Consider the following 57,671-nt stretch of genomic DNA (forward strand, 5'->3'; position numbering starts at 1 on the left):
AGGCCCGGCGCCAGCAACTGGACAGCCCGTTGCAGCTGGAACAACGGTTGCGTGGGTGGCGGCGGCGCATCGTGCAAAGTCACGGTTTGTAGGGGTTGAGTGCTGCGGCGCTCGATCTCACAGGCGCTAAAACACTCAAGCCAATCCCATCAACCTTCTCCATGATGGCAATCCGATAAGCGTCCATTGCACCCACCCCCTCCCCTCTGCAACAATCGCGAATAATTATCGTTAGTTAATGCATACGTTCCGGGGGGACGCTGCTTGTCTTCTGCACAGAGCCCACACGCCGATCTGGTCGGTACGCTGTACCGCGACCACCGCGGCTGGCTGCTCGCCTGGCTGCAACGCAGCATGGCCTGCCGCCAACGTGCCGAAGACCTGAGCCAGGACACCTTCGTGCGCCTGCTCGGTCGCGAGCAACTGGACACGCCCCGCGAACCACGTGCCTTCCTCGCCGCCGTGGCCAAGGGCCTGATGTTCGACCATTTCCGCCGCGCCGCGCTGGAGCAGGCCTACCTGGCCGAGTTGGCGCTGATACCGGAAGCCGAACAGCCCTCGCCGGAAGTGCAGCACCTGATCCTCGAAGACCTCAAGGCCATCGACCGCCTGCTCGGCAAGCTGTCGAGCAAGGCCCGCGCGGCGTTCCTGCATAACCGCCTGGACGGCATGGGCCATGCCGAGATCGCCGAGCGCCTGGGCGTTTCGGTATCGCGGGTGCGCCAGTACATCGCCCAGGGCCTGCGCCAGTGCTACGTGGCCTTGTACGGGGAGCCGACGTGAGCAACGCACCGGTTTCGTCCCGGGTACTGGAAGCCGCCATCGCCTGGAAACTCAGCCTCGGCGATGCCAGCGACACGCCTGATGAACGCAACGAATTCATGCGCTGGCACGCCGCCAGCGAAGAGCACGCACGCGCCTGGCGTCAGCTCGGCGCCATGGACCAACGCGTCAGCGCAGCGGCCGGCCCGGCACGCCAGGCCTTGCTGCAATCGCGCGTCAGCCTGCGACGACGCATCGGCAAGGTGGGCGGCGGGCTGGCCGGCATGTTCCTGCTCGGTTCGCTGCTGGCCTGGGTTGGCGCCCCGTCGCTGGCGCCCAGCTACTGGTTAGCCGACCAGCGCACTGCCACGGGTGAGCTGCGAACCTTGCGCCTGGAAGACGGCACACTGCTGAGCCTCAACACCCACACCGCCGTGGATATCGACTACGCAGGCGAGCAACGGGTGATCGTGCTGCACCAGGGCGAAATCTCGGTCGAAACCGGCCATCAGGACCCGCGCCCGCTGCTGGTACGCACCGACGACGGTCGCCTGCGGCCATTGGGCACGCGCTTCCTGGTCCGTCGTGAAAGCGGCGGTACACGCCTGGAAGTGCTGCAAGCCTCGGTTGCCGCCATGCCGCATAACAGCGGCGACGAACAGGTGCTGCGTGAAGGCCAGCAGGTGCTGATGAACGCCAACGGCCTCGGCCAGGTCGGCTCGGTGCCAGCCGGTGCCGATGCCTGGACCCGTGGCATGCTGGTGGTCGACAACGTGCGCCTGGGCGATCTGCTGGCCGCGTTGGGCCAGTACCGCAGCGGCTACCTCGGGGTGGATGCCAAGGTCGCCGACCTGCGCGTGACCGGCAGTTTCCCACTGACCGACACCGACCTGGCACTGGCATCGCTGGTGCCGGTACTGCCGGTGAAGATCGAGCGGCATACCCAGTGGTGGGTCAACGTCGTTCCCAAGTAGACCTGCACCTCCCTCTTCGCGGGCTCGCCCGCTCCCACAGGCACTCCACAGGTTTCAAGCACTGTGAAGTACCTGTGGGAGCGGGCAAGCCCGCGAAGAAGCCAGCACAGGCAAAAGCCAGTTCAAAATAATTCTCAGTATTTTTCAGATTCGCCCTGTCACTTTTCAAATCTCGCTCGGCAAGGAAGCAGCAAGCACTTACCCGTCGAGGAACCGCCGCATGTCCCGTGCCGTTGATCGTATCCTGCGTCCCAGCCTGATGGCCCTGGCCATCGCCGTGGCCGCACCGCTGGCCAGCCCTGCCTTGTTCGCCGCCGAGCAGTCCGCTCCACGCGCCTACAACCTGCCAAGTGCGCCGCTGGCCACCACCCTCAACCAGATCGCCAGCCAGACCGGCATTGCCCTGGCCATCGACCCGGCACTGGTCAGCGGCCGCACCTCAGCCCCCGTAAGCGGCCAATACGACGGCCTTGGCGCGCTGCAAGCCGCCCTGCGTGGCACCGGCCTGCAATTGCAACAGAGCAGCGCGGGCAGCTACAGCCTGGTGGCCGTCCCGGATGGCACCCTGGCGCTGCCGGAGACCACGGTGAACGCAGCCAGCGCTTCTGAGAATGCCTGGGGCCCGGTAGAGGGGTATCTGGCCAAGCGCACCGCTGCTGGCACCAAGACCGACACCGCGTTGGTCGAAGTCCCCCGCTCCATCTCCGTCGCTACCCGCGAGCAGATGAAAGACCGGGGCGTGCACAGCCTGGATGACGCCGTGCGCTACATGCCGGGCATCGTTTCCGCCAGCTTCGGCAGCGATACGCGCTACGACTGGATGCGCGTGCGCGGCTTCGAGCCGACCCAGTTCCTCGACGGCCTGCCACTGCCACGCGGCGTCTACGCCAACCCGAAAGCCGAAACCTGGAACCTCGACCGCCTCGCCCTGCTACGCGGCCCAGCGTCCTCGCTGTATGGCCAGACCCCACCAGGCGGCCTGCTGGACATGGTCAGCCGCCGCCCGCAGGCCGAAAGCGCCCATGAGATCGAGCTGCAATACGGTAGCGACAACCATCGCCAGATCAACTTCGCCAGCACCGGCAAGATCGACGATGAAGGCCGCTTTTTGTACGGCGTCAGTGGTGTGATCCGCGACGGCGGCACGCAGATCGATCATATCGACGACAAGCGCTACAACATCGCCCCGAGCCTGACCTGGAACATCGACGAGGACACTACCCTCACCCTGCTGACCCAGTTCACCCGTGACGATACCGGCGCCACCAGCCAGTTCCGCCCCATCCAGGGCACCAAGATCGACATGCCGTTCGGCAAGATTTCGCACCACAAGAACCTCGGTGACCCGGATTACGAGTTCTACGACCGCACTTACTACGCGCTGGGCTACGCCTTCGAGCACCGTATCAACGACGTGTGGCAGTTCCGTCAGAACTTGCGTTACACCAAGACAGACTTGTCGTTCCAGACCATCACGCCTGGCAGCTACTACCAGCCCGGTGGCCCGGTGAAAGACGATGGCACGGTCAGCCGCATGTCCACCAACACTGACGAAGACATCAGCCAGTTCGCCGTGGACAACAACTTCCAGGCCGACTTCACCACCGGCGACATCAGCCATACCCTGCTGCTTGGCCTGGACCACCAGCGGATCAACACCAACTACCTGTCGATCTTCGGCTTCAACGTGCCGGACAGCAATGTCAACAACCCGGTCTACGGTGTGCCGATCGTCCGCCCGGACCGCTCCACGGCGTTCTACGACTACAACCAGAAATCCCATCAGACCGGCCTGTATGTCCAGGACCAGATGGCGCTCGGTAACTGGCGCCTGACCTTGGGCGGCCGTGAGGACTGGGTGCATACCGGTACCAAGTACTTCAACCAGGGTGATGCCACCAATACCCAGCGCGACAAGAAATTCAGCGGCAACGCGGCCATCAGCTACGTGTTCGATTCGGGCTTCGTGCCGTACCTTTCGTATGCCGAATCCTTCCAGCCGGCTAGCAATGCCGACGCCTCGGCAACGGGGTCCTTCAAGCCAACCGAAGGTAAACAGTGGGAGCTGGGCATCAAGTACCAGCCACCGGGTTCCAACACCCTGCTGTCGGCAGCCGTATATGACTTGACCCAGAAAAACGTCTCGGTCACCAACAACGTGGGTGGTGTACCCATCACCAGCCAGACCGGCGAAGTGAAAGTCCACGGCCTGGAGCTTGAAGCGGTTTCCGACGTGACCGAAAACCTGAAAGTGATTGCCGCTTACACCTTGGCCAAATCTGAAGTGCAGGACGGCCTGTACAAGGGCAACCGCCTGCAACTGATACCTAACCAGCAGGCCTCGGTATGGAGTGACTACACTTGGCACTCCGGCGTGCTCGACGGCTTCGGCATTGGCCTGGGCGCGCGTTACACCGGCAATACCTATGGCGACCAAGCCAATACCTACCTGGGCAAAGCCAAGGCCTACACGGTGTTCGATGCGTCGGTGCATTACGACCTCGGCCGCCTGAGCGGTAGCCTGAAAGGCGCATCGGTGGCAGTCAATGCTACCAACCTGCTGAACAAGGATTACCTGTCTACCTGTGACTCTTACTACTGCTATTACGGCGATGAGCGCAGCGTTGTGGCCAGTGCCACTTACAAGTTCTGAGTGAGCTGGGGCCGCTTTGCGGCCCATTCGCAGCACAAGGCTGCTCCTACAGGGGAAATGCGTACCCCTGTAGGAGCAGCCTTGTGCTGCGAATGGGCTGCAAAGCAGCCCCCGGCGCCAACAGACAACAATCGGTACCGTGATGAAAAGCCCAACCATCCGCCGCTGGTCCGTGATCCACACCTGGAGCAGCCTGGTCTGTACCCTGTTCCTGCTGTTGCTGGCCGTCACCGGCCTGCCGCTGATCTTCCACCACGAACTCGAACACCTGCTCGGCGACGCGCCCGAACTGCGAGAAATGCCGGCAGACACCCCACACCTCGACCTGCAGCAGCTTGTACTAAAAGCGCAGCAGCACCGCCCCGGCGAGGTCATGCAGTACTTCGGCTACGATGAAGACGAACCCAACGGCGTGGTCGCCATCACCGCCGCCACCGCTGGCACCGACCCCAACCTCTCGCACACCTTCATGCTCGATGCCCGTACCGGCGACGCGGTGGCCATGCCTGCCGCCAATGGCGGGTTCATGATGCTGATGCTGCGCCTGCACGTGGACATGTTCGCCGGCCTGCCCGGCAAGCTGCTGCTGGCCTTCATGGGTGTGCTGTTCATCGTCGCGATCGTCTCCGGCACCGTGCTCTACGCACCGTTCATGCGCCGCCTGGAATTCGGCACCGTGCGCCACGAAAAGTCGCGCCGCCTGCGCTGGCTGGACCTGCACAACCTGATCGGCGTAGTCACCCTGGCCTGGGCACTGACAGTAGGCGTAACCGGTGTAATCAGCGCCCTGTCCGACCTGGTCATCGCGGCCTGGCGCAACGACAGCCTGGCCACCATGGTCGCCCCCTACCGCAACGCCCCGCCGCTCACCGAGCGTGCGCCAGCCACACGCCTGCTGGAAATTGCCGAACAGGCCGCCCCCGGCATGCGCCCGGACTTCATCGCGTTCCCCGGCACGCGTTTCTCCAGCGAGCACCACTATGCGGTGTTCATGAACGGCGCCACGCACCTGAGCTCGCACCTGTTCACGCCGGTCCTGATCGATGCCCGCACCCTAGCGGTTACAGCGGTCGGCGAACGCCCCTGGTACATGGACGCCATGGGCCTGTCGCAACCCTTGCATTTCGGCGACTACGGCGGGCGGCCGATGCAAATCCTCTGGGCTGTACTCGACGTGCTGACCATCATCGTGCTCTGCAGCGGCCTGTACCTGTGGTGGGGCAAGCAGCGCAAACCCAGGGAGGCGCGTGCATGAGCCACAAGTCGCAAACCACTGCGCGCATCTTCGCCTGGCCGGCACTGATCGCCTTGCTGGGAGCCCTGGGGCTGTTCGCCGCCTTGCTCGGCGATGGCGGCTGGGACGGGTTGTCCTGGCTAGGCCTTGGGCTACCTGCGTGGTTCTCGATACGCGGCCTGTGGCGCCGCTGAGGTAGCCCGCTGACACCGGGTATTGCCGAACGACTACCCGCGGATCATTCGGCCAGCTTGGGCAGCAGCCGGTCCAGCCGCTGATGCAAGGCACTGCCGCTCGGCCAGTTACGCAGCAGCCGCGCCCGATCACGGGCGTAGGCCGGAGCGAAGCTGAGCTGGGTAGCGTGCTGGCACATGGCATCAAGGTCGATCAACGACCATTGGCCTTTGTCCCAGAACAGGTTATGGCCCTTGAAGTCGCCATGGCTGATGCGTTCGCGGATCAGCTGCTGCATCACATGCACCAGCGCGTCCACTTGCTCCTCCGGTGCATCGCCATTCTCTACGAACGGTGCGAAACACGCGGTGAGGTCCGGGCCATCGACATACTCGGTCACCAGGTAAGCGCGACTGCGCAGCCCCATGACCCGTTGCTCCAGCACCGCCAACGGCTTGGGCGTGGCAATGTCGAGGAACTCCAGACGATGGCCTTCGATCCACGAATGCCAGGCACGGCTCGGCCGCCAGAAGCGCTTGAACCAGTGGGCGGTGTTCTTGATGTTGTAGCGCTTGAGCACCAACTGACGGCCGTTCACCTCGATGCGCGCCACGCTGGCGGCACCACCGGTCTTGTACAGATGGCCCTTGTCGATCAGCGCATCGGCCTGCGCCAGCACCGGCTGCATCGCCTCCACCTCACTGCGGCGGATCGCCTGCAACCCCGAGAGGCTGCGCTGCACGCTGAACAAACTGCACTCGCGGCCGGCCTTTTCCAGGTAGTCCTTCTGGCGCCAGTTGCGCACCTTGTCCACCTGCTTCTGCAGGGCTTCCAGCGGCAGCGCATGCTCGGCATTGGCCAGCAGGTAGTGCACCAGCAGCTCTTCGATGAACGGTTCCAGGCGCTTGGGCAACTGGGCGAAGAACACGCCGAGGTTTTCCAGCACACGTGGGCGCGACAATTGTTGGCCAGGCGTTTCGGCCTTGATGCCAGCGCCGTCGATCAAGTACAGCTTGCCGCCATGGCGCAGCAAGTTGTCCAGGTGCAGGTCCTCCTGCCACAGGCCTTGGGCATGCATGTGCGCAACGGCGGTGAGCGCTTCGCCCAGCACCAGGTGCTGCTCGTCGGCCAGCACGGGCAGGTTTTCCACTGCGGCCCAGGCATCGGCCAGGCTTTGGGCACCGTCGAGGAACTCGAACAGCAGCCAGCCGCCTTCGCCTTCCTTGAGGCCATCGGCCAACAGCTTTGGCGTGGTCAGGCCCTGCTCGGCCAGCAACTTCACACCTTGCAGTTCGCGCTGGAAATGCCGGGCAGCGTTGCCGCCTACCAGCAACTTGGCCAGCACCGGGGTACCGCGCCACACACCAGCGCCCACATAACGCTGACCTGGCAACACCCGCAGCAAGCTGAGCAGTTGCAGTTCGGCGCTGCCAGCGGCATCGGCCAGGGTGATACTCAGCGGCAGCGATGGGCTGCGGCCGGCATCCTTCAGTTCAGACAAACGCATCAGCGGGCCTCTTTTTCACGACGGCGTTGCGTCAGCCGTTGCAGCCAGGTATCGACCAGCGTGCTGTCGGCCGGCTGCGCCAGGTAGGACGCCAGCAGCGTGCGTACATCGGCCTCGCTCCAAGCCTGGGCGCGGCGCAGCAGCGGCTCCAGGTCCTTGAGGCGGTCGCGCATGCCGAACAGCAATGGCCGGGTCTTTTCCAGGTCGATCAATTGCGCGTCCCAGCCATCACGGCGTTGACGCAGGAAGATGTGCTTGGGGTAGAAGCAGCCATGCACCTGGCCGGCACTGTGCAGGGTGCGCGCCAGTTGGCCGCAGGCCTGCAGGATACCGCTGCGTTCGGCATCGCCAAGCTGTGGCCACTGGGCCAGCAGGCTGTCGAGGTCGGCCCATTCGTCCAGGGCGCGGGTCATCAGGATCGCCCGGTGCTTGCCGCCCTGCTTGCGCTCGCCATAGAACACCGCCTGCAACGCTGGAATGTGCAGCTTCTGATAGCGGCTGATGTTGCGAAACTCACGGGCAAAGGTCGGCTCGCCGAACGGCCGGTGCAGGGTGCGGGTCAGGTAGTCGCTCTGGCGCTTGAGGTAGTAGCCCTTGCCTTCGAGCTCCAGGCGGAACACGCTGCTCCAGCCACCACGGCCGGTGTTGGGTTCGTCCACGGCCTCCAGTTGCAGCGCCCACAGCGCCTCGAAGTCGTCCAGGCCATGGCGTTTGAGCAGCGCGAGGTCCGCGCTGGCCAGGTAATCGGTCATTCCCTTCCCTCGAAAAAGCCCAGTACCTGGCGAATGCGTTTCTTGTCACGCACATTCAGCCGGTCGCGGCCACGGTATTGCAGGTAGAAGCGCAGGCGCTGGGTGGCGGACAGGTGGTATTTGGCCACTTTGTCCAGGCATGCCAGGTCTTTGATCATCCGGTGCCGCCACATGAAGCCGCGCCAGAAGTCGCCGGTGGGGCAGTCGATGAAGAATAGCGTGCCCTGGTCATCGACCAGCAGGTTGCGCCACTTCAGGTCGTTATGGGCGAAGCGGTGCTCGTGCATCACCCGGGTATGGCGCGCCAGTTGACGGCTGACGTGGTCGACCCAGGCGCGATCGGCCAGGCGCGCATCGTGGCGCTCGGCCAGTGCCGACAGGTCTTCGGTGCGCGGCAGCTCGCGGGTGATCATCGCGCCACGGCCAAAGGCCAGGCCGTTGCGCTCCAGGCCCCAGGCCACCACTTCAGCGGTGGGGATGCCCCATTTGGCGAACTGCTTGAGGTTCTGCCATTCGGCCTTGATACGTGGCCGGCCCAGGTAACGGCGCATGTGCTTGCCGGCCCCGGTGTAGCGTTTGACGTAGTAATTGACCCCGTCACGCTCGATACGTACCACCTCGCTGAGCGGGTCGCGGGTCAGGCGTTCGCCCTGAATGGCAAAAACCGCATCGAGGCTGCCGAAGTCCGCCGCCAGGTCTTCGTAACCCGGCGCCAGTGTCCAACTCGCCATCAGAGAGCATCCCCATAGCGTTGCTTGCGATCGTAGAGTTTCTGCGCCTTGCGCTCCAGCCAGGCGAGCAGCGCGGCTTCGTCCTTCAGCACCTGCCGCAGCGGGCGCTGGAAGTAACCGCGCAAGAAGCGCAGCTTGTCGCGTTCGGTCAAGCCGATGTCCAGCGCCGAGAAGTACAGCGCGGCCAGGTCTTTGTCGCGCCAGCGGCGGCTGATCTTCGCCCGGGTTTGCGCACGGTGCAGGTCGATCACCGACAGTTTGAAGTCATCCGCCGTCACCGGGCGGTCGGTGTGCAGCAGGAAGTGGCAGATGTAGCAGTCGCGGTGGTTGACCCCGGCGCGGTGCATACCGCCAGTCATCTTCGCCACTTCGGCGATCAGCGCGCGTTTCAGGCGCGGCTCGGGTGGCTGCTTGACCCAGTCGATGCTGTAGTCTTCCAGGCTGATGGTTGGCGCCAGCTCTTCGGTGATGATGAACGAGTGCTGCGCGGCCGGGTTGCCGCCGCGCTCGCCATAGGCGACGGCGGTCATGGTCGGCACACCCACTTCATGCAGGCGCTGGATAGCCTGCCATTCCTGGCCGGCACCGAGCACGGGCAGCTTGGCGGTCAGCAGGTTCTTGAAAATTTCGCCCCAGCCAATGCCGCGATGGATCTTGACGAAGAACCCCTCGCCCTCCACCTCGGTACGCAGCGTGCGGCGCCCTTCCAGTTCGCGATAGACCTCGCCTTGCAGCGCCTCTACGGCATCGAAGGCATCACGCCCGGCCCACAGGCGTTTGAAGGGTTCGGCCAAAATCAGCTTCATGCGGTTTTCTGCCCCAGGATCACGTCGGCAGCATGCTGCGGCATGCTGTACAGATCAGCGGTTTCAGCAAATGCCAGGCCGTTGCGCGACCAATTGGCACGGGCCTGCGAGTCTTCGAGCATGCGTTGCAGGTAGCCGTTGAGCTGCTCCTGTTCGAATGGCTCGTCCAGCACCAGGCCGCTGTCGGCCTCGGCAATGTAGTGGGCGTAGCCGCACACCTTGGACACCAGCACCGGCAGGCCGGCCACCAGCGCTTCGAGCAGCACGGTACCGGTGTTCTCGTTGTACGCCGGGTGAATCAGCAGGTCGGCGCCCAGCAGGAAGCGCGGGATGTCGCTGCGGCCCTTGAGGAACTGCACCTGGTCGCCCAGACCCAAGGTAGCGCTTTGCAGTTGGAACACCTTGGGGTCGTCCTGGCCGATCACCATCAGCTTCGTGCGTTTGCGCAGGGCCGACGGCAGCGCGGCCAGGGCCTTGAGGCTGCGGTCCACGCCCTTGGTCTTGAAGCCCGAGCCAATCTGCACCAGCAGCAGGTCGTCGTCGCCCAGGTTGAATTCCTTGCGGAACTCGGCGCGGATCTCGGCGGCATTGGCCGGCGCCCGGCGGTCCTGGGAAATGCCTGGCGGCAGCAAGTGGAAGCGCTCGACCGGGGTGCCGTAGTGCTTGATGAACAGCGGCTGCTGCACTTCGGAAATCATCAGCACTTCGGTGTGGGCGTCCTTGGCGAACACCGCGCGCTCGTACTCGGCAAAGTGCCGGTAGCGGCCCCAGCGACGGTACAGGCCACCGCGCAGGGTCTGCGCCTTGTCTTCGAAGCAGCCGTCGGCGGCGTAGTACACGTCCAGCCCCGGCATCTTGTTGAAGCCGATCAAGCGGTCGACCGGGCGCTTGGCCAGGTCGGCGGCCATCCAGGCACTGAGCTTCTCGTTGCGGCGGTGGTTGAAAATCGCCTTCACCGGCGCCACCAGCACTTCGAAGCCCGGCGGAATGTCACCCTCCCAGATCAGCGTGTACACGCGGATCTGGTGGCCCCGCTTCTGGCATTCCAGGGCAATGCGCATGAAGTCGCGCTGCAGCCCGCCGAAGGGGAAGTATTTGTAAAGTACGAAAGCCAGTTGCATCAACGGACATCCTCAGCCAGCAGCAACGCGCTCAAGCGGCCCGCCACATGCTCGGGATTCAGGCGAGTGAAGCACAGCGGCCACTCGCGTTTCAGATCGAACCGGCGCAGGTCGTCGGCGCTCGGTTTGTAGGTGCACTTCTTCTGCAGGCAGGGAGCGCAAGGCCAGTCACTGGCCTGGTGAATCTGGGTCCGTCCGTAGGCGCCAGTCAGGCCCGGGTTAGTCGGGCCGAACAGCGAAATGGTGGGCACATCGAGTGCCGCCGCCAGGTGGCCAAGGCCAGTGTCGACCGCCACGCAGGCTTTTGCCGCCGCCAGTACGCGAGCGACGCCGGCAAGGTTCAATTTGGGGAGCACCTGGCAGTTGTTCAAGCCTTGGGCGATACGCTCGGCCCGCGCCTTCTCGGCAGGGTTGCCCCAGGGCAGGCGCACTTCCAGCTTGCGCCGGCCCATGCGCTCGGCCAGTTCGCGCCAGTAGGCTTCGGGCCAGTGCTTGGTCGCCCAGGTGGTGCCATGCAGGAACACCACGTAGGGCGCGGCGGGCGGCAACTGCAAGCGGTCGAGATCCAGGCCGTATTGACCAATGCCTTCGGGCAGGTCGTAGGCCAGGGCCATGGCGAACAATTGGCGTACCCGCTCCACCGCGTGCTGGCCGGTGGCAACCGACAACGGCCGGTCGTAGAAACGGCTGGCCCAGCCTTCGCGGGCCGAGTAGCGGTCCAGGCCGGCAACCGGCGCCTTGACGTAACGGGTCAGCCAAGCCGACTTGACCAAGCCCTGAGCGTCGATCACCAGGTCGTACTTGCGCGCGCGCACCCGCTGTTTGAACGCCTTCCACTCGCCACTCTTGATGGTTTGCCACAGGTTCTTGCGCCAGCGGCGGATCGCCACCGGGATAACCTGGTCGACCGCCGGGTGCCAGCTGGGGATTTCGGCGAAGCCTTCTTCCACGACCCAGTCGAAACGGATGCCGGGAATGGCGTGGGCGGCATCGGTAAGCGCCGGCAGGGTGTGGATCACATCACCCAGCGACGAGGTCTTGATGATCAGTACCCGCACTTAGTCGACCTCGGCCACGGTATCGATCAGGTCCGGCCCGCTGAGGCTGTGCAGGGCGGCGATGACTTTGCCCGGTTCCAGCAGGCGCAGGCAGTTGTAGTGGCCGAAGCGGCAGGTGCGGTCAAAGCACGGGCTGCACTCGATACCGGTACGCACCACCTCCACCTGCTCGGCCAGCGGCGGGGTAAAGCCGGGCGACGTCGAGCCGTACACAGCCACCAGCGGGCGGTTCAGCGCGGCGGCCACATGCATCAGCCCGGAGTCGTTGGACACCACGGCATGGGCGCAAGACATCAGGTCGATGGCCTCGGCCAGCGACGTTTCGCCGGCCAGGTTGGACGACTCCTCACGGAAGCCCGGGATCAACCGGTCGCGGATCTGTTCACCGACCGGGTGATCGTTCTTCGAGCCGAACAGCCACACCTGCCAGCCCTGGCGAATCATCGCGTCGGCCACGGCGGCATAGTGCTCGGCAGGCCAGCGCTTGGCTTCGCCAAACTCGGCGCCGGGGCACAGCGCCAGCACCGGGCGGTCCAGCTCCAGGCCGAACTTGGCCAGGGCGGCGTCACGGCTTTGCGCCTCGATCTGCAGGTTGGGGCGCGGATAGGGCTGCGGCAGCTCGGTGCCGGGTGCGTAGGCCAGGGCCATGAAGCGCTCGATCATCAGCGGGTAGCGAGCCTTGTCCAGCTTGCGCACATCGTTCAACAGACCGAAGCGCATTTCGCCGCGCCAGCCGGTGCGTTTGGGGATGCCAGCGAAGAACGGCACCAATGCCGACTTCAGCGAGTTGGGCAGCAAAATGGCCTGGTCGTACTGCCCGGCCAGCGACTTGCCGATGCGCCGGCGCGTGGCCAGCTCCAGCGCGCCGTGGCCGAGCGGGAAGCTCAAGGCCTGGCGCACTTCAGGCATGCGTTCGAGGATCGGCCGGCTCCACTCGGGGGCCAGCACGTCGATCACGCAGTCGGGGTGCTGCTGTTTCAGGCGCTGGAACAGGGTCTGCGCCATCACCATGTCGCCGACCCAGCTGGGGCCAATGATCAGTATTCTCATGCTTAGTCCAGAAACGCTCGGGGAGGCTACAGACTGCGGTACAGCCTGGCCTCCCCTCTTTATATTCAGGCTATGTGGCGGACAGTGTACCACCGGTGGTGAGGCATGAGCCTTTGGGGCTGCTTTGCAGCCCATTCGCGGCACAAGGCCGCTCCTACAGGAGATCGCATTCCCCTGTAGGAGCGGCCTTGTGCCGCGAATGGGCCGCAAAGCGGCCCCAAAATCTCAAGTCAGCCCCAATTCACCCCATATCCGCCGCACTTCGCGGCGTTCATCGGCAAATTGCGCCGCGTCGATCACCCCAGCCTGCTTCTGCAGAGCCTGGCGGTGCGAAGCCGAGCGGAACGCCTTGTACACTTCACGCAACAGCACCGCGTCACTGGCCGGCATCAAGTTCGCCTGCTCCAGCTCTTCCAGAATGCGGATGTTATCGGTCCATCGGAGTATGGCCGGGTGGTCGTGGGACCAAGCCAAAGCGGCGTATTGCACCATAAATTCGATATCGACGATACCGCCCGCATCCTGCTTGATATCGAAGGGCACGCCGGCCTCGAAGGCGTTCGCCGCCGTACCGGCAGCCGTTGTCTTGGTCCCGAGGTTGTCACGCATCTTGGCGCGCATTTCACTCACTTCGCCGCGCAGTTTTTCCAAGTCGCGGGCCTGGCCCAGCACCTTGGCGCGCACACCTTCGAACGCCGTGCCGACCTGCTTGCAACCTACCAGCACCCGTGCCCGCACCAGGGCCTGGTGCTCCCAGGTCCAGGCTTCGTTCTGCTGGTAGCGCTCGAACGCGCCCAGCGAGCTCACCAGCAGGCCCGAAGCCCCGGACGGGCGCAGGCGCATGTCCACGTCGTACAGTTGGCCCGAGTTGGTCTGGGTGGTCAGCAAGTGGATGATGCGCTGGCCCAGGCGCGTAAAGAACTGCGCACTGTCGATGGGCTTGGCGCCGTCGGTTTCCGCCTGCGGGTCACCGTCGTGGATGAACACCAGGTCCAGGTCCGAACCGTGGCCCAGTTCCAGGCCGCCGACCTTGCCATAACCAATGATGATGAAGCCCGGGTCGCACAGGCTGCCATCGCTGCGCTTGGGCTGGCCGTGGCGGGCCACGGTCTGGCGCCAGGCCAGCGCCAGCACCTGATCGAGGATGGCCTCCGCCAGCCAGGTCAGGTAGTCGCTGACTTTCATCAACGGCAGGTTGCCGCTGATTTCCGAGGCGGCCACGCGCAGGCTGTGGGCCAGTTTGAAGTGACGCAGCGCTTCCATCTGCTGCTCCAAGTCGTCCTCGGGGATCCGCGTCAGGCGTTCGCGCAGCTCGCTGGCCAGCTCTGGCGCCAAGGGCGGGCTGAACAAGCGGCCTTCGTTGAGCAACTCGTCGAGCAGCAGTGGGTAGAGCGCGATCTGCTCGGCAATCCATGGGCTGGCGGCGCACAGGGTGAGCAGACGGCGCAAGGCACCCGGGTTTTCCGTCAGCAGTACCAGGTAGGCCGAACGCCGCGCCACGGCCTCGACCAGCGGCAGCACCCGCTCCAGCACCAGGTCGGGGTTGTCATGCTCCACCGCCTGGGCCAGCAACCGTGGGATGAATGCGTCCAGGCGCTCACGGCCAATGCGCTGCATCGAGCGCAGCTGCGGGCTGGAGCGCAGACCGGCCAGGCGCCGCAAGGCTTCGGCGGGTTGCTTGAAGCCGGCCTCTTGCAGTTGCCGGCCAGCGGCTTCTTCATCCTGCGCCTGCTCCCACAGCGGCGACCACTCGCCACCGACCACCAGCTCGCCTTCACCGTCTTCATCATCCGGGTCGGCGATGACCTGGCGGAAGTGCCAGTCGATACGGCCACACCAGTACATCAGCTGGTCGTGGAAGCTCTGCCAGTCGGCAAAGCCGAGTATGTAGGCCACCCGCGCCTGGTCAGTCTCGCCTTCGGGCAGCATTTGCGTCTGGCGGTCGGCAATAGCCTGGATGGCGTGCTCGGTATAGCGCAGAAACTCATACCCCTCGCGCAGCTCGGCGACCACCGCCGGCGGCAGGTAACCCTGGCCTTCCAGGGTCGCCAGCACCTTGAGCAACGGCCGTTGCTGCAGGCTCAGGTCGCGCCCGCCGTGGATCAGCTGGAAGGCCTGGGCGATGAACTCCACCTCGCGGATGCCACCGGCACCCAGCTTGATGTTGTCGGCCATGCCCTTGCGCCGCACTTCCTGCTGGATCAGCTGCTTCATGGTGCGCAGCGCTTCGATCGCGGAAAAGTCCAGGTAACGGCGGTACACGAACGGGCGCAGCATCTCCTGCAATTGCGCGCCGGCTGCCTGGTCGCCCGCCACTACCCGCGCCTTGATCATCGCGTAGCGTTCCCAGTCGCGGCCCTGGTCCTGGTAATACTGCTCCAGCGCATTGAAGCTGAGCACCAGTGCGCCGGCCGAGCCATACGGGCGCAGGCGCATGTCGACGCGGAACACGAAGCCGTCGACGGTAACCGGGTCCAGCGCCTTGATCAGCCGCTGGCCCAGGCGGGTGAAGAACTCCTGGTTGTCCAGCGAGCGCTTCACCCCTTCGGTTTCACCGCCTTCGGGGAAGCCGAAGATAAGGTCGATGTCCGACGACAGGTTCAGCTCCACCGCCCCCAGCTTGCCCATGCCCAGCACCACCATGTGCTGCGGCTGGCCACTGCGGTTGCCGATGGGCGTGCCGAACTGCTGGCAATGACGCGGGTACAGCCATTGGTAGGCTTCGTCGATGGCGGCATCGGCCAGGTCCGACAGGTCGCGGCAGGTTTCGCCCAGCTCGGCTTGGCGGGTGATGTCGCGCCAGATGATGCGTAGCTGCTGACGGTTGCGTGCCCGGCGCAGATTGCGCGCCAGTTCGTCCTCGCTCTGCGCCGCCTGGGCAGCCTCGGCAATTTGCCCACGCAGCTCGCCCGGAGCGTAACGCCGGTCCAGCTCGCCACTGGCCAGCAAGGCGAACAGCATGGCCGGGTCACGCTGGGCCACACCCAGGACGAAATCACTGGCGGCGGCAACCTGATCGAACTGTTGGCGATGGGCTGGGCTCCAGGCGTTCAGGTCAAGCTCGGGGTGGGCAGCCACCGCATCGCTGATGAACTGCTGGTTGCGAGTGACCAGCGGCTGCAAGCTGGCGGGCAGATCGGAGGGCAAAGGTAGGCGCATGGTCTATCCTTGATCGGCGTGAAATAGAGGGGAAAAAGCGGCCAAGGGGAAGCCGGACCACGGTTGGACTGTCGTACAAAAGTTGGAAATAGCTGAAAAAAACGGAAAATTGGCAACAAACATCAAGAACCACCCGTTCGCGACACAATGCCAACCAACATGAACGTTTTTCCTCACAAGCCAAGGTGCGACCAAACGTCGCACAAATGTAGTTTTACTACTACTCGTGTCGTGCAAAAGCATGAAATGCGAACGCAAATGTAGTAAAACTACAACGCGCCGGAAGACACCCCGGTAATCCAAGAATTCACGACGTCTGCCCATAAGGCCAGTCGCAATCTCAGGCAATCGATTCTGGTTGCCTTTCCGCCCTGGAGCAAGCCATGCAAGACCTCGATCCAATCGAAACCCAGGAATGGCTGGATGCCCTGGAGTCGGTCCTCGACAAAGAAGGCGAAGACCGCGCTCATTACCTGATGACCCGTATGGGCGAGCTGGCCACCCGTAGTGGCTCCCAGCTGCCGTATGCGATCACCACGCCATACCGCAACACCATCCCTGTCACCCACGAAGCACGCATGCCTGGCGACCTGTTCATGGAACGCCGCATTCGCTCGATGGTGCGTTGGAACGCCTTGGCCATGGTCATGCGCACCAACCTGAAAGACTCGGACCTGGGCGGACACATCTCCAGCTTCGCCTCCAGTGCCACCCTGTACGACATCGGCTTCAACTACTTCTTCCAGGCCCCGACCGAAGAACACGGCGGCGACCTGATCTTCTTCCAGGGCCACGCTTCGCCAGGCGTTTACGCCCGTGCCTTCATGGAAGGCCGCATCAACGAAGACCAGATGAACAACTTCCGTCAGGAAGTGGACGGCAACGGCCTGTCTTCGTACCCGCACCCATGGCTGATGCCTGACTTCTGGCAGTTCCCGACCGTATCGATGGGTCTGGGCCCGATCCAGGCCATCTACCAGGCACGCTTCATGAAGTACCTGGAAGCCCGTGGCTTCATCCCGGCCGGCAAGCAGAAGGTCTGGTGCTTCATGGGCGACGGCGAGTGCGACGAGCCGGAATCCCTGGGCGCAATCGCCCTGGCCGGCCGCGAGAAGCTGGACAACCTGATCTTCGTCATCAACTGCAACCTGCAGCGCCTCGACGGCCCGGTTCGCGGCAACGGCAAGATCATCCAGGAACTCGAAGGCGTGTTCCGTGGCGGTGGCTGGAACGTCAACAAAGTCGTCTGGGGCCGTTTCTGGGACCCACTGCTGGCCAAGGACACCAACGGTGCCCTGCAGCGCCGCATGGACGAAGTCATCGACGGCGAGTACCAGAACTACAAAGCCAAAGACGGCGCGTACGTTCGTGAGAACTTCTTCAACACCCCAGAGCTCAAGGCCATGGTCGAAGACCTGTCCGACGAAGAGATCTGGAAGCTCAACCGTGGCGGCCACGACCCGTACAAGGTCTACGCGGCCTACCACCAGGCTGTGAACCACAAAGAGCAGCCAACCGTCATCCTGGCCAAGACCATCAAGGGTTACGGCACCGGTGCTGGCGAAGCCAAGAACACCGCGCACAACACCAAGAAGGTCGACGTCGACAGCCTGCGTCACTTCCGTGACCGCTTCGACATCCCGGTCAAGGATGCCGACCTCGAAAACCTGCCGTTCTTCAAGCCGGAAGAAGGTTCTGCCGAAGCCAAATACCTGGCCGAGCGCCGCGCCGCCCTGGGTGGCTTCGTGCCACAGCGCCGTGCCAAGAGCTTCAGCGTGCCGACCCCGCCTCTGGAAACGCTGAAAGCGATCCTGGACGGCTCGGGCGACCGCGAAATCTCCACCACCATGGCCTTCGTGCGCATCCTGGCGCAGCTGGTCAAGGACAAGGACATCGGCCAGCGCATCGTTCCGATCATCCCGGACGAAGCTCGTACCTTCGGTATGGAAGGCATGTTCCGCCAGCTGGGCATCTACTCGTCGGTCGGCCAGCTCTACGAGCCAGTCGATAAAGACCAGGTGATGTTCTACCGCGAAGACAAGAAGGGCCAGATCCTCGAGGAAGGCATCAACGAAGCCGGCGCCATGTCGTCGTTCATCGCTGCCGGTACCTCGTACAGCTGCCACAACCAGCCGATGCTGCCGTTCTACATCTTCTACTCGATGTTCGGCTTCCAGCGTATCGGCGACCTGGCCTGGGCCGCTGGCGACAGCCGTACCCGTGGCTTCCTGATCGGCGGTACCGCCGGCCGCACCACCCTCAACGGTGAAGGCCTGCAGCACGAAGACGGCCACAGCCACATGATGGCGGGCACCATCCCGAACTGCCGCACCTACGATCCAACCTACGGCTACGAGCTGGCGGTGATCATCCAGGACGGCATGAAGAAGATGACCGAAGAGCAACAGGACATCTTCTACTACATCACCGTGATGAACGAATCCTACCAGCAGCCAGCCATGCCGGCCGGTGTCGAGGAAGGCATCATCAAGGGTATGTACCTGCTCGAAGAAGACACCCGCGAAGCCGCGCACCACGTACAGCTGATGGGCTCCGGCACCATCCTGCGCGAAGTCCGCGAAGCGGCGAAGATCCTGCGTGAAGAGTTCAACGTCGGTGCCGACGTGTGGAGCGTCACCAGCTTCAACGAACTGCGTCGCGACGGCCTGGCCGTGGAACGCGCCAACCGCCTGAAGCCTGGCCAGAAGCCACAGCAGACTTACGTCGAAGAATGCCTGGCCGGCCGCAAAGGCCCAGTCATTGCCTCTACCGACTACATGAAGCTGTTCGCCGAGCAGATTCGCCAGTGGGTACCAAGCAAAGAGTTCAAAGTCCTGGGTACCGACGGTTACGGTCGCAGCGACAGCCGCAAGAAGCTGCGTCACTTCTTCGAAGTCGACCGCCACTTCGTGGTGCTGGCTGCCCTGGAAGCCCTGGCTGACCGTGGCGAGATCGAACCAAAGGTTGTTGCAGACGCTATCGTCAAGTTCGGCATCGACCCGGACAAGCGCAACCCACTGGACTGCTGAGGAGTATTTTTAAGTGAGCGAACTCATTCGCGTACCTGACATCGGCAGCGGTGAAGGTGAAATCATCGAGCTGTTCGTCAAGGTCGGTGACCGTATCGAGGCTGACCAGAGCCTGCTGACCCTGGAGTCCGACAAGGCCTCCATGGAAATCCCGGCCCCCAAGGCCGGCGTCATCAAGGAACTGAAGGTCAAGCTGGGCGACCGCCTGAAAGAAGGCGACGAACTGCTGGTCCTGGAAGCCGAGGGCGCCGCTGCTGCGGCCCCTGAGGCTCCGGCCGCTGCCGCTGCGCCAGCTGCGGCTGCTGCTCCAGCGCCTGCCGCCGAAGCCGCCCCTGCTCCCGCCGCAGCCCCGGCTGCCGCCAGCATGCAGGACATCCACGTGCCGGATATCGGCTCGTCGGGCAAAGCCAAGATCATCGAAGTGCTGGTCAAGGTCGGCGACACCGTCGAAGCCGACCAGTCGCTGATTACCCTGGAGTCCGACAAGGCCTCCATGGAAATCCCATCGCCGGCTGCCGGCGTGGTCGAAGAAGTCCTGTGCAAGCTGGAAGACGAAGTCGGCACTGGCGACCTGATCTTCAAGCTCAAGGTCGCTGGCGCAGCCCCTGCTGCCGCTCCGGCACCTGCCGCTGCTGCTGCCCCAGCCAAGGCTGAGGCGGCTCCGGCCGCCGCCCCTGCCGCTGCGGCCCCGGCTGCTGCCCCTGCACCGGTTGCTACCGCACCGGCCGCAGGCAGCAACGCCAAGGTTCACGCAGGCCCGGCTGTTCGTCAGCTGGCCCGTGAATTCGGTGTCGACCTGGGCGCTGTCGCGGCAACCGGCCCGCACGGTCGCATCCTGAAAGAAGACGTGCAGGTCTACGTCAAGGCGATGATGCAGAAAGCATCGGCCGCCCCGGCAGCCGCCGGTGCGACCGGTGGTGCCGGCATCCCGCCGATCCCTGCCGTGGACTTCAGCAAGTTCGGTGAAGTGGAAGAAGTGGCCCTGACCCGCCTGATGCAGGTCGGTGCCGCCAACCTGCACCGCAGCTGGCTGAACGTGCCGCACGTGACCCAGTTCGACTCCGCCGACATCACCGAGCTGGAAGCCTTCCGCGTTGCGCAGAAGGCCGTGGCCGAGAAAGCTGGCGTGAAGCTGACCGTGCTGCCGCTGCTGCTCAAGGCCTGCGCCTTCCTGCTCAAGGAACTGCCAGACTTCAACAGCTCGCTGGCACCAAGCGGCAAGGCCATCATCCGCAAGAAGTACGTGCACATCGGCTTCGCCGTGGACACCCCGGATGGCCTGCTGGTCCCTGTGATCAAGAACGTCGACCAGAAGAGCCTGCTGCAACTGGCTGCCGAAGCCGCTGCGCTGGCTGAAAAAGCCCGCACCAAGAAGCTGTCGGCCGACGAGATGCAAGGCGCTTGCTTCACCATCTCCAGCCTCGGCCACATTGGCGGCACCGGCTTCACGCCGATCGTCAACGCGCCGGAAGTGGCTATCCTGGGCGTCTCCAAGGCGACCATGCAGCCGGTCTGGGATGGCAAGGCCTTCCAGCCGAAGCTGATGCTGCCGCTGTCGCTGTCCTACGATCACCGTGTGATCAACGGCGCTGCCGCCGCGCGCTTCACCAAGCGCCTGGGCGACGTGCTGGGCGATATCCGCACCATGCTGCTGTAAAGCTGCACACTGCCCCTCCTGGCGAGGGGCAGTACCCTTTTCGAGCTGCCACGCTCGTACCTCAACCCCGTCGATTGGCGGGGCTTTTTTTTGTCCGCCGATTGGGTTGTGGCGCCTGCGGGATCGAGCGCCGCCCGCGCGGCGCATCGCGAGCGAAGCTCGCTCCTACATTTGTTTCGGGCCAATTATTCCTGTGAAGGTCGCGCGCGCCCCCTTTGCGCATGGCGCGATATCGCGTCGTACAAACAAGGCGGTCGCGCGCGCCTGCCACAGGCGATACTGGCCCGAAACAAATGTAGGAGCGAGCTTCGCTCGCGATGCGCCGCGCGGGCGGCGCTCGATCTCCCAGACGCCAAAAATCTCAAGGCGAACTAATATTCCCGACCAAACAGCCGATAACCCGTCCACAGCATCGCACATGGCCGCTTGCCAGCCCTCGGGACATGATGCAACCTTGCCAGATCCGCCGCCGCCACAAGGCCGCGTTCCCTCTTCAAGCGAGTCTTCGATGAAAAGCCAACCCGATGCCGCCAGCCGTGTGGCGGCCGAGGTCGTGACGCAGTTACCCGTGCCCTCGCGGCTCGGCATGCTGCGTTTCGAAAGGCTCAACGAAGCCACCTGGGCCATGCTCTACCTGGACCCGGCCTGCGAGCGCCAGTTCGGCCTGCAAGCCGGCGACCTGTGCGCCCTGGTAGACGCACCCTACGCCAGCTTGATGGAGCCCGAAGCACGCTATCGGCTGCACGACGAGATCCAACTGCAACTGGCCCAGCGCGGTTACTACCGTGTGCGCTATACCCTGCACACGCCAAGCGCCTCGCTGCGCCTGTTGGAAGCGGGCGAGGCCTACAAGCAGCACAACCGCCAGCTATTGCGCGGCTACCTGAGCGTGCTCGACGACCAGCAGGACGACAGCGGCGAACCCGGCGCCAGCGACCTGGAATCGCGCAATAACCGCCTACAACTGGCCCTGCAACTGAACCAGCGCGCCCAGCAAGAGCAGCTGGAGCACCTTGAACGCGTGCGCGGCCAGCAGGACCTTATCCTGCGCCTGGCCCGCCAGCGCTACAGCGCGGGCAACTCGCTGCTGGAAGCGGCTCAGCTGATTACCCAGAGCGCCTGCGAAATCTACAAGGTCGACAGCGCCAGTATCTGGCACCTGGAAGACCAACGCCTGGAACCGATCATCGCCTGGTACCGCGATGCGCAGGAGCACCGCCAGCCCGAAGCCATCGATGCCAGCCGCTTCCCCGACTACCTCGACGCACTGCACGCCAGCCGCGCCATCGACGCTCACAACGCCGGCCACGACCCGCGCACCCGCGCCCTGGCGCAAAGCATGCGCCCGGAGAACAAGGCCATGCTCGACGCCAGTATCCGCGTCGATGGCCAGGTAATCGGCGTGCTGTGCCTGGAGCAGACCGGCCAGCCACGGGCCTGGCAGTCGGACGAAATTGCCTTTGCCGGCGAGCTGGCCGACCAGTTCGCCCAGGTCATCACCAACCACAACCGTCGCGCTGCCGCCAACGCCTTGCACCTGTTCCAGCGTGCGGTCGAGCAGAGCGCCAGCGCCTTCCTGCTGGTCAACCGCGATGGCCGGGTGGAGTACGTCAACCCAAGCTTCACCGCCATCACCCAGTACAGCACCGAGGAAGTGCAGGGCCGCCATCTGGGTGAACTACCGGCGTTGGAGAACCTCAGCGAACTGCTGTTCGACTCGCCGTCGAGCCTGGCCATGGGCAACAGCTGGCAGGGCGAATTCAAGAGCCGGCGCAAAAACCTGGAGCCTTACTGGGGGCAGTTGTCGATCTCCAAGGTGTACGGTGACAACCGTGAGCTGACCCATTACATCGGCATCTACGAAGACGTCACCCAGACCAAGCTGGCCCAGCAGCGCATCGAACGCCTGGCCTACACCGACAACCTGACCAACCTGGGCAACCGCCCGGCGTTCATCCGCAGCCTGGACGAACGCTTTGCCCGCGATGGCGAAAGCGCGATGTGCCTGCTGCTGGTGGACATCGACAACTTCAAGCGCATCAACGACAGCCTTGGCCACCAGACTGGCGACAAGCTGCTGATCAGCCTGGCCCGTCGCCTGCGCAACAGCCTGCACGCCGGTGGCATCCTGGCGCGCTTTGCCAGTAACGAGTTCGCCGTGCTGCTCGACGTCACCAGCCTGGAAGATGGCCAGGGCGTTGCCCAGCAGTTGCTGGGCACCCTCGACAAGCCGATGTTCGTCGACAACCAGCTGATCAACGTCACCGCCTCGGTAGGCCTGGCCTGCGCACCGCTGCACGGCGCTGACCCGGCCAGCCTGATGAAGAACGCCGGCCTGGCCCTGCACAAGGCCAAGGCCAACGGCAAACACCAGGTGCAAGTGTTCACCGAAGTGCTCAATGCCGAAGCCAGCTACAAGCTGTTCGTCGAGAACAACTTGCGCCGCGCCCTGACCCAGAACGAGCTGGAGGTGTTCTACCAGCCCAAGCTGTGCCTGCGCAGTGGTCGCCTGCTGGGCCTGGAGGCGCTGCTGCGTTGGAACCACCCCGAACGCGGCATGATTCGCCCGGACCAGTTCATCAGCGTGGCGGAAGAAACCGGCCTGATCATCCCCATCGGCAAATGGGTGGTGCGCCAGTCGTGCCGCATGAGCCAGCAACTGCGCGAGGCCGGCATGGGCAACCTGCATGTGGCCATCAACCTGTCGCCCAAACAGTTCTCCGACCCGGACCTGGTGGCGTCGATCAACACCATCCTCAAGGAAGAAGCGCTGCCCCCGCACCTGCTGGAACTGGAGCTGACCGAAGGCCTGCTGCTGGAAGCCAGCGAAGACACCCATCGCCAGCTGGACGAGTTGAAAGCCCTTGGCCTGACCCTGGCCATGGACGATTTCGGTACCGGTTATTCGTCGCTGAGCTACCTGAAGAAGTTTCCGATCGACATCCTCAAGATCGACCGCAGCTTCATCAACGAAATCCCCGACAACCAGGACGACATGGAAATCACCTCGGCGGTGGTGGCCATGGCCCACAACCTGAAGCTGAAGGTGGTGGCCGAAGGGATCGAGACGCCGGAGCAGTTGGCGTTTCTGCGTCGGCATCGCTGCGACGTGGGCCAGGGTTACCTGTTCGACCGGCCAATTCCCGGGCGCGAGCTGGCTGAGCGGCTGAAGCGCTATCCGCGTGGCCCGGTGGCCTGACAGCAGCTTAAACCTCGGGCACTATAGAGGCCATTCGGGCCCTTTCGCAGCACAAGGCTGCTCCTACACCTGTAGGAGCAGCCTTGTGCTGCGAATGCCCCAACACCTATCCAACTGACAAACACAGAGGAACGGCCATGGTCCTGCGTTCGGAAATCCTGGTGAACAAAAACGTCATGCCAACTGCGGAACAGGCCCTGCCTGGCCGCGAAACGCCAATGAGCCTGCCCGAGTTCCACTACGTGTTCGAAGGCACCCCACTGCTCGGCCCGTTCTTCGAAGGCGCCATCGATTTCGCCATCTTCGGCCTGGGTTGCTTCTGGGGCGCCGAACGCCGCTTCTGGCAGCGCGAAGGCGTGGTCAGCACCGTGGTCGGCTACGCCGGCGGCTTCACCCCGCACCCTACCTACGAAGAAGTCTGCTCGGGCCTGACCGGCCACACCGAAGTGGTACTGGTGGTGTTCGACAAGGACAAGGTCAGCTACCGTGAGCTGCTGGCGATGTTCTGGGAGCTGCACAACCCGACCCAGGGCATGCGTCAGGGCAACGACATCGGCACTCAGTACCGCTCGGCCATCTACTGCACCAGCCCGGAACAGCTGGAGCAGGCCAAGGCCAGCCGCGATGCTTTCCAGGCCGAACTGAGCAAGGCCGGCTTCGGCGAGATCACCACCGAAATCGACCAGGCGCCCACCGTGTACTTCGCCGAGGCTTACCACCAGCAGTACCTGGCCAAGAATCCGCAAGGCTACTGCGGCATTGGCGGCACCGGCGTGTGCCTGCCACCCAGCCTGCAGGGCAACTGACGCATGAGTACGATGACCCTGTTCCACTCGCCGTTGTCGCCCTTCGTGCGCAAGGTCATGGTGGTATTGCACGAAACCGGGCAGCTCGAACGGGTGCAACTGCAGCCGGTGAACATCAGCCCGGTGAGCGGCGACCCGCAGCTCAACCAGGACAACCCGATCGGCAAGATCCCGGCCCTGCGCCTGGACGACGGCACCGTGCTGCACGACAGCCGGGTGATCTGCGAGTACCTCGACCTGCAGCACGTCGGCCTGCCGCTGCTGCCACGCGAAGGTTCGGCGCGCTGGCGGCGCATGACGCTGGTGTCGCAGGCCGATGCAATCATGGATGCGGCGGTGTCGTCGCGCTATGAAAGCTTCCTGCGGCCCGAGGAAAAACGCTGGGATGGCTGGCTGCAGGCCCAGGGCGACAAGATCCGCCGTAGCCTGGCCAACCTGGAGCAGGAGCACTTGCCCGAGCTGATGTCCGGGTTCGACCTGGCGGCGATTGGCGTGGCCTGTGCGCTGGGGTATCTGGATTTGCGCCAGCCCGAGTTCGGCTGGCGTGAGCGCCAGCCTGGGTTGGCGGCCTGGTATGCCGAGGTGGCCAAGCGGCCGTCGATGGTGGCGACTGCACCGGCAGCCTGAAGGGCCTCTTCGCGGGCACGCCCGCTCCCACCGGTTCGCTGAATGCTCTGTGGGAGCGGGCGTGCCCGCGAAAGGGCCAGAACAGGCGGTTTGAATCAGCAGTCAGGCTTGCCAGCCGTAAACTTCTTCGCCGGGTTGACCGCGGCCTTGAACTCGCGCAATGCCTTGGAACCCACCAGCAGCGGGTAGTTGAAGCTGCTGCGGTCCACCAGATTCACTTCCACGGTGCGCTTCACATCACCCAGGCACAGCTCCAGGTCCACCACCGGGCGCTTGGAGATTTCCGGCGCATCGCCCTCTTCCTCTTCATCGGCACGGCCCTTGATCTTGCTGATGCGCGAGACCTTGTGCTCGTACACCTTGCCGTCCGAATCCTTGGTCGCCAGGCGGAAGCGTACCCATTCCTCGCCATCACGGGTGAACAGCTCGATATCCTTGGCCGACAGCGAAGCGGTGAAGGCACCGGTATCCATTTTGGCTTTCAGGGTTTCGCCCAGCTCAGGCAGGGTGATGTTTTCGTAACGGCCGTAGATCGTGGGCTCGGCGGCCATTACCGGCAGCGCCAACAACGACAACAGGGCAAGCAGAGGTTTCACAGGTAGGCTTCCTTGAGAAGTGTCAGTGCTTAGACTGCACTGGCAGGATAGGTTCGCTGTAACAAGCCTAACCAACATAATGTGAAACATTTGTCCCCGCCGCTGGGCATTGGACATTTGGCGTAGGCCACGGCGCTGCTTATCATTGCCAACCGTTTATTTCCCACAACAAGAGTCTCTTTATGCGTCGCCTGCTGACCGGCATTCTCACTACCACCCTGCTGCTACTCAATACTGTGGTGTTGATCTGCCCGCTGCTGGTCTTCGCCCTGCTCAAACTGATACTGCCGGGCCGCGGGCGCGACTACGCCTCTTGGGCGGTAATGTGGGTGGCCGAAACCTGGTCGGAAATCGACAAGGCCATTTTCGCCCTGTGCATCCCTACGCAATGGGACATTCGCGGCGTCGAGAACCTGCGCAAAGACACTTCCTACCTGGCTGTAAGCAACCACCAGACCTGGGTCGACATCCCGGCGCTGATCGAAAGCCTCAACCGCCGTACACCGTTCTTCAAGTTCTTCCTCAAGAAGGAACTGATCTGGGTACCGCTGCTGGGCCTGGCCTGGTGGGGGCTGGATTACCCGTTCATGAAGCGCTACAGCAAGGCGTTTCTGGAAAAGCACCCCGAGCTCAAGGGTAAGGACCTGGAGATCACCAAAGCCGCTTGTGAGCTATTCAAGCGCCAGCCGGTGACGGTGGTGAACTACCTGGAAGGCACGCGCTTTACCGAGGCCAAGCGCCAGGAACAGCAGTCGCCGTATCGCTACCTGCTCAAGCCTAAGGCCGGTGGCGTGGCGTTCGTGCTGGCGGCACTGGGCGAACAGTTGGATGCCTTGCTCGACGTGACCATCGTGTACCCCGGCAACCAGGCACCGGGGTTCTGGGCGTTGCTCAACGGCAGCATTAGCCGGGTGATTATCGACATTCAGGTGCGTGAGCTGGACCCGGCGTTGTGGGCGGGTGATTACGAGAACGATCCCGAGTTTCGCCAGACCGTGCAGGCCTGGGTGAACCAATTGTGGGTGGAGAAGGACCAGCGGATTGAGCAACTGCGGACTGAAATGAGCTGAGATTCTCAGCACCTGCCCGGGCCTCTTCGCGGGCACGCCCGCTCCCACAGGCCCGCGAAGCGGCCGTAACAGGCAGTGACGAGGCTCGATTAAAACCCTGGCTAATAATCAGCATTAGGATTACTTCTTTGTCACACCCCACCTAAGTGGATAAAAATCGATCAAAGCACAACTACAAAAAAGCTTGGATCGATCAATGGCCAACTCACCCAGCTCCGCCCCCGCCCAGCTTCGCCGTGTCCTCGGCCTCCCCGCCCTGGTGTTTTTCGGCCTGGTCTACATGGTCCCGCTGACCATCTTCACCACCTACGGCATCGTCACCGAACTCACGGGGGGCCGCACCGCCGGTGCCTACCTGGTCACCCTGGTGGCCATGCTGTTCACCGCCGCGTCCTATAGCTTCATGGTCAAGCGCTTCCCGGTCGCGGGCTCGGCGTACTCCTATACCAACATGGCGTTCGGGCCCAACGTCGGCTTCCTCGCCGGTTGGTCGCTGCTGCTCGACTACCTGTTCCTGCCGATGATCAACTACCTGCTGATCGGCCTGTTCCTCAACATCGCCTTCCCCGCCGTGCCCGCCTGGGCCTTCGTGCTCGCCTGCATCACCCTGGTGACAGTGCTGAACGTGGTCGGCATCAACTCGGTGGCCAAGACCAGCAACCTGATCGTCGGCGCGCAAATCGTGTTCATCGGTGTGTTCGTCGCGCTGTCCTGCCAGACATTGGCTGGTCAGCCGCTCGACCTGTTGTCGCCGCTGTTGGGCGATAGCAGCAAACCGGGCTTTGGCCACTTGATGGCCGGCGCTGCGGTGCTGTGCTTGTCGTTCCTGGGCTTCGACGCCGTCTCGACCCTTGCCGAAGAATGCCGCGACGCACGCCGCGACGTGCCACGGGCGATCATCCTCACTACCCTGTTCGCCGGTTTGCTGTTCACCGTGCTGGCCTACGTCAGCCAGCTGGTGCTGCCAGGCAGCAGCTTCGCCAATGCCGATGCGGCGGCCAACGAAGTGATGTTCAAGGCTGGCGGGCAGTTCCTCACCAACTTCTTCACTGCCGCTTATGTGGCGGGCAGCCTGGGTTCGGCGCTGGCTTCGCAGGCGGCGGTGTCGCGCATCCTGTTCACCATGGGCCGTGACAACGTGCTGCCACGCCGCAGCTTCGGTTACCTGTCGCCGCGTTTTGGCACACCGGTGTTCGCCATTGCGCTGGTGTCGGCGTTTTCGCTACTGGCCTTGGTGATCGACCTGGCTACCCTCGCTTCGCTGATCAGCTTTGGTGCGCTGGTGGCGTTCTCGGCGGTGAACCTGGCGGTGGTGAAGACCCACCTGATGGACGACAGCGCTCACCGCAACCGCAAAGGCCTGCTGTGCTATGGCGCGGTGCCGCTTGTGGGGTTGGGACTGACCTTGTGGCTGTGGACCAGCCTGTCGGCGCTGACGCTGGTGATTGGCCTGTGCTGGTTTGCGCTGGGCCTTGCGTACCTGGCAGTGCTGACCGCCGGCTTCCGCCGCCCGGTGCGCCTGGTGGACTTCACCGAAGCGGCCTGATCTGTCGAGCTGATGCAGCTCTACGCTACCCTGTGGGAGCGGGCGTGCCCGCGAAGAATGCAACGCGATCCGATGGCACCGGCTTCGCCGGTGTTCGCGGGCATGCCCGCTCCCACAGGTACAGCGCCAGGCTTGAGGGCCGGTAAAAGGGCCCGCACCGGCGCTGCAAAACCTTCAGACGGACGGCTGAACCAGCGGCGCCGGCGTCGTCCACAAGCTACCCAAATTCTGCAACAACGACCCAGCAATCCCCTGCTGCCCCAGGTACTGCAGAATCAACGGCGCAAACTGCCCAATCATCCCGGTATCCATCCCCAGCGCCTTGAACGCATTGTCCAGGTCGCTGCGGTTCTCCACATTGTTGCCCAGCGCATTGCTCAACGCCGACTGGCTCTCGCTGTTCTTGCCCAGCAAATCGCCCAACCCACTCAACCCACCCAGCGCATTGGCCCCGGCCAGCAGGTCCAGCCCCGGCACGGCCTTGGTCAGTTGCCCATAGTCATCGCTGCTCAGGTTGTTGCGCGCCAACCCCAGCATTGCACCCGCCCCACCTACGGCCTGTTCGGGGGTGATCTTCAATTCGCTGCCCAAGGTATTGAGCAGATTGGCCTGTGCCTCGGGTGCCTGCACCTGGGCTTGCTGGCTCTGCTTCTGGTTTTGCATGGCCGACACGGCGTTGGCGGCATCGCTGAGGTTGAAGGCGAACACCGGGCTTGCGGCCAGGGTCATCAGGGTTGCCAGGGTGAATGCTTTCATCGGGAGGGACCTCGTGGGCCGGGATGGCCGGGGAAACAAAGGTTGGACTCAGGAATTTGGGCATTGTTCCGAACCAATTGTCGAGGACGAGGCAGTGCTTGACCAACTATGACAACGTTGTGAGCTCGAAAGCCCCCAGCGAACAGCCGATATTCAAATTTCGTCTTCCTAGCATTTTTGCCAGTAGTCGTCAGCTGCACTTTCTTCCATCATCGTTGCACCTAGGAAAAAATTATGTAAGCGAGATTGCATATGCCAGCCGACAACCATATCAAATTTTTCTATCAGAACAAAAAACTGCATACCTTGGTGGCGCAAGAGGTCAAGACAGCTCTCTTTCACGACGGGAAAATGCCGCTGGCAGAGCAAGTTTCCTCAGACCCCTCAAGACTGCTAGCTACTGACGGAAACGGCTCGGTGCTGAGCGATAATTCCAGCAGGACCCAGGCATACTCGCCATACGGGTACAACTCAGTGTCTATTTCGGGGTTTGGCCTGACAGCCTTTAATGGTGAACGGCTTGATCCGACTTCACAGGGCTATATACTGGGTAATGGTTATAGACTGTTCAGCAACGTATTGATGCGTTTCGTCTCTGCTGACGAACTCAGCCCCTTCGACATCGGGGGACTGCACAGTTACATGTACTGCGGGGGTGACCCTATCAACCGTGCCGATCCGTCCGGCCACGCCTTCAAGTGGATAGGCAACAAGTTCTTTAACCGACAGGTGAAAAAATTTGCGCGAATTGAGGCCTACAACAAAGGCGTAAGGGAGCGTAATAATCAGCGAAGTCGAATACTTTATGATCACAATTACGAAAAAATCGGACCTGCCTATACTTCGCCAAATGCACGAGGGCGGACCATCTCTGAGTTGGTAGATATAAAAACGAGAAGCGAACGCAAAGAAAATCAGTTCAACACAATAAAGCCGCTCCCCCAAAAAGATCGAGACTACGCTATAAAACATGGCATTGAAATCCAGCGACTGGATCAAGATCTTCGGTCGCAATTGAGCTCGGTACAGCAGCGGTTAAAGTCCCTAAGCGAACCATTCACAACGACTCACTCGGGAGCGAGAAACACGCAACAGCCCGTCCAGACAGCCGTTACGAGAGTAAGGGGCATTAGAGATCGGTTCGCCTTCAATCCCGAAGTTTGACAATGTTTACTGCTCTGCTAGCGTAAAGCTGTGGTGGCTACAAAGGTTGCAACAATGCCAAAGATACCAGAGATGAACTTTCGGCTGGCCGGCACATTCGCAGCACAAGGCTGCTCCTACAGGGCCCAATACAGGCCTAGGGATCAGTGAAGCAGCCATGGAAAAAGCCCCTCGATATGAGGGGCTTTCTGTTAGATCACACGATCAAGCCGCGCCCCACATCTTGTGCGGGTCGATCACAAACTTCTTCGGCACGCCCGCATCAAACTCGCCATACCCTTCCGGCGCCTGATCCAGGTTGATCACCTGCACGCCCACTACTTCAGCAATATTGATCCGATCCCACATGATCGCCTGCATCAGCTGGCGGTTGTACTTCATGGTCGGGGTCTGGCCGGTGTGGAAACTGTGCGACTTCGCCCAGCCCAGGCCGAAGCGGATGCTCAGCGCGCCGATCTTGGCGGCAGCATCCACCGCGCCCGGGTCTTCGGTCACGTACAGGCCAGGGATACCGATGCTGCCGGCAACACGGGTCACTTGCATCAGCGAGTTCAGCACGGTAGCAGGGGCTTCGTGCTTGGCACCTTCGTGACCATGGCCACGGGCCTCGAAGCCAACGGCGTCGACGGCGCAGTCCACTTCCGGCTCGCCGAGAATATCGACGATTTGCTCGTGCAGCGGGGTGTCCTTGGACAGGTCAACGACCTCGAAGCCCTGGGACTTGGCATGCGCCAGGCGGGCCGGGTTGAGGTCGCCGACGATGACGCAGGCAGCGCCCAGCAGGCGCGCCGAGGCAGCAGCGGCCAGGCCTACCGGGCCAGCGCCCGCGACGTAAACGGTGCTGCCTGGGCCAACGCCAGCAGTCACGGCGCCGTGGTAACCGGTTGGCAGAATGTCGGACAAGCAGGTCAAGTCACGGATCTTTTCCATGGCCTTGTCGCGCTCGGGCAGTTTCAGCAGGTTGAAGTCGGCGTAGGGCACCAGCACGTACTCGGCTTGGCCACCGGTCCAGTCGCCCATATCGACGTAACCGTAGGCGCCACCCGCGCGAGCCGGGTTGACGGTGAGGCAGACACCGGTGTGCATTTCTTTACAGGAGCGGCAGCGGCCGCAGGCGACGTTGAACGGCACCGACACCAGGTCGCCGATCTGCATGCGCTCGACGTCGCTGCCCTTCTCGACGATTTCACCGGTGATTTCGTGGCCCAGGACCAGGCCGACCTGGGCAGTGGTGCGGCCTCGGACCATGTGCTGGTCGGAACCGCAGATGTTGGTGGAGACCACCTTGAGGATCACGCCGTGCTCGATCTTCTTGCCGCGCGGGTCCTGCATTTTCGGGTAGTCGATCTTCTGCACCTCGACCTTGCCGGCGCCGAGATATACCACTCCACGATTGCCAGACATGCTCTTACCTCGCTTGATTTGTATTTATGCAGCGGTGGTTGAACGCGCCGCCATCCGTGGGCGGCATGTGTTTCTGGAATGCAGGGAATTGTGGGCCTGATGGGCCGAGGTGCGCTGACTGGAAGCGACAGGGAGATGCCTTTTAGCGGCAGGAAAAAAAGTGTCGGGCCCTTCGCGGGCACGCCCGCGAAGCGGCCGGAACAGATGTTAGAGAACGACCGTCCGGTTGGCGTTGAGGAACACCCGCCGCTCAATGTGATAACCGACGGCCCGCGCCAGGGTCAGGCATTCGATATCGCGCCCTTTGGCAATGAGGTCTTCCGGGTAATGGCTGTGGTCCACCACCTCCACGCCCTGGGCAATGATCGGCCCTTCGTCCAGGTCGTTGTTGATGTAGTGCGCCGTGGCCCCGACCATCTTCACCCCCTTGTTGTACGCCTGGTGATAAGGCTTGGCGCCTTTGAACCCTGGCAACAACGAGTGGTGAATATTGATCGCCCAGCCATCCAGGCGCCGGCACAGCTCGGGCGACAACACCTGCATGTAGCGAGCAAGGATAACCAGCTCGGCACCGGTCTCCTCGATCACCTGCAGCACTTTGCGCTCTTGCCCAGGCTTGTCCTTGGGGTCGAGGGCAAAGTGGTAGTAGGGAATCTTGTGCCACTGCGCCAGCGGTTCGAGGTCGGGGTGGTTGGACACCACCGCGACCACGTCCATGCCCAACTGGCCGATGCGCTGGCGATACAGCAGGTCGTTCAGGCAGTGGTCGGCCTTGGACACCATGATCACCACCTTCGGGCGGTGATTCGGGGCGGTCAGCTCGAAGGCCATGCCGAACGCTTCGCTGCGCTCGGCGAGGCCGGCGCGAAAGCCGTCCTCGTCGAAGCCATCAGGGGCGCGGAACTCCACGCGAATGAAGAAGCGCCCTGACTGCCGGTCATCGAAGGAGTGATGCTCCGTCACGTAGCAGCGCTGCTCGAAGAGGTAACGCGTCACCACGTCGACGGTGCCGAGCATGCTCGGGCAGTCGGCGGTGAGAATCCAGGTATCCGGTGCCCGACTCATGTTCAGCTCTCCTTAGGCCTCGATGCTCAGGCCGTACTCGGCCGAAGCGTCCTGCAGCCACAGCCACCAGTAGTCGGCGAAGCTGCGGCGAATCACCAGCTCCCAGGTGTCTTCGGCGGTACGGCGGATCACCAGTTGCGACTTGGCGAACACGGTGCCGACAGCCTTGCCCACCGGGAAGTTGTTCGGGTGAACATCATAGCTGGTGGACTTCATCAGCACTTCGCGCACGTTGGGGCCGCGCAGTTCCAGCAGGCTTTGCCCACCGCTGACATTGACCACCTGGATGTGCTGGCCCTCAAGGGCCGCGCGCAGCTTTTGCTCGACCGCCAGTTCCTGGCCGCCGGGCACGATCAGCAGCCACTCGTCGGGGCCAACCCACTGCAGCGACATGTCGTCGTTGGCGACCACGGTCAGCGCCACGGGCAGCTCCAGGCCCAGGGCCTTGTGCACGCCGGCGGCGAATTCCGGGTTGTGGCCGTCACCACGCAGGGTGAGGTGGCCGAGGAACTTGCGTTCACGCAGGGTCACGCCTGCGTTCTTGCGGCCTTTGCCAACCAGGCTGGCCAGGTCGGCGTGGTGCAGTGGCGACTGGGCCTTGGCCTCGGCGCCGGGGTTTTGCTGGAAGACGTTGATAGCGCTCATTTCTTACCTGCCTTGAATTCTGGGTTCGACCACGATGCCTGCCGGAGACGCTAATCCTGTGGGAGCGGGCTTGCCCGCGAATGCGATGGTGGATTCACCGCCCTCTTCGCGGGCAAGCCCGCTCCCACAGAGACCTCACCCCTTTCAGGCACCGGTTGCTACCGGGGGCCTTTAGACGTTCTGCCGCTCACCCTTCGGATCGAAGAACACCGAAGACACGATCTCCGCCTCGATCACGCTGCCATCGGCCTGCGGCGAGAACACGCGCTCGCCCATGCGCTTGAGGCCGCCTTTGACCACACCCATGGCAAACGAGTAGCCCAGGGAGTTGGAGGCATAGCTGGAGGTAACGTGGCCAACCATGTCCATCGGGATCGGCTGTTTCGGGTCGAACACCAGCTGGGCGCCTTCCGGCAGCCACTTGGTCGGGTCGACCGGCTTCAGGCCTACCAGCTGCTTGCGGTTTTCGCGCACGCAGTCTTCGCGGTTCATGCCACGCAGGCCGATCCACGAGAACGGCTTGTTGCGGCCCACGCACCAGCTCATGTTCAGGTCGTCCGGGTTCATCGAACCATCGGTGTCCTGGCCCACGATGATGAAGCCCTTCTCGGCACGCAGGACGTGCATGGTTTCGGTGCCGTACGGGGTCAGGTTGTACTTCTTGCCGGCCTCGATGATCTGTTCCAGCACGCCCATGGCGTAGTTGGCCTGCACGTTGACTTCGTACGACAGCTCGCCGGTGAACGAGATACGGAACACCCGGGCCGGCACGCCGCCCACGTTGCCTTCCTTCCAGGTCATGAACGGGAAGGCTTCCTTGTCCATGTCGATGTCGGTCAGCTCGCTCAGCAGCTTGCGGCTGTTGGGGCCGGACAGGGTCATGGTGGCCCAGTGGTCGGTGACCGAGGTGAAGTACACTTTCAGTTCCGGCCACTCGGTCTGGTGGTACAGCTCCATCCACTGCAGCACGCGCGCGGCGCCGCCGGTGGTGGTGGTCATGATGAAGTGGTTGTCGCCGACGCAGGCGGTTACGCCGTCGTCGAAGACCATACCGTCTTCCTTGCACATCAGGCCGTAGCGGGCCTTGCCCACATCGAGCTTGGTCCAGGCGTTGGTGTAGATGCGGTTGAGGAATTCACGGGCGTCCGGGCCCTGGATGTCGATCTTGCCCAGGGTCGAGGCGTCCAGCAGGCCTACGCTGTCGCGCACGGCCTTGCATTCACGGGCCACGGCGGCATGGATGTCTTCACCGGCTTTCGGGAAGTACCACGGGCGCTTCCACTGGCCGACGTCTTCGAACTCGGCACCGTTCTTCACGTGCCAGGCATGCAGGGCAGTGAAGCGCACGGGCTCGAACAGGTGACCACAGTGACGGCCCGCTACCGCGCCGAAGGTGACCGGCGTGTAGTTGGGGCGGAACATGGTGGTGCCCATTTCCGGAATGGTGATACCGATCGAACGGGCGGCGATGGCCAGGCCGTTGATGTTGCCCAGTTTGCCCTGGTCGGTACCAAAGCCCAGCGCGGTGTAGCGCTTGACGTGCTCGACCGACTCGAAGCCTTCACGGGTGGCCAGTTCGATACCGGCGGCGGTTACGTCGTTCTGTTGGTCGACGAACTGCTTCGGCCCTTTGGTACCTTTGTCGTGCGGCACCTGGAACAGTGCCACGGTGGCCTCTTCCTTGCGCGCCACGGTTTTTGGCAGGGTGCCAACGGTTGCCTTGAAGCCCGCTTCGGTAGCTGCGCGCACACCGCCTTCGAAGCCATCGGCAATCACGTCGCCAAGGGCGTAGACGCCGTTGATACCGCCCACGCATTCGCGCTTCTGCGGCGCATCGCCCGGCACGAAGCCGAGGATGTCGTCACGCCATACCGGGCGGCCGCCCAAGTGCGAGGCCAGGTGGACGATCGGGCTGTAACCGCCCGAGGACGCGATCAGGTCGCACTCAAGGGTTTCGCCTGGGCTGGTGACTTTGTGCGCCTGCACATCGATGGCCGCCACACGGGCGCCGGTGACGTGCTTGCTGCCTTTGGCTTCGACCACGGCACTGGAAGTGAGGATGCGAATGCCTTTGGCACGGGCTTCTTCAACCAGTGAACCACGTGGGTTGTGGCGAGCATCGGCGATGGCCACCACTTGCAGGCCGGCGTCGTGCCAGTCCAGCGCAGCGCGGTAAGCATGGTCGTTGTTGGTCGACAGCACCAGCTTGCGACCTGGGGCCACGCCGTAGCGGCGCACGTAGGTGGACACGGCACCGGCCAGCATGTTGCCCGGCACGTCGTTGTTGCCGTACACCAGCGGGCGCTCGTGGGCGCCGGGCGCCAGTACCACGCGCTTGGCGCGCACGCGGTGCACGCGGTGGCGAACCTGGCCGATCGGGGCGCGATCGCCGAGGTGATCGGTGAGGCGCTCGTGGATGGTCAGGAAGTTATGGTCGTGGTAGCCGTTGACCGTGGCGCGTGGCAGCAGGGTCACTTCCGGCAGGCCTTCCAGCTCTTTGACCACGGCGTTGACCCAGTCGGCGGCAGGCTTGCCGTCGAGGGTTTCGCGGGTGTCGAGCAGGCTACCGCCGAACTCTTCCTGCTCGTCGGCCAGGATCACCCGGGCCCCGCTGCGCGCTGCGGCCAGTGCGGCGGCCAGGCCAGCAGGGCCGGCACCGACGATCAGCACGTCGCAGTGCTGGTTCATGTAGTCGTAGCTGTCCGGGTCGTTCTGCAGCGGTGCACGGCCAAGGCCAGCCGCTTTACGGATGTACTTCTCGTAAGTCATCCAGAACGATTTCGGGTACATGAAGGTTTTGTAGTAGAAGCCCGGCGGCATCATGCTGCCGCCCACCTTGCCGAGGATGCCCATGACGTCGTTGTTGACGTTCGGCCAGCCGTTGGTGCTGGTGGCAACCAGGCCCGCGTACAGCGCCTGCTGGGTAGCACGCACGTTAGGGATCTGGGTGGCTTCGCTGGAGCCGATCTGCAGGATGGCGTTCGGCTCTTCGGTGCCGGCGGCGATGATGCCGCGTGGGCGCGAGTACTTGAAGCTGCGGCCGACGATGTCGACGCCATTGGCCAGCAACGCGGCGGCCAGGCTGTCACCGGCATAACCCTGGTAGGTCTTGCCGTTGAAGGTGAAGTTCAGGACCTTGCTGCGGTCGATACGGCCGCCGCTGGCGAGGCGATAGGTCTGGCTCATACTTTTTCCCCTTGGCCTTTGACGGTCGACGGTGCGTTCGCCGCTTTACCGTTGGCGGTCACTTGCGGCTTCTCGCCAATCTTGTAGGTTTCCAGAATTTCGTAGGTCACGGTGTCGCGGGTGACGTTGAAATACTGGCGGCAGCCGGCAACGTGGTCCCACAGTTCATGGTGAATACCGCGCGGGTTGTCACGGTAGAACATGTAGGTACCCCACTCCTCGTCGGAGCAGGCGTTGGGGTCCAGCGGGCGGGCGATGTGCGCCTGGCCAGAGGCGTGGAACTCTTCTTCGGAGCGCAGCTCGCCGCAGTGGGGACAGAAAATATGCAACATGATGGTGTCTCCGGTTAGTGGGCGACGGCGGCGGCGCCGTGTTCGTCGATCAGTGCGCCGTTGTAGAAACGGTCCATGGAGAACGGCGCGGCCAACGGGTGCATTTCGCCCTTGGCCAGGCTCGCGGCGAAGACGTTGCCCGAACCCGGGGTCGCCTTGAAGCCGCCAGTACCCCAACCGCAGTTGAAGAACATGTTCTTGACCGGGGTCTTGGTGATGATCGGGCAGGCGTCCGGCGAGGTGTCGACGATGCCGCCCCACTGGCGGTTCATGCGCACGCGCGAGAGGTTGGGGAACATCTCGACGATGGCCTGCAGGGTGTGCTCGATCACCGGGTACGAACCGCGCTGGCCGTAGCCGACCCAGCCGTCGATACCGGCGCCGATCACCAGGTCGCCCTTGTCGGACTGGCTGATGTAGCCGTGTACGGCGTTGGACATGATCACGCTGTCGATGATCGGCTTGATCGGCTCGGATACCAGCGCTTGCAGCGGGTGCGATTCCAGCGGCAGGCGGAAGCCGGCCAGTTTGGCCATGTGCCCGGAGTTACCGGCGGTGACCACGCCGACGCGCTTGGCGCCGATGAAACCTTTGTTGGTTTCCACACCGATGACCGCGCCGTTTTCCTTGCGGAAACCGATCACTTCGGTTTGCTGGATCAGGTCCACGCCCAGGGCGTCGGCGGCACGGGCGAAGCCCCAGGCCACGGCGTCGTGACGGGCCACGCCGCCACGGCGTTGTACGGTGGCGCCGAGGATCGGGTAGCGGGTGTTCTTCGAGCAGTCCAGGTACGGGATTTCGGCCGCGACCTGGGCGGTGTTCAGCAGTTCGCCATCCACGCCGTTGAGGCGGTTGGCGCTGACGCGGCGCTCGGAATCACGCATGTCCTGCAGGGTGTGGCACAGGTTGTAGACGCCGCGCTGGGAGAACATCACGTTGTAGTTGAGGTCCTGGGACAGGCCCTCCCACAGCTTCATGGCGTGCTCGTACAGGTGCGCCGACTCGTCCCACAGGTAGTTGGAACGCACGATGGTGGTGTTACGGGCGGTGTTGCCGCCGCCCAGGTAGCCTTTCTCGATCACGGCGACGTTGGTGATGCCGTGCTCCTTGGCCAGGTAGTAAGCCGTGGCCAGGCCATGGCCGCCACCGCCGACGATGACCACGTCGTAGACCTTTTTCGGGGTTGGCGTGCGCCACATGCGCTGCCAGTTCTCGTGGTGGCTGAGGGAGTGCTTGAAAAGGCCGAAGCCCGAGTAACGTTGCATGGTGTGTGACTCCACTCAGCGGTAAACAGGGAAATCTGCGCACAGCGCCGCGACGTTCTTCGCCACATCGGCTTCGACGTCTGCGTCACCGAGGTTGTCGAGGATGTCGCAGATCCAGCCGGCCAAGGCCACGCACTGGGCGACCTTGAAGCCGCGCGTGGTGACGGCCGGGGTGCCGATGCGCAGGCCCGAGGTGACGAACGGCGACTGCGGGTCGTTCGGCACGGCGTTCTTGTTGACGGTGATGTGCGCGCGGCCCAGGGCGGCGTCGGCGTCTTTACCGGTGAGGCCCTGGCGAATCAGGCTGACCAGGAAGAGGTGGTTGTCGGTGCCACCGGAAACCACGTCGTAGCCACGCTCGATGAACACCTGGGCCATGGCCTGGGCGTTTTCGATCACTTGTTGCTGGTAGGCCTTGAAGCCCGGCTCCAGCGCTTCCTTGAAGCACACGGCCTTGGCGGCGATGACGTGCATCAGCGGGCCGCCCTGGGCGCCTGGGAATACGGCGGCGTTGAGCTTCTTCTCGATCTCTTCGTTGGACTTGGCCAGGATCAGGCCACCACGCGGACCGCGCAGGGTCTTGTGAGTGGTGGTGGTGACCACGTCGGCGAACGGGATCGGGTTCGGGTACAGGCCAGCGGCAACCAGGCCAGCGACGTGGGCCATGTCGACGAACAGCAGCGCACCGACTTTGTCGGCGATGGCGCGGAAACGTGGGAAGTCGAGGGTCTTGGAGTAAGCCGAGAAACCGGCAACGATCATTTTCGGCTTGTGCTCGACCGCCAGGCGCTCGACTTCGTCGTAGTCGATCAGGCCGGTGTTGGTGTCGATGCCGTACTGCACCGCGTTGTACAGCTTGCCCGAGGACGACACTTTGGCACCGTGGGTCAGGTGGCCACCGTGGGCCAGGCTCATGCCCAGGATGGTGTCGCCGGCCTGCAGCAGGGCCAGGTAGACGGCGCCGTTGGCCGACGAGCCGGAGTGCGGCTGGACGTTGGCGTAGTCGGCGCCGAACAGCTGCTTGGCGCGCTCGATGGCCAGGGCTTCTACCTTGTCCACATGCTCGCAGCCGCCGTAGTAGCGCTTGCCTGGGTAGCCTTCGGCGTACTTGTTGGTCAGGCCGCTGCCTTGGGCCTGCATCACGCGCTTGGAGGTGTAGTTCTCCGAAGCGATCAGCTCGATGTGGTCTTCCTGGCGCTGTTCTTCGGCATTCATCGCCGCCAGCAGTGCATCGTCGTAACCCTGGATCTGGTCTTGCTTGCTGAACATCGTGTATCTCCCGGCAGCGATCGTTTTTGTCGTGGGGCACTGCGGCCCTTTGTGGCGATGTTATGACTGGTCGGGGCGGGTCAGATGCCTGCGCACGCCTTGCAATGGCGCGTTTACGACATTCGTTGCAGTGTTGGCTTCTTCGCGGGCACGCCAGCTCCCACAGCGCCCCCGCAGGTCTGGGCCAACACCTTGCAAGGCCCTGGTACAAACCCTGTGGGAGCGGGCGTGCCCGCGAAGAGGCCAGCACAAACGCCACAGCAACCCGATGATGCACAGCTTGTATAGGCAACTGCTGAATCGATGGTTTAGAGTGCTGTTCTGCGTCGTTCACAGGACAGTGTCATGACAGATAAGAGCCAACAATTCGCCAGCGACAACTATTCCGGTATCTGCCCCGAAGCCTGGGCGGCGATGGAAAAAGCCAACCATGGCCACGACCGCGCCTACGGCGACGACCAGTGGACCGAACGTGCGTCGGAGTACTTCCGCAACTTGTTCGAAACCGACTGCGAAGTGTTCTTCGCCTTCAACGGCACCGCGGCCAACTCCCTGGCCCTGGCCTCGCTGTGCCAGAGCTACCACAGCGTGATCTGCTCCGAGACCGCCCACGTCGAAACCGACGAATGCGGCGCGCCGGAGTTCTTCTCCAACGGCTCCAAGCTGCTGACGGCGGCCAGCGTCAACGGCAAGCTGACGCCGCAGTCGATCCGCGACGTGGCGCTCAAGCGCCAGGATATCCACTACCCCAAGCCCCGCGTGGTGACCATTACCCAGGCCACTGAAGTGGGCACGGTGTACCGCCCCGACGAGCTGAAGGCGATCAGCGCCACCTGCAAGGAGCTGGGCCTGAACCTGCACATGGACGGCGCACGCTTTACCAATGCCTGCGCGTTCCTGGGCTGCAGCCCAGCCGAGCTGACCTGGAAGGCCGGCGTGGATGTGTTGTGCTTTGGCGGCACCAAGAACGGCATGGCGGTGGGCGAGGCGATCCTGTTCTTCAACCGCCAACTGGCCGAAGACTTCGACTACCGCTGCAAGCAGGCCGGGCAACTGGCGTCGAAAATGCGCTTCTTGTCGGCGCCATGGGTCGGGCTGCTGGAAGATGGCGCCTGGCTGCGCCATGGCAACCACGCCAACCATTGCGCGCAGCTGCTGGCCTCGCTGGTGAGTGACTTGCCAGGTGTGGAGCTGATGTTCCCGGTGGAAGCCAACGGGGTGTTCCTGCAGATGCCGGAGCATGCGATCGAAGCACTGCGGGGCAAGGGATGGCGGTTCTATACCTTCATTGGTAGCGGCGGCGCGCGGTTCATGTGCTCGTGGGATACCGAGGAAGAGCGGGTGCGTGAGCTAGCAGCGGATATCCGTAGCATCATCAGCGCCTGACAGGGCCTCTTCGCGGGCTTGCCCGCGAAGAAACCAACCTCGCTCTAAAGCCTGAACCCACCCATCTGCCGCGCCAGATCATCAGCCAGCCCACGCAACGCCTGGCACTCCTCGCGGCACCCTTGCACCTCCGCCGCCGTCTCCCGCGCCAAGTCGGAAATCCCCTGCACCGTCCGGTTGATTTCCTCGGTCACCGCCGACTGCTCTTCCGTCGCCGTGGCCACCTGATGGTTCATATCGCTGATGTGCTCCACCTGGTCGGTAATCGCCCCCAGCGATGCCCCGGTGCGCTGGCTCGATTCCACACCACTGCCGGTCGCCTGCTGCCCCGCCTGCATCGAACTCACAGCCGACCCCGCGCCCTGCTTCAGACGCTGGATCATCTGCTGCACTTCGTCGGTGGACAGCTGTGTGCGCCGGGCCAGCGTGCGCACCTCATCGGCCACCACAGCAAAACCGCGCCCCATTTCCCCTGCCCGCGCGGCTTCGATGGCAGCGTTCAGCGCCACCAAATTGGTCTGCTCGGAAATGCTGCGGATAACCGCGAGCACTTCATCGATCGAGGCCACTTCATCGGCCAACTGAGTGACTGCATCGGCGGCCTTGCCGATGTCGCCCGACATGCCCTCGATGCCACGAATAGAGCGCTGCACGACTTCTCGCGCCTGCAACGCCTCATCCCGTGCCGACTGCGAGGCTTGCGCCGCATCGCCGGCATTGCGGGCGATGTCCTGCACGGTCAGGCCCATCTCGTGCACGGCGGTGGCGACCATTTCGGTCATTTCCTGCTGCCGCCCGGAACGCTCGGCCGTGTTGTCCACCACCTGGGTCACCTGCTCCACAGCCCGGTGCAGCCGCTCGGAGGTGCTCAATACCTCACCGATCAGGCTGCGCTGGCTGTCGAGGAAGCGGTTGAAACCCCGGGCCAGGTCGCCCAGCTCATCCTGGCGCGAATCATCCAGACGGTGGCTGAGGTCACCCGCGCCGCTGCCAATCTGCACCAATGCGGCAGTCACGCGGCGGATCGGCCGCACCAGACCGCGCGCCATCAGCACTACCAGCAGCAAGGACAGCAGGGCCACGGCGCCACCGATCACGCTGGTCAACCAGACGGCCTGGTGCATTTGTGCATAGATTTCCGACTCTGGCACTTCGGCCACCAGGGTCCAGTTGAGGTCGCGCAGTGGCAAACCAAGTGCCAGGTAGCTTTCGCCGTCACGGCTGAAGCGGCTACTGCGCAGCCCCTCGCCTGCGCTCATGACGCCCTTGGCGGCGTCCGCGCCAAGCTGCTCGGTGAGTTGGCGTTTGCCACTGAAAGCCGCGTCAGGATGCACCTGGATCAGGCCATCGTTACGCACCAGAAACACTTTGCCGTGCTCGCCGAAACTGAAGTCGTGGATCAACTTCGACAGCTCGGTCATGCGCAGGCCCATGCCGGCCACACCGACCAACTGGCCATCTTTTTCCACGCGGTAGTCGATGAACAGCGCCAGCTCGCCGGTGGCACCATCGATGTCGATGTTGATCAACCGCTCGGCGCCGCTGTCGATGTAGCCGTAGAACCACTTGTCCTTGGGATTGCTGCGGCTGAGGGTGCGGTCCAAGCCGTTCTCGTTGTAGTAGTGGCCAGTTTCGGTCGAGGCGAACAGGGCAGTGAAGGCCTGGTTGCGCTGTTTGGCGGCGGTCAGGTACTCGCTGAATTGCGCTGCCTGGGCGGGATCTTCACCGGCAGCCAGCCAGTCGCGCAGCAGTGTGTTGCCGGCGATGTCCGCCGCTGCCACCAACGGCTGGCCGAGCATGCGCTCGATGTCGTTGCGGATGGCTTCGATGCTGGCTGGCAGGGCAGTGTCGACCAGGTAGCGCTCGGTGAGGCGGTTGAGCGCCACGGTGAAGATGATGACCACGACCAGGATGCTGGCCAGCAAGGCGGCGCCCATGCTGGTGATCAATTGCCACTGGATGCTTCTACGCCAGATACGCATGCCCCTACTCCCCGCACATTATTGTTTTGCGGGAAGTGTATACACTTGCGTATCCAGTTAATCCAGTGACCTGGAACAATGAGTTGGGCCTTTGGGGCTGCTGTGCAGCCCATTCGCAGCACAAGGCTGCTCCTACAAGAGCGGCTTGTGTCGCGAAAGGGGCGCGAAGCGCCCCAAGCTATCGATCAGGACTCTGCAATGGTCCGGACGATGGCGTCCACGGTGGCGTCGATCTGCGCCTGGGTACGCGCAAGGGTCTGCTGATGCTCTTTCTGCAGTTCGACCTGCTTGGAGCACAGGTTGAGGGCAGCCAGCACCAGCAGCTTGTCACCGATCAAGGTCGGGTACTGACGCTTGGTCTCGTTCAGGGCAGTGTTGAGCATCCGTACCGCCTGGGCCAAGGTTTCTTCCTGGCCTTCGGGCGCCTTGATCGAATAGTCGATGCCGAGAATCGACACCACATTGATCGGCTGCTCTTGCAGTCTCATGCGTCGACAACGCCCGCGCTGGCGCGCTCGACCAGGGCCTGGATGCGTGCTGCGGTAGCACCGTTCTTCTCTTCCTGCTCCATCAGCGACAGCTGCAGGGTTTCGTTCTCTTCCTTGGCCTGGGCCAGTTCCTGGCCGAGGGCGGTGTTCTGCTCGGTGAGTTGAGCGTTTTTCTGCATCAGGTCGCTGACCAGTTGCTCGATTTGATTCAGGGATGCTTCCAGCATGGGTCTATCTCAGGTTGTTGCGAGGGGCGCACACGATAAAGAAAAGTGCCGCCCATCGCCATTAAATATCGGGTTCATAAGGTGTCGAACCCGCAGATTGACAGGGTAACCGCCCCCTTGTTCCGACATGGGTCAACCGCCGGTCAGGAAAAGGTTAGCTACCTCACAATTTTTGCCGGTCGCACTCAAGACTGGCCGGTCACGACCGATAGCCCGGCAAGTCACGTTTTGTCGCACTTTCCCCTTGCCTGGATCCTCCTCGCCATGTCCCTACGCAACATGAATATCGCCCCGCGCGCGCTGCTCGGCTTCGCGCTCATCGGCCTGCTGATGCTCGGCCTTGGTATCTTCTCCCTGGTGCAGATGGGCAACATCCGCCAGGCTGGCGTTGCCATCGAGCAAGTCAGCGTGCCCAGCATCAAAATCCTCGACGAAATCACCGCGCTGAACCTGCGCATGCGCACCCTTTCCTACCGCCTGTTGCTCAACCGCGAGCCAGAAACCCAACGCGATACCCTCAACCTGCTGGACCAGCGCAACAGCCAGATCGACCGCGCACGCCAGGCTTACCTGCCGATGATCGGCGCCGCCGACGAACAGGCCGCGTTCGACGAGTACGGCCAGTTGCTCAACCAGTACCGCCAGCTGGAGTCGCGCATGCGCACGCTGAGCCAGGCCGACCGCCTGGATGAGCTGCGCGACCTGCTGAACCGCGACCTGCTGGCCAACTCCGAGCAGATCAACAAGGTCATGGATACCTTGGTGCGTATCAACACCGACCAGACCCGCGCCACCAACGACAAAGCCGCCAGCCAGTACGCGGCCGCCTTCGCCCTGGTGATCGGCCTGCTGGTTGCCGCCACCGTGCTGACGTTCGCCTGCGCCTTCCTGCTGACCCGCAGCATCGTCAAGCCGATCGAAGAAGCGCTCAAAAGCGCCGAACAGGTCGCCGACGGTGACCTGACCCACATCATCCGCGCCGAAGGCACCGACGAAGCCGCCCGCCTGCTACGCGCCATGGCCCGCATGCAGGACAAGCTGCGTGACACCCTGCAGCAAATTGCCGGCTCCGCCACCCAGTTGGCCTCGGCGGCCGAAGAGCTCAATGCCGTCACCGACGAAAGCGCCCGTGGCCTGCAACAACAGAACAACGAGATCGAACAGGCCGCCACCGCCGTTACCGAAATGACCAGCGCGGTGGAAGAAGTGGCGCGCAATGCCGTGAGCACCTCGGAAGCCTCCAGTGAAGCCAGCCGCTCCACCGGCGACGGTCGTGACCTGGTGATGGAGACCGTGGGGGCCATCGAGCGCATGAGCGGCGATGTGCAAGCCACTGCCAAATTGATTTCTCACCTGGCCGAACAGTCGCGCGACATTGGCAAGGTTCTCGACGTGATCCGTGGCCTGGCCGACCAGACCAACCTGCTGGCGTTGAACGCCGCCATCGAGGCCGCACGCGCGGGTGAGGCAGGCCGTGGTTTTGCCGTGGTGGCGGACGAAGTGCGGGCATTGGCACATCGCACCCAGCAATCGACCAGCGAAATCGAACGAATGATCGGCAGCATTCAAGGGGGTACGGAGGAAGCTGTCGAGTCGATGCGCACCAGCACCGAACGTGCTGAATCGACTCTCAACATTGCCCGTGGCGCCGGTATGGCGCTGGATACCATCGCGGGAGCCGTGGCGCAGATCAACGAGCGTAACCTGGTGATTGCCAGCGCGGCGGAAGAACAGGCGCAGGTGGCGCGGGAAGTAGACCGCAACCTGGTGAACATCAATGACCTGTCGGTACAGAGTGCTACCGGGGCACATCAGACCAGCGCGGCGAGTGCCGAGTTGTCTCGCCTGGCGGTGGATTTGAATGGGTTGGTGGCACGCTTCCGTACTTGACCTGAAGCACTTAGGGCCGCGTTGCGGCCCTGATCTTTACAGCGGCTTCAACGGGATTTGAAGACCTGCTGGCCACAGGGCCAACAAAGGGCGAAAACTTAGCCTTGGATAAATCCATCAAAAAAGGCCCTGGGCCTTTTTCAACCTGCTTCTTCAGGGCCTTGCTAACCGAGGCCGCTTTCAACCCGACGCTTACAATACTTCCAGCAGTAACCAACGCCTGACTACCAGGTATTTCATAAGCAGCCATGGCGCCGCCGACACCGGCAGTCCATTTCGCTATTTCAGCCATCCGCTTTAGCTTGCTAGGCCCCGAAAAGGCAACTTTGAGCCGCGCGCCTAGCCATACAACTCTTTTGAGCAGTGAGAGGATGCTGAACGCGCCACTTGGATCACACCTGTTGACTGGATCGCACAGGCAGTAGACGTAAGCATTGATGCCGCCCTTGGAAAAAGGGCTCAGTTGGTCGGCTGACAAGAATCGCCTTAAAGCCGGGCTGTATGCTCTTCTGCTGCCGAGCAGATAATTTCCAGTGAAACGATCTTGGCGCTCACCATTGAATGCAAGTGATGAAGTAGAACTGCAGGACTGTACGCCGTAAGGGGCATACGACACCGCACGGCATATATTCACGGCCATCGAAGCGTGTTGCATCATATAAATCGTCCAGACGGTTAGTAACCTTACTTAACCATCCGGTATTCTGAAACTGATAGATTTGCTAGTTCTGCAATAAAGCAGGAGCCGCTCTGCAGCTCCTGCAATCTCGGATCAGTAATCGATTCGTACATCCCCTTTCGGCACGCTGCAGCACGACAGGATGTAGCCTTCGGCTTCGTCCTCTTCGGTGATGCCGCCGTTGTGCTCCATCTCCACTTCGCCGCCCAGCTTGAGCACCTTGCAGGTGCCGCAAATGCCCATCCCGCAGGCTTTCGGGATCATCAGGCCAACCTTGGCCGCCGCCGCATGCACGGTCTCGCCAGGTGCAACGCGGATGCTCTTCTCGCTGCCGATGAACTCCACCAGGTTGAGGTCGGAAACATCCAGCTCCGGTGCATCGGCCGCCTGCTCGGCGTGCTCCACCGCATCGGCCTTGGCCTCGGCCGGTGTCGCGCCGAACGATTCCTCGTGGTAGTTCTTCATGTCGAAGCCGACCGCTTCGAGCATGCGCTTGACCGCCGTCATGTAGGGTGTAGGGCCGCAGCAGAACACCACGCGCTCCATGTAGTCCGGCGCGATCAGCTCCATCAGCCGCTGGTTCAGGTAGCCGCGATACCCCGCCCACGGCTCGCCCAGGCCGTGCTTCTCGCAAATGATGTGCAGGCTGAAGTTGGGGATGCGCGAGGCCATCTGCTCCAGCTCGCGGTGGTAGATGATGTCCTTCGGCGAACGGGCGCTATGCACGAACACCATGTCGACATTGGCATTGGTGTCGTAGAACCAGCGCGCCATGGACATCACCGGGGTAATGCCCACGCCGCCTGAAAGGTACAGGATCTTGCCCGCCGGGAAGTCGATGGCGTTGAACAGCCCCACCGGGCCATGCACCGGCAGCTCGGCGCCTTCGTGCATGGTGTCGTGCAGGAAGTTCGATACCAGGCCACCCGGCACACGCTTGACGGTAATCGAGAAGCTGTAGGGCACCGACGGCGAACTGGAAATGGTGTAGGAACGCATCACCGGCTTGCCTTCGATCTCCAGCTCCAGGGTGACGAACTGCCCTGGCTTGAAGAAGAACATGATCGGCTGGTCGGCCATGAAGCAGAAGGTGCGCACGTCCCAGGTCTCCTGAATGACCTTGACGCAGCGCACGATGTGGCGGCCGTTGGCCCAGGTCTGGGTGGTGACCGGATTAAGGAAGGTATCGGACATGTTCATCTCCAGCAGCCGACTATCGGGCTTTTTATGGCTTGGATAATGCGCAAGCTGGCGACGGCGTACATTCCTGCCAGCGACATCGGCGTGCTTATCGCGACCAGCCCCGCGCTACAAGGGCTGGCGCGTCGTAATTCAAATCGGCCATGTCGCCCATGGATACGGTTCGCGGCGCCTTCGGACGCACACTCCACGGCAAAACAACACGCTGTTTCTTGATAAGCAGCCTTGCGGCACCACAACAACGATTAGCCACCTTTTGCCGGCCGCACACGGCCCCGAGGAATACACGATGGACGTCACCGCAACCCTGAGCCTGGGCGATCCACTGGAACCTGCACGCAAGGCCACCGCCGAGATGCTGCAGACCCGCGAGCGCACCTACTCGCTGCCCCAGCCTTTCTACACCGACGAGCGTCTGTTCCAGATCGACATGCAGGAGATCTTCCAGAAGGAATGGCTGATCGCCGGCATGACTTGCGAAATCCCGGCGAAAGGCAACTACATCACCCTGCAGATCGGCAACAACCCGATCCTGGTAGTGCGTGGTGCCGAAGGCAAGGTGCACGCCTTCCACAACGTGTGCCGCCATCGCGGTTCGCGTCTGTGCGTCAGCGACAAAGGCAAAGTGGCCAAGCTGGTGTGCCATTACCACCAGTGGACCTATGAACTGGATGGCCGCCTGCTGTTCGCCGGCACTGAAATGGGCGCCGACTTCGACATGAAGCAGTACGGCCTCAAGCCTGTGAACGTGAAGGTCGCCGGTGGCTACATCTTCATCAGCCTGGCGGAAAACCCGCCCGCCATCGACGAGTTCCTGGCCACCCTGGAACACTACATGGAACCCTACGACATGGAGAACACCAAGGTGGCGGTGCAAACCACCTTGATGGAAAAGGCCAACTGGAAGCTGGTACTGGAAAACAACCGCGAGTGCTACCACTGCAGCGGTTCGCACCCGGAGCTGCTGCAAACCCTGCTGGAGTGGGACGACACCAACGACCCGCGCGCCAGCCAGGAATTCAAGGACCATGTGGCCGCCTCCGCTGCTGCATGGGAAGCCGAGAAGATCCCGTACCTGCACAAGAGCCACGGCCTGCGTAACCGCATCGTGCGCATGCCGCTGCTCAAGGGAACGGTGTCGATGACCATGGACGGCAAGCAGGCCTGCCAGAAGCTGATGGGCCGCATCAAGAACCCGGACCTGGGCTCGATGCGCATCCTGCACCTGCCGCACTCGTGGAACCACTGCATGGGCGACCACATGATCGTGTTCACGGTGTGGCCGATCAGCGCCCAGGAGACCATGGTCACCACCAAGTGGCTGGTGCACAAGGATGCAGTAGAGGGTGTGGACTACGACCCTGAGCGCATGCGCAAAGTGTGGGACGCCACCAACGACCAGGATCGTCGCCTGGCGGAAGAGAACCAGCGTGGGATCAACTCCACGGCTTACCAGCCAGGGCCTTACTCGAAGACTTACGAGTTTGGTGTGGTGAACTTCATCGATTGGTACAGCCAACGCGTGCTGGAGAACCTGGGGGCGGAACCGGCGCCATATCTGAAGGAAGTGAAGGCGCAGTAAATGACTACCGTGCCTCGCCCTACAGGGCGAGGCACGGTAGTGATGGGTTCACGGGCGGCTAACTTCGACCCCATTACGCAGCACGACCACCACGCTCGTTAGCTCCTCCCCTTGGCCAAGAGCGTACCCGCCTGCAAGCGATCTCCCGGACTCTCCATATAGATGGGTGATTCCGCTAACCACCCTCTCTGCGGTCCGCACCAACCACCGTTCTGCGAACCTTCTCACAAAGGGCGGCACAAGCACCTGCCCAGCGCCTTCAAACGCCACGCCCACAGGGTTCATGCCATTGGCTCTGGCAGTTTTGGTCCAAGAACGGAACACCGGATAAGCATTCAGGTTTGTAGCAACTGCAACTCCGGTGCTCCCAGCAGCCCCTATCCATACAAGCTGCCCTGCGAGTGTGTTGGCTACAGCGGCTGGAGAGGCAACGACGTTTCGCGCGACATTGGCACCAGTGCCCATAATGCCAGACGCATATCCAAACAACATGTCCGCTGCCTCAGCTTGCGCAAGTTCATGAGCGACCGGCAGTCCCGCGAACCTTCGAATACGCTGCTCGACTACAGCCGAAGCTCTGCGATTTATTGCTCCGAGTGCCGTCGAAATACTCGAAGCCGCCTGAGCTATTACAGGCAGCCAACCGACATGACCCGTGGAGTCAGACTTGTTGATCGGATCACCCGTGCAATAAACATAGGCATTGATACCGCCATCACCGAACGGGCTCCACCCATCCGGACCGTGGAAACGCATGATCGCCGGATTGAACTGTCGATACCCATTCCCCAGGTGGTAATAGCCCGTCAAGGCATCTCTGTATTCACCACAGAAGGCACTCATCGGCCCACCTTGGATGTTTGCCAGGCCATAAGCCGTATAGGCCCGTCGCACATCAGTCGAGTCATTCATTACAGAACGCAGGCTATCGGTCGCCAGCAGGTGCACGAAGTTCATACGCGCCACTCCCAAGCCATTTGCATCAACGCTAATCGCCTGGAGCGCCATTGGAAACTGGCAAAAATAACAGGTGGACGGCATTGGTTATCCACAGAAGTGATCGCTGCGTCTGTGCAAAAAGGTTGAGCCATCAAGAATGCCGATCCGCGCTGCATTGGTTGTTTTTTAACCAACCTTCTAAAGGCCTCATGTTTAAAGGCTCCCAGCCCTCTGCAAACACATTGTCCACAGAGGCACCAACAAATAATGTGGGAAAGACAATCGGGGTGTATGAAAGGCTGTGGAAAAGTCCAGAAGGCCCATGGAATCAGCAGCTTTAGCGCTCTTTAAGGGAAATTGATCGAAAATCAATCAACTCACTGCAAGCCAGTAAACTTGCGGCCTGCAGTGATGGGCGAACATGTTATCCACAAACCGGCCAACAGCGATTGTGGGCAATTGCCACGCCTGAGAGCTGCAAGCGGGACAGAATGGATGATCAAAAAATGATCAAGTCATTGAAGGCATTGATTTTAAAGGGCTACAGCATTGCGCAAACACTTTGTCCACAGCTTGGCAAACAGATTTGGTGGGCAAAACCGCTCGCTAGATGCTGGGTATTGAATGAAGCGGTCTTGTGTCACGATGGGCCGCAGCGCGACCCAAAATCTCGAACCTGGCTCAAGATTGCCGGGGCTGCTGCGCAGCCCATCGCGACACAAGGCCGCTCCTATACGGAGGCCGCGTAAGATTTCAACGCAGGACGCCCTCTTCCACCAGCAGCTTGAGGATGGCCTCGGCGCCTTCCTGTGGCGAAACATCCTTCAATACCTTACCGCCACCGCCACTGGCCTTGGCCGTTGCCGCCTTCATCCGGTCGGCACCGCTCTTGGCCTTGATCACCTTCAATCGTTTGGGCCGCGGGCGCGCCGGCTGCAACTCCGCTTCGCCCAGTAGCTCATCTTCGACGATGGCCACATTACGCGCCGCCAGAACACCACGGCGCGCCGGCCCGAAGGCACTCTGGCGCGGCTTGGGCGCAGCGTTATCCACAGTCGCCAGCAACGGCAGGCGTACTTTCAGCCGACGCCGCTGACCACGCGGTAGTGCCTGCAATACCTGGGCGGTGCCGTTGTCGATCGACTCCACCTCGGCCAGCCCCACGATCAACGGCCAGCCGAGTTTTTCCGCCAGCAGGAACGGCAACATGCCCGAGCCCTCGCCCGTTTCGGCCTGGCTGCCGGTCAGCACCAATTGCGCTCCGGCGTCGCGCAAGTATTCACCCAGCACGCCCAGCACATCGGCGCCGGCCGGCTGCTCCAGCACATCCAGATGGTCCAGGCCCATGCCCAGGTAGGCGCGCAGTGCTTCTTCCTGTGGGTCGCCGGCATGTACCACCTGCAAGTTATCCCCAGCAAGCTGCAAACCCAGTTCCACAGCGCGGGCATCCTGCTCGGCGCGGCGGGCGCGGCCGGAGCTTGGGTGAGCACCGATGGAAACCAGGCTGATCACTTTCGTACTCATGCTCGTGCCCTTATGCCGCGTCGCGCTGGCCGCCGCTGCGGTAGTTGTCCACAGCCTCGATCAGTGCCTTGAGAATTGCCGAACTGTCGCCAATCACCGACAGGTCGGCCCGTTTGATCATGTCGCAGCCCGGGTCCATGTTGATCGCCACGACCTTGTCGCAAGCGCCGATACCCTGCAGGTGCTGGATCGCCCCGGAGATACCCACAGCCACGTACACGCGCGCGGTGACCCAGGTACCGGTAGCCCCCACCTGGCGGTTGCGCGGCATGAATCCGTCGTCCACCGCCACCCGCGAGGCGCCTTCGGTCGCGCCGAGGGCAGCGGTGGCCTGATGGTACAGGTCCCAGTCCTTGACGCCGTTACCGCCCGAGACGATGAACTCGGCCTCGGCCATGGCAATGGTGGCCGGGTCGACGGCCACCGAGCCGAGGTCTTCGATGCGCGGCAGGCTGCGTGCCACGCTTGTGGATAACTCCACGGGTAACGCTTCGTGGCGGGTTTCGCTGACCGGTTCGGCGCACTCGGCCGCTGCCAGAATCAGGCGCGGCACGGCACGCTGCAGATCTTGCTGGCCGGCACCGGCGCGACCGATGCACTGACCGTCCTTGACCTGCCATACCCGCGTTGCCGGGCGCTCACCCAGCGCTGCGCCCAAGCGCCGGCCCAGCTCACCACCACCGGTGCGGCTGTCGGGCAGCAGCCAGTGGCGTGGAGCGAACTGGTTATCCACAGCCCGCAGGCCCTGCACCAGCTGCTCGGGTGCATAACCCTCGAAGGCCTCGCCTTCGATAACCAGCAAGCGGTCGACACCGGCTGTGGAAAAGTTGCTTTCCTTGTGTTCGTTGAACACCACCGCCAGCACTGCGCCGTCGCTGCCGGCCAGGCTGTGGGCCAGGCCGAGCAGGTCGCGGTCGTGGCTGCTCAGGCGGCCACCGACCATGTCCGGTACCACGGCAATGTAGAACGCCGGCGCCGGCACCTGGTGCAATGGCAGCTTGACCTCGGCCGCCGCCGTGCGTCGCCCGCCCACACCCGTGCCCTGCTGGGCGCCGCTGCGGTCGATACGCTTGATGCCGGCCGGGCCGATAAAGCCTGCGGCAAGCGCATGGGGGTTCTTGCGCAGGATGCCGTTCGGCCCCATCCAGCGGGTTTGCTGCGTCTGCATCGCCGCATGCAGCGGGTGCAGGCGGTTACGGGCGATCCACTCGGCGCGTGGGTCGCGGCGGATAATGTCGCTCATCAGTGCACCTCCGCAGGTTCACGTTTAGCCGTTTGCGGCTTTGGGGCAGCAGGCGCGTCCTCTTCGATCAGCACGTCGGCCACCAGCTCGGCCAGGTCCTTGATCTGCGGACGCGGTTCGACCACGCCTTCGAGCATGGCGGTGCACTGCGGGCAACCCACGGCTACCAGCTCGGCCTCGGTCTCGCGGATGTCGTCCATGCGCATATCGGGGATACGTTGCTTGCCAGGGATGTCAGTGATCGGCGCACCGCCACCACCGCCGCAGCAACGGGAACGGAAGCCCGAGCGCTGCATCTCGCGCACTTCGATACCCAGCGCCTTGAGCACTTCGCGCGGGGCTTCGTATTCGCCGTTGTAGCGGCCCAGGTAGCACGGGTCGTGATAGGTGACGCTGCCACCCTTGTGCTGGCCAAGGTTGAGTTTCTTGGCCGCAATCAGTTCGGCGATGTAGGTGCTGTGGTGCTGCACCTGATAGTCGCCGCCCAAGGCGCCGTACTCATTCTTCAGCACATGGAAGCTGTGCGGGTCGCAAGTGACGATGCGCTGGAACTTGTATTTGGCCAGGGTCTGGATATTACGCTTGGCCAGTTGCTGGAAGGTCGCTTCGTCACCCAGGCGGCGGGCTACGTCGCCACTGTCGCGTTCTTCCAGGCCGAGCACGGCAAAGTCCACGCCCGAGGCCTTCAATACTTTGACGAATGAACGCAGCGTGCGCTGGTTACGCATGTCGAAGGCACCATCGCCCACCCAGAACAGTACCTCGGTGGCTTTCACCTCCGACAGCAGTTGCAGGTTGAGGTCAGCGGCCCAGTTCATGCGCCCACCGGGTGCGAAGCCGCCAGGGTTGTCGGTGGCAATCAGGTTGTCCAGCACCTCGGCGCCCTTGTTCGGGGTGGCGCCCTTTTCCAGGGTGAGGTGGCGGCGCATATCGACGATGGCGTCGACGTGCTCGATCATCATCGGGCACTCCTCGACGCAGGCACGACAGGTGGTGCACGACCACAGTGTTTCGGCATCGACCAGGCCATTGACGATCGGCTGGTGTGGGTGGCCGCCGTGTTCGCCGATCGGCTTGCCCGGGTACGGGCTGCCGGCGAACTGAGCGTCGGTGCCACCGGCCAGGCCGATAACCATGTCCTGGATGAGTTTTTTCGGGTTCAGCGGCTGGCCAGCGGCAAAGGCCGGGCACATGGCTTCACATTTACCGCACTGCACGCAGGCATCGAAGCCCAGCAGCTGGTTCCAGGTGAAGTCCGCCGGTTTTTCCACACCCAGCGGTGCGTTCGGGTCTTCCAGGTCCAACGGCTTGAGGCCGGTGGAACGGCCGCCGCCGAAACGCTCGGCGCGGCGGTGCCAGGCCAAGTGCAGGGCACCAGCGAAGGCGTGTTTCATCGGGCCGCCCCAGGTCATGCCGAAGAACAGCTCCGACACGCCCCACAGCACGCCAAGGCCGAGCACGGCGACCATCACCCAGCCACCGGTGTTGGCCGGCAGGATGCCGGCGACCGGCAAGGTGGCGATGAAGAAGCTCGCGGCGAATGCCAGCAGGCTCTTCGGCAAGCGCATCCACGGGCCCTTGGACAAACGCGAAGGCGGGTTGAGGCGGCGTTTGAAGACGAATACAGCGCCGCTGAACATGATCACCGTGGCCACCAGCAGTGCGTAGCCAAGGATTTTGCTCTGCAGGCCAAAGCCATGCACCAGGATCGCCAGCACGGCCGACAGCACGAAGCCGCCGGCGGTGGCCACGTGGGTCTTGGACATGTACTTGTCGCGCTCGACCACGTGGTGCAGGTCCACCAGGTAACGGCGCGGCATGGCCAGCAGGCCGCCGATCAAGTCGACCTTGGCGGCCCGGCCACGGCGCCACATGCGCACCCGGCGCAGGGCGCCGAGCACTGCCAGGGCAAGGGCAGCGAACAGCAGGATGGGTAGAAGGGTGTTCAACATGGGAGGCTCCCACAACAGCTGGATTCTTGCGCCACTTTCAAGCGCGGCGCGGACCCCTGTAGGAGCGAGCGAAGCTCGCGATAGCGCCCGATCAGACAACCCGGTTGCCAAGGCTGACGCCATCGCGAGCTACGCTCGCTCCTACAGGGGGGCCAATCCCGCCTCTAGAGAGGCGGTGCGATCAGAAGTCCTTGCACAGGCGCAAGGCGTCGTAGATCGCCGCATGCACGTTGCGCTGGGCCACGCAGTCGCCGATGCGGTACAGCAAGTAGCCTTCGCCCGGCTGGCTGAGGATCGGCTGCGGCTTGATGGCGAACAGCGCCTCCACGTCGATCTGGCCTTTGTTGCGCGAACCTTCCTTCAGCGCGTAATACAGCTGCTCGTCAGGGCGCACGCCGTTTTCCACCACCACCTGGTCGACCACACGCTCTTCCTTGGCGCCGGTGTATTCGTTCTCCAGCACCGCTACCAGCTTGTCGCCTTCGCGGTAGACCTTTTCCAGCATCATGTCGCCGGTCATGATCACTTCTTTGGGGTACATGCTGCGGTAGTAGGTCGGGAAGGTGGTGCCGCCCATGGCCACGCCCGGCTTGATGTCGTCAGTGACGATCTCGACCTGGCTGCCCTTGTCGGCAATGAAGTCGGCCACCGACATGCCGGTGAATTCGCAGATGGTGTCGTACACCAACACGTTCTTGCCTGGCGCGACCTTGCCGTCGAGCACATCCCAGCTGCTGACCACCAAGCCTTCGGCAGCGCCCCAGTGCTCGTTCTGCTCCAGGAACGAATGCCCGCCTACCGCCAATACGATCACGTCCGGGCGCAGGTCCTGAATGGTGGCCACGTCTGCGGCAGTACCCAGGCGCAGGTCCACTTTCAGGCGCGCCAGCTCCAGTTGGTACCAGCGGGTGATACCGGCAATCTGGTCACGCTGCGGTGCCTTGGCGGCGATGGTGATCTGCCCGCCGATCTGGTCTTTTTTCTCGAACAGGGTCACGTCGTGGCCGCGCTCGGCAGCCACGCGGGCCGCTTCCATGCCAGCGGGGCCGGCGCCAACCACCACCACCTTGCGCTTGACGCCGGTGGTCTTCTCGATGATGTGCGGCACGCCCATGTATTCACGGGAGGTCGCGGCGTTCTGGATGCACAGCACATCCAGGCCCTGGTACTGGCGGTCGATGCAGTAGTTGGCACCGACGCACTGTTTGATCTGGTCGATCTGGCCCATCTTGATCTTGGCGATCAGGTGCGGGTCGGCCATGTGCGCACGGGTCATGCCGACCATGTCCACGTAGCCGCCTTCAAGGATTCGCGTGGCCTGGTTCGGGTCCTTGATATTCTGCGCGTGCAGCACCGGAACCTTGACCACTTCCTTGATGCCGGCCGCCAGGTGCAGGAACGGCTCCGGCGGGTAGCTCATGTTCGGAATGACGTTGGCCAGGGTATTGTGGGTGTCGCAACCCGAGCCGACCACGCCAATGAAGTCGAGCATGCCGGTGCTGTCGTAGTACGCGGCGATCTGCTTCATGTCCTCGTGGCTGAGGCCATCGGGGTGGAACTCGTCGCCACAAATACGCATGCCCACGCAGAAGTCGTCACCGACTTCGGCGCGCACGGCTTTCAGTACTTCCAGGCCGAACTTCATGCGGCCTTCGAAGGTGCCGCCCCATTCGTCGGTACGCTTGTTGACCCGTGGGCTCCAGAACTGGTCGATCATGTGCTGGTGTACCGCCGACAGTTCCACACCGTCCAGGCCGCCCTCTTTGGCGCGACGGGCCGCTTGCGCGTAGTTGCCGATCACCCGCCAGATCTCTTCCACCTCGATGGTTTTGCAGGTGGCGCGGTGCACCGGTTCACGGATACCCGACGGCGACATCAGGGTTGGCCAGTTGAAGCCGTCCCAGCGCGAGCGGCGGCCCATGTGGGTAATCTGGATCATGATCTTGGCGCCATGCTTGTGCATGGCGTCGGCCAGGTTCTGGAAGTGCGGGATGATGCGGTCGGTCGACAGGTTGACCGAAGCCCACCACTCCTGCGGGCTGTCGATGGCGACGACGGACGAGCCGCCGCAGATCGCCAGGCCGATGCCACCCTTGGCCTTTTCTTCGTAGTACTTCACGTAGCGGTCGGTCGTCATGCCGCCGTCAGTGGCGTAGACCTCGGCGTGCGCGGTGCTGAGCACACGGTTGCGGATGGTCAGCTTGCCGATCTGGATCGGCTGGAACATTGCTTCGAATGCCATGACGCTATCTCCGGCTTACAACGGCTTCGTTACGAACAGGCCATCTTCGTGGCCTTCTTCCGACCCGCCGTAGACCTGTTCGGCCACGGTGCGGATCTTGCTGCCGCGGGCAGCGAGAATCTGGTCCATGGCGCCGGCGAACCAGCCGGTGAACATGTAGTCGACCTTGCGGCCACACTTGCCATACACGTACACGAACGCCGAATGCTTGAGCTTGACGCTGCAGGTGCCTTTGTCCAGGTCGATGTCCTGGATTTCGAACAGGCCCCAGCCCCGCTGGCTCAGGCGCTTCATGTAGTGCTCGAATACCGCCACGCCTTCCAGGCCATGGCACTCGGCCTCTTTTTCACACCAGTGCCAGGCAGACTTGTAGCCCGCTTTGTAGAGGATCTCGGCGTAGGCGTCGGCGCCCAGCACTTCCTCGATGCCGATGTGGTTGTTGACGAAGAAATGGCGCGGCACATACAGCATCGGCAAGGCGTCGCTGGTCCAGACACCGGTCTCGCTGTCGACTTCGATTGGCAATTGCGGGGCGATCTTGGCCATGGAAACTCAACTCCATAAAATTTTTTATGTGGGTGCCCCGGCGTTGCTGGCAGGGGCTATCAGGCTTGGAGAGCGGCTTACTCGCCCCAGACGTCCTTGAGGACGTTGACCCAGTTCTCGCCCATGATCTTGCGCACCACGCGCTCGGAGTGGCCGCGCTTTAGCAAGGTTTCGGTGAGGTTGGGGAATTCGCC

At 62.9% G+C, this 57,671-nt stretch carries 46 protein-coding genes and 3 pseudogenes (1 of these 49 running past the window's edge); 19 read left to right on the forward strand and 30 right to left on the reverse strand.

Annotated features, from left to right (window positions below):
* The 6 genes and pseudogenes from ACNFBR_RS18790 to ACNFBR_RS18815 all read left to right on the forward strand — a co-directional run.
* Positions 1–92 (forward strand): annotated as a pseudogene (locus ACNFBR_RS18790) (3'-5' exonuclease); the annotation flags it as partial.
* A 172-nt stretch (positions 93–264) separates the two neighbouring features.
* A complete protein-coding gene (locus tag ACNFBR_RS18795; protein WP_416736269.1) occupies positions 265–783 on the forward strand; it encodes an RNA polymerase sigma factor in 519 nt (172 codons plus the stop codon).
* On the forward strand, positions 780–1,736 hold the full coding sequence (locus ACNFBR_RS18800) for a FecR domain-containing protein (RefSeq protein WP_416736270.1): 957 nt from the start codon (positions 780–782) through the stop codon (positions 1,734–1,736). The genes ACNFBR_RS18795 and ACNFBR_RS18800 overlap by 4 nt, the downstream gene beginning before the upstream one ends.
* A gap of 220 nt (positions 1,737–1,956) precedes the next feature.
* Positions 1,957–4,389 carry a TonB-dependent siderophore receptor gene (locus ACNFBR_RS18805; RefSeq protein WP_416736271.1) on the forward strand — a complete coding sequence of 811 codons (2,433 nt, stop codon included), beginning with the start codon at positions 1,957–1,959 and terminating at the stop codon, positions 4,387–4,389.
* A gap of 142 nt (positions 4,390–4,531) precedes the next feature.
* On the forward strand, positions 4,532–5,644 hold the full coding sequence (locus ACNFBR_RS18810) for a PepSY-associated TM helix domain-containing protein (protein ID WP_416736272.1): 1,113 nt from the start codon (positions 4,532–4,534) through the stop codon (positions 5,642–5,644).
* Positions 5,641–5,817, forward strand: a complete 177-nt coding sequence (locus ACNFBR_RS18815) for a hypothetical protein (RefSeq protein ID WP_012270146.1) — start codon at positions 5,641–5,643, stop codon at positions 5,815–5,817. Before ACNFBR_RS18810 ends, ACNFBR_RS18815 begins: the two co-directional genes overlap by 4 nt.
* A 44-nt stretch (positions 5,818–5,861) precedes the next feature.
* Here ACNFBR_RS18815 and ACNFBR_RS18820 read toward each other — a convergent pair whose 3' ends face one another.
* From ACNFBR_RS18820 to glnE, 8 genes are all read right to left on the reverse strand, one after another.
* Positions 5,862–7,304 carry a lipopolysaccharide kinase InaA family protein gene (locus ACNFBR_RS18820; protein ID WP_416736273.1) on the reverse strand — a complete coding sequence of 481 codons (1,443 nt, stop codon included), beginning with the start codon at positions 7,302–7,304 and terminating at the stop codon, positions 5,862–5,864.
* On the reverse strand, positions 7,304–8,056 hold the full coding sequence (locus tag ACNFBR_RS18825; protein WP_416736274.1) for a lipopolysaccharide kinase InaA family protein: 753 nt from the start codon (positions 8,054–8,056) through the stop codon (positions 7,304–7,306). Before ACNFBR_RS18825 ends, ACNFBR_RS18820 begins: the two co-directional genes overlap by 1 nt.
* On the reverse strand, positions 8,053–8,787 hold the full coding sequence (locus ACNFBR_RS18830) for a lipopolysaccharide kinase InaA family protein (protein WP_416736275.1): 735 nt from the start codon (positions 8,785–8,787) through the stop codon (positions 8,053–8,055). The genes ACNFBR_RS18825 and ACNFBR_RS18830 overlap by 4 nt, the downstream gene beginning before the upstream one ends.
* On the reverse strand, positions 8,787–9,593 hold the full coding sequence (rfaP, locus tag ACNFBR_RS18835; RefSeq protein ID WP_416736276.1) for a lipopolysaccharide core heptose(I) kinase RfaP: 807 nt from the start codon (positions 9,591–9,593) through the stop codon (positions 8,787–8,789). Before rfaP ends, ACNFBR_RS18830 begins: the two co-directional genes overlap by 1 nt.
* Positions 9,590–10,714, reverse strand: coding sequence for a glycosyltransferase family 4 protein (locus ACNFBR_RS18840; protein WP_416736277.1), 1,125 nt, complete (start codon positions 10,712–10,714; stop codon positions 9,590–9,592). Before ACNFBR_RS18840 ends, rfaP begins: the two co-directional genes overlap by 4 nt.
* Positions 10,714–11,772, reverse strand: a complete 1,059-nt coding sequence (waaC, locus tag ACNFBR_RS18845) for a lipopolysaccharide heptosyltransferase I (protein WP_416736278.1) — start codon at positions 11,770–11,772, stop codon at positions 10,714–10,716. Before waaC ends, ACNFBR_RS18840 begins: the two co-directional genes overlap by 1 nt.
* On the reverse strand, positions 11,773–12,822 hold the full coding sequence (gene waaF, locus ACNFBR_RS18850; protein WP_416736279.1) for a lipopolysaccharide heptosyltransferase II: 1,050 nt from the start codon (positions 12,820–12,822) through the stop codon (positions 11,773–11,775).
* Between the two features lie 225 nt (positions 12,823–13,047).
* Positions 13,048–15,981 (reverse strand): bifunctional [glutamate--ammonia ligase]-adenylyl-L-tyrosine phosphorylase/[glutamate--ammonia-ligase] adenylyltransferase, encoded by a 2,934-nt coding sequence (gene glnE / locus ACNFBR_RS18855; protein ID WP_416736280.1) that lies wholly within the window; start codon positions 15,979–15,981, stop codon positions 13,048–13,050.
* A 383-nt stretch (positions 15,982–16,364) separates the two neighbouring features.
* Here glnE and aceE point away from each other — a divergent pair, with 383 nt between their 5' ends.
* The 5 genes from aceE to ACNFBR_RS18880 all read left to right on the forward strand — a co-directional run bounded on the left by aceE (position 16,365) and on the right by ACNFBR_RS18880 (position 25,299).
* Positions 16,365–19,010, forward strand: a complete 2,646-nt coding sequence (gene aceE / locus ACNFBR_RS18860; RefSeq protein ID WP_416736281.1) for a pyruvate dehydrogenase (acetyl-transferring), homodimeric type — start codon at positions 16,365–16,367, stop codon at positions 19,008–19,010.
* Between the two features lie 13 nt (positions 19,011–19,023).
* On the forward strand, positions 19,024–20,667 hold the full coding sequence (aceF, locus tag ACNFBR_RS18865; protein WP_416736282.1) for a dihydrolipoyllysine-residue acetyltransferase: 1,644 nt from the start codon (positions 19,024–19,026) through the stop codon (positions 20,665–20,667).
* A gap of 508 nt (positions 20,668–21,175) precedes the next feature.
* Positions 21,176–23,866 carry a putative bifunctional diguanylate cyclase/phosphodiesterase gene (locus tag ACNFBR_RS18870; protein ID WP_416736283.1) on the forward strand — a complete coding sequence of 897 codons (2,691 nt, stop codon included), beginning with the start codon at positions 21,176–21,178 and terminating at the stop codon, positions 23,864–23,866.
* 137 nt (positions 23,867–24,003) lie between these two features.
* On the forward strand, positions 24,004–24,672 hold the full coding sequence (msrA, locus tag ACNFBR_RS18875; protein WP_416736284.1) for a peptide-methionine (S)-S-oxide reductase MsrA: 669 nt from the start codon (positions 24,004–24,006) through the stop codon (positions 24,670–24,672).
* Positions 24,673–24,675: 3 nt separating this feature from the next.
* The gene (locus ACNFBR_RS18880; RefSeq protein ID WP_416736285.1) at positions 24,676–25,299 is read left to right on the forward strand and encodes a glutathione S-transferase; all 624 of its coding nucleotides are present in this window, start codon (positions 24,676–24,678) and stop codon (positions 25,297–25,299) included.
* Positions 25,300–25,394: 95 nt separating this feature from the next.
* Here ACNFBR_RS18880 and ACNFBR_RS18885 read toward each other — a convergent pair whose 3' ends face one another.
* Positions 25,395–25,895: an ATP-dependent zinc protease gene (locus tag ACNFBR_RS18885; RefSeq protein ID WP_019096441.1), complete on the reverse strand. Its 501-nt coding sequence runs from the start codon at positions 25,893–25,895 to the stop codon at positions 25,395–25,397.
* 182 nt (positions 25,896–26,077) lie between these two features.
* Here ACNFBR_RS18885 and ACNFBR_RS18890 point away from each other — a divergent pair, with 182 nt between their 5' ends.
* Complete coding sequence (locus ACNFBR_RS18890) at positions 26,078–26,965, forward strand: acyltransferase (protein ID WP_416736286.1); 888 nt, start codon at positions 26,078–26,080, stop codon at positions 26,963–26,965.
* Between the two features lie 196 nt (positions 26,966–27,161).
* Positions 27,162–28,511 (forward strand): APC family permease, encoded by a 1,350-nt coding sequence (locus tag ACNFBR_RS18895; protein WP_416736287.1) that lies wholly within the window; start codon positions 27,162–27,164, stop codon positions 28,509–28,511.
* Positions 28,512–28,685: 174 nt separating this feature from the next.
* Here the strand turns inward: ACNFBR_RS18895 and ACNFBR_RS18900 are convergent, their stop codons facing one another.
* Positions 28,686–29,267, reverse strand: a complete 582-nt coding sequence (locus ACNFBR_RS18900) for a DUF2780 domain-containing protein (protein ID WP_416736288.1) — start codon at positions 29,265–29,267, stop codon at positions 28,686–28,688.
* A 252-nt stretch (positions 29,268–29,519) separates the two neighbouring features.
* Between ACNFBR_RS18900 and ACNFBR_RS18905 the strand changes: the two genes are divergently transcribed.
* Positions 29,520–30,431, forward strand: a complete 912-nt coding sequence (locus ACNFBR_RS18905; protein ID WP_416736289.1) for an RHS repeat-associated core domain-containing protein — start codon at positions 29,520–29,522, stop codon at positions 30,429–30,431.
* A gap of 204 nt (positions 30,432–30,635) precedes the next feature.
* On the opposite strand, the gene fdhA is transcribed toward ACNFBR_RS18905, so the two are convergent.
* The 7 genes from fdhA to ACNFBR_RS18940 form a co-directional block, all read right to left on the reverse strand.
* Entirely contained in the window at positions 30,636–31,835 is a 1,200-nt protein-coding gene (gene fdhA, locus ACNFBR_RS18910; RefSeq protein ID WP_012270123.1) for a formaldehyde dehydrogenase, glutathione-independent, read from the reverse strand.
* A 207-nt stretch (positions 31,836–32,042) separates the two neighbouring features.
* Entirely contained in the window at positions 32,043–32,900 is an 858-nt protein-coding gene (gene purU, locus ACNFBR_RS18915; protein WP_012270122.1) for a formyltetrahydrofolate deformylase, read from the reverse strand.
* A 12-nt stretch (positions 32,901–32,912) separates the two neighbouring features.
* Positions 32,913–33,545 (reverse strand): sarcosine oxidase subunit gamma, encoded by a 633-nt coding sequence (locus ACNFBR_RS18920; protein WP_416736290.1) that lies wholly within the window; start codon positions 33,543–33,545, stop codon positions 32,913–32,915.
* A gap of 171 nt (positions 33,546–33,716) precedes the next feature.
* Positions 33,717–36,731 (reverse strand): sarcosine oxidase subunit alpha, encoded by a 3,015-nt coding sequence (locus tag ACNFBR_RS18925; protein ID WP_416736291.1) that lies wholly within the window; start codon positions 36,729–36,731, stop codon positions 33,717–33,719.
* A complete protein-coding gene (locus ACNFBR_RS18930) occupies positions 36,728–37,063 on the reverse strand; it encodes a sarcosine oxidase subunit delta (RefSeq protein WP_012270119.1) in 336 nt (111 codons plus the stop codon). Before ACNFBR_RS18930 ends, ACNFBR_RS18925 begins: the two co-directional genes overlap by 4 nt.
* 14 nt (positions 37,064–37,077) lie before the next feature.
* Positions 37,078–38,328 carry a sarcosine oxidase subunit beta family protein gene (locus ACNFBR_RS18935; protein ID WP_003255680.1) on the reverse strand — a complete coding sequence of 417 codons (1,251 nt, stop codon included), beginning with the start codon at positions 38,326–38,328 and terminating at the stop codon, positions 37,078–37,080.
* Between the two features lie 15 nt (positions 38,329–38,343).
* Positions 38,344–39,597, reverse strand: coding sequence for a serine hydroxymethyltransferase (locus ACNFBR_RS18940; protein WP_416736292.1), 1,254 nt, complete (start codon positions 39,595–39,597; stop codon positions 38,344–38,346).
* 345 nt (positions 39,598–39,942) lie between these two features.
* Between ACNFBR_RS18940 and ACNFBR_RS18945 the strand changes: the two genes are divergently transcribed.
* Complete coding sequence (locus ACNFBR_RS18945; RefSeq protein WP_416736293.1) at positions 39,943–40,983, forward strand: low specificity L-threonine aldolase; 1,041 nt, start codon at positions 39,943–39,945, stop codon at positions 40,981–40,983.
* 44 nt (positions 40,984–41,027) lie between these two features.
* Here the strand turns inward: ACNFBR_RS18945 and ACNFBR_RS18950 are convergent, their stop codons facing one another.
* The 4 genes and pseudogenes from ACNFBR_RS18950 to ACNFBR_RS18965 form a co-directional block, all read right to left on the reverse strand.
* The gene (locus tag ACNFBR_RS18950) at positions 41,028–41,765 is read right to left on the reverse strand and encodes a methyl-accepting chemotaxis protein (RefSeq protein WP_416736414.1); all 738 of its coding nucleotides are present in this window, start codon (positions 41,763–41,765) and stop codon (positions 41,028–41,030) included.
* Positions 41,766–41,891: 126 nt separating this feature from the next.
* Positions 41,892–42,965, reverse strand: a pseudogene (locus ACNFBR_RS18955) (cache domain-containing protein); the annotation flags it as partial.
* A 185-nt stretch (positions 42,966–43,150) separates the two neighbouring features.
* Positions 43,151–43,453 (reverse strand): cell division protein ZapA, encoded by a 303-nt coding sequence (locus ACNFBR_RS18960; protein ID WP_012270116.1) that lies wholly within the window; start codon positions 43,451–43,453, stop codon positions 43,151–43,153.
* The gene (locus tag ACNFBR_RS18965) at positions 43,450–43,680 is read right to left on the reverse strand and encodes a hypothetical protein (protein ID WP_416736294.1); all 231 of its coding nucleotides are present in this window, start codon (positions 43,678–43,680) and stop codon (positions 43,450–43,452) included. The genes ACNFBR_RS18960 and ACNFBR_RS18965 overlap by 4 nt, the downstream gene beginning before the upstream one ends.
* Before the next feature lie 279 nt (positions 43,681–43,959).
* Between ACNFBR_RS18965 and ACNFBR_RS18970 the strand changes: the two are divergent.
* Together ACNFBR_RS18970 and ACNFBR_RS18975 are read left to right on the forward strand one after the other, a co-directional pair.
* Positions 43,960–44,715, forward strand: a pseudogene (locus ACNFBR_RS18970) (MCP four helix bundle domain-containing protein); the annotation flags it as partial.
* The gene (locus ACNFBR_RS18975) at positions 44,707–45,570 is read left to right on the forward strand and encodes a methyl-accepting chemotaxis protein (RefSeq protein WP_416736415.1); all 864 of its coding nucleotides are present in this window, start codon (positions 44,707–44,709) and stop codon (positions 45,568–45,570) included. The pseudogene ACNFBR_RS18970 and the gene ACNFBR_RS18975, both read left to right, overlap by 9 nt.
* Positions 45,571–45,580: 10 nt before the next feature.
* On the opposite strand, the gene ACNFBR_RS18980 is transcribed toward ACNFBR_RS18975, so the two are convergent.
* Positions 45,581–46,228 carry an RHS repeat-associated core domain-containing protein gene (locus ACNFBR_RS18980; protein ID WP_416736295.1) on the reverse strand — a complete coding sequence of 216 codons (648 nt, stop codon included), beginning with the start codon at positions 46,226–46,228 and terminating at the stop codon, positions 45,581–45,583.
* A 114-nt stretch (positions 46,229–46,342) separates the two neighbouring features.
* The gene (gene gbcB, locus ACNFBR_RS18985; RefSeq protein ID WP_416736296.1) at positions 46,343–47,443 is read right to left on the reverse strand and encodes a glycine-betaine demethylase subunit GbcB; all 1,101 of its coding nucleotides are present in this window, start codon (positions 47,441–47,443) and stop codon (positions 46,343–46,345) included.
* Between the two features lie 295 nt (positions 47,444–47,738).
* Here gbcB and gbcA point away from each other — a divergent pair, with 295 nt between their 5' ends.
* The gene (gbcA, locus tag ACNFBR_RS18990) at positions 47,739–49,031 is read left to right on the forward strand and encodes a glycine-betaine demethylase subunit GbcA (protein WP_416736297.1); all 1,293 of its coding nucleotides are present in this window, start codon (positions 47,739–47,741) and stop codon (positions 49,029–49,031) included.
* Between the two features lie 48 nt (positions 49,032–49,079).
* On the opposite strand, the gene ACNFBR_RS18995 is transcribed toward gbcA, so the two are convergent.
* Entirely contained in the window at positions 49,080–49,988 is a 909-nt protein-coding gene (locus ACNFBR_RS18995; protein ID WP_416736298.1) for an RHS repeat-associated core domain-containing protein, read from the reverse strand.
* Between the two features lie 488 nt (positions 49,989–50,476).
* On the opposite strand from ACNFBR_RS18995, the gene ACNFBR_RS19000 reads away from it, so the two are divergent.
* Complete coding sequence (locus tag ACNFBR_RS19000; protein ID WP_416736299.1) at positions 50,477–50,719, forward strand: hypothetical protein; 243 nt, start codon at positions 50,477–50,479, stop codon at positions 50,717–50,719.
* A gap of 4 nt (positions 50,720–50,723) precedes the next feature.
* Here the strand turns inward: ACNFBR_RS19000 and ACNFBR_RS19005 are convergent, their stop codons facing one another.
* From ACNFBR_RS19005 to ACNFBR_RS19030, 6 genes are all read right to left on the reverse strand, one after another.
* On the reverse strand, positions 50,724–51,494 hold the full coding sequence (locus ACNFBR_RS19005; protein ID WP_416736300.1) for an electron transfer flavoprotein subunit beta: 771 nt from the start codon (positions 51,492–51,494) through the stop codon (positions 50,724–50,726).
* Between the two features lie 10 nt (positions 51,495–51,504).
* Positions 51,505–52,737 carry an electron transfer flavoprotein subunit alpha/FixB family protein gene (locus ACNFBR_RS19010; RefSeq protein WP_416736301.1) on the reverse strand — a complete coding sequence of 411 codons (1,233 nt, stop codon included), beginning with the start codon at positions 52,735–52,737 and terminating at the stop codon, positions 51,505–51,507.
* Positions 52,737–54,689 (reverse strand): dimethylglycine demethylation protein DgcB, encoded by a 1,953-nt coding sequence (dgcB, locus tag ACNFBR_RS19015; protein ID WP_416736302.1) that lies wholly within the window; start codon positions 54,687–54,689, stop codon positions 52,737–52,739. The genes ACNFBR_RS19010 and dgcB overlap by 1 nt, the downstream gene beginning before the upstream one ends.
* 181 nt (positions 54,690–54,870) lie before the next feature.
* The gene (gene dgcA, locus ACNFBR_RS19020; RefSeq protein WP_416736303.1) at positions 54,871–56,931 is read right to left on the reverse strand and encodes a dimethylglycine demethylation protein DgcA; all 2,061 of its coding nucleotides are present in this window, start codon (positions 56,929–56,931) and stop codon (positions 54,871–54,873) included.
* Positions 56,932–56,946: 15 nt separating this feature from the next.
* Positions 56,947–57,477, reverse strand: coding sequence for a DUF5943 domain-containing protein (locus ACNFBR_RS19025; protein WP_008091518.1), 531 nt, complete (start codon positions 57,475–57,477; stop codon positions 56,947–56,949).
* Between the two features lie 77 nt (positions 57,478–57,554).
* On the reverse strand, positions 57,555–57,671 hold the 3' portion of the coding sequence (locus ACNFBR_RS19030) for a dipeptidase (RefSeq protein WP_016497618.1). It continues 861 nt past the right edge of the window; only the last 117 of its 978 coding nucleotides appear in the window; its start codon lies off the right edge, out of view; its stop codon occupies positions 57,555–57,557.

Origin of the sequence: Pseudomonas sp. NY11955 (genome assembly GCF_048068035.1) — a bacterium.
In the GTDB taxonomy this organism is placed as follows: Bacteria; Pseudomonadota; Gammaproteobacteria; order Pseudomonadales; family Pseudomonadaceae; genus Aquipseudomonas.

Excerpts from the sequence above, each read along its gene's own strand:
- ACNFBR_RS18895 (WP_416736287.1), top strand. The coding sequence starts at position 27,162 with ATGGCCAACTCACCCAGCTCCGCCCCCGCCCAGCTTCGCCGTGTCCTC.
- ACNFBR_RS18810 (WP_416736272.1), top strand. The coding sequence starts at position 4,532 with ATGAAAAGCCCAACCATCCGCCGCTGGTCCGTGATCCACACCTGGAGC.
- ACNFBR_RS18980 (WP_416736295.1), bottom strand. The coding sequence starts at position 46,228 with ATGATGCAACACGCTTCGATGGCCGTGAATATATGCCGTGCGGTGTCG.
- ACNFBR_RS19000 (WP_416736299.1), top strand. The coding sequence starts at position 50,477 with ATGATCAAGTCATTGAAGGCATTGATTTTAAAGGGCTACAGCATTGCG.
- ACNFBR_RS18880 (WP_416736285.1), top strand. The coding sequence starts at position 24,676 with ATGAGTACGATGACCCTGTTCCACTCGCCGTTGTCGCCCTTCGTGCGC.
- gbcB (WP_416736296.1), bottom strand. The coding sequence starts at position 47,443 with ATGTCCGATACCTTCCTTAATCCGGTCACCACCCAGACCTGGGCCAAC.
- ACNFBR_RS18960 (WP_012270116.1), bottom strand. The coding sequence starts at position 43,453 with ATGAGACTGCAAGAGCAGCCGATCAATGTGGTGTCGATTCTCGGCATC.
- ACNFBR_RS18925 (WP_416736291.1), bottom strand. The coding sequence starts at position 36,731 with ATGAGCCAGACCTATCGCCTCGCCAGCGGCGGCCGTATCGACCGCAGC.
- ACNFBR_RS18830 (WP_416736275.1), bottom strand. The coding sequence starts at position 8,787 with ATGGCGAGTTGGACACTGGCGCCGGGTTACGAAGACCTGGCGGCGGAC.
- ACNFBR_RS18870 (WP_416736283.1), top strand. The coding sequence starts at position 21,176 with ATGAAAAGCCAACCCGATGCCGCCAGCCGTGTGGCGGCCGAGGTCGTG.
- ACNFBR_RS18935 (WP_003255680.1), bottom strand. The coding sequence starts at position 38,328 with ATGCAACGTTACTCGGGCTTCGGCCTTTTCAAGCACTCCCTCAGCCAC.
- dgcB (WP_416736302.1), bottom strand. The coding sequence starts at position 54,689 with ATGTTGAACACCCTTCTACCCATCCTGCTGTTCGCTGCCCTTGCCCTG.
- fdhA (WP_012270123.1), bottom strand. The coding sequence starts at position 31,835 with ATGTCTGGCAATCGTGGAGTGGTATATCTCGGCGCCGGCAAGGTCGAG.
- dgcA (WP_416736303.1), bottom strand. The coding sequence starts at position 56,931 with ATGGCATTCGAAGCAATGTTCCAGCCGATCCAGATCGGCAAGCTGACC.
- msrA (WP_416736284.1), top strand. The coding sequence starts at position 24,004 with ATGGTCCTGCGTTCGGAAATCCTGGTGAACAAAAACGTCATGCCAACT.
- ACNFBR_RS19005 (WP_416736300.1), bottom strand. The coding sequence starts at position 51,494 with ATGAGTACGAAAGTGATCAGCCTGGTTTCCATCGGTGCTCACCCAAGC.
- ACNFBR_RS18995 (WP_416736298.1), bottom strand. The coding sequence starts at position 49,988 with ATGAACTTCGTGCACCTGCTGGCGACCGATAGCCTGCGTTCTGTAATG.
- ACNFBR_RS18840 (WP_416736277.1), bottom strand. The coding sequence starts at position 10,714 with ATGCAACTGGCTTTCGTACTTTACAAATACTTCCCCTTCGGCGGGCTG.
- ACNFBR_RS19025 (WP_008091518.1), bottom strand. The coding sequence starts at position 57,477 with ATGGCCAAGATCGCCCCGCAATTGCCAATCGAAGTCGACAGCGAGACC.
- ACNFBR_RS18890 (WP_416736286.1), top strand. The coding sequence starts at position 26,078 with ATGCGTCGCCTGCTGACCGGCATTCTCACTACCACCCTGCTGCTACTC.
- purU (WP_012270122.1), bottom strand. The coding sequence starts at position 32,900 with ATGAGTCGGGCACCGGATACCTGGATTCTCACCGCCGACTGCCCGAGC.
- ACNFBR_RS18920 (WP_416736290.1), bottom strand. The coding sequence starts at position 33,545 with ATGAGCGCTATCAACGTCTTCCAGCAAAACCCCGGCGCCGAGGCCAAG.
- aceE (WP_416736281.1), top strand. The coding sequence starts at position 16,365 with ATGCAAGACCTCGATCCAATCGAAACCCAGGAATGGCTGGATGCCCTG.
- ACNFBR_RS18930 (WP_012270119.1), bottom strand. The coding sequence starts at position 37,063 with ATGTTGCATATTTTCTGTCCCCACTGCGGCGAGCTGCGCTCCGAAGAA.
- waaF (WP_416736279.1), bottom strand. The coding sequence starts at position 12,822 with ATGAGAATACTGATCATTGGCCCCAGCTGGGTCGGCGACATGGTGATG.
- ACNFBR_RS18900 (WP_416736288.1), bottom strand. The coding sequence starts at position 29,267 with ATGAAAGCATTCACCCTGGCAACCCTGATGACCCTGGCCGCAAGCCCG.
- rfaP (WP_416736276.1), bottom strand. The coding sequence starts at position 9,593 with ATGAAGCTGATTTTGGCCGAACCCTTCAAACGCCTGTGGGCCGGGCGT.
- ACNFBR_RS18905 (WP_416736289.1), top strand. The coding sequence starts at position 29,520 with ATGCCAGCCGACAACCATATCAAATTTTTCTATCAGAACAAAAAACTG.
- ACNFBR_RS19010 (WP_416736301.1), bottom strand. The coding sequence starts at position 52,737 with ATGAGCGACATTATCCGCCGCGACCCACGCGCCGAGTGGATCGCCCGT.
- glnE (WP_416736280.1), bottom strand. The coding sequence starts at position 15,981 with ATGCGCCTACCTTTGCCCTCCGATCTGCCCGCCAGCTTGCAGCCGCTG.
- ACNFBR_RS18825 (WP_416736274.1), bottom strand. The coding sequence starts at position 8,056 with ATGACCGATTACCTGGCCAGCGCGGACCTCGCGCTGCTCAAACGCCAT.
- ACNFBR_RS18940 (WP_416736292.1), bottom strand. The coding sequence starts at position 39,597 with ATGTTCAGCAAGCAAGACCAGATCCAGGGTTACGACGATGCACTGCTG.
- ACNFBR_RS18965 (WP_416736294.1), bottom strand. The coding sequence starts at position 43,680 with ATGCTGGAAGCATCCCTGAATCAAATCGAGCAACTGGTCAGCGACCTG.
- gbcA (WP_416736297.1), top strand. The coding sequence starts at position 47,739 with ATGGACGTCACCGCAACCCTGAGCCTGGGCGATCCACTGGAACCTGCA.
- ACNFBR_RS18945 (WP_416736293.1), top strand. The coding sequence starts at position 39,943 with ATGACAGATAAGAGCCAACAATTCGCCAGCGACAACTATTCCGGTATC.
- ACNFBR_RS18820 (WP_416736273.1), bottom strand. The coding sequence starts at position 7,304 with ATGCGTTTGTCTGAACTGAAGGATGCCGGCCGCAGCCCATCGCTGCCG.
- ACNFBR_RS18815 (WP_012270146.1), top strand. The coding sequence starts at position 5,641 with ATGAGCCACAAGTCGCAAACCACTGCGCGCATCTTCGCCTGGCCGGCA.
- ACNFBR_RS18975 (WP_416736415.1), top strand. The coding sequence starts at position 44,707 with ATGCAGGACAAGCTGCGTGACACCCTGCAGCAAATTGCCGGCTCCGCC.
- ACNFBR_RS18950 (WP_416736414.1), bottom strand. The coding sequence starts at position 41,765 with ATGACCGAAATGGTCGCCACCGCCGTGCACGAGATGGGCCTGACCGTG.
- ACNFBR_RS18805 (WP_416736271.1), top strand. The coding sequence starts at position 1,957 with ATGTCCCGTGCCGTTGATCGTATCCTGCGTCCCAGCCTGATGGCCCTG.